General features: G+C 53.7%; 36 protein-coding genes, 6 tRNA genes, 6 rRNA genes, 1 pseudogene and 1 riboswitch (2 of these 50 cut by a window edge). Of the genes and pseudogenes, 39 read left to right on the top strand and 10 right to left on the bottom strand.

Going from position 1 to position 57,671, the window contains the following annotated elements; genetic code table 11:
• Positions 1-2,161, bottom strand: the 5' portion of a protein-coding gene (gene fadB, locus Q3H59_RS19135) for a fatty acid oxidation complex subunit alpha FadB (RefSeq protein WP_309836370.1). Its footprint begins 23 nt before the window's first position; the window shows 2,161 of its 2,184 coding nt (coding positions 1-2,161); it begins with the start codon at positions 2,159-2,161; the stop codon falls past the left edge of the window.
• Positions 2,162-2,347: 186 nt separating this feature from the next.
• Here fadB and pepQ point away from each other — a divergent pair, with 186 nt between their 5' ends.
• The 10 genes from pepQ (at position 2,348) to birA (ending at position 13,928) form a co-directional block, all read left to right on the top strand.
• A complete protein-coding gene (gene pepQ / locus Q3H59_RS19130) occupies positions 2,348-3,679 on the top strand; it encodes a Xaa-Pro dipeptidase (RefSeq protein ID WP_309836369.1) in 1,332 nt (443 codons plus the stop codon).
• A complete protein-coding gene (locus tag Q3H59_RS19125; RefSeq protein ID WP_137384924.1) occupies positions 3,679-4,296 on the top strand; it encodes an IMPACT family protein in 618 nt (205 codons plus the stop codon). The genes pepQ and Q3H59_RS19125 overlap by 1 nt, the downstream gene beginning before the upstream one ends.
• Positions 4,297-4,323: 27 nt before the next feature.
• Positions 4,324-5,775 (top strand): Trk system potassium transporter TrkH, encoded by a 1,452-nt coding sequence (gene trkH / locus Q3H59_RS19120; RefSeq protein ID WP_101763723.1) that lies wholly within the window; start codon positions 4,324-4,326, stop codon positions 5,773-5,775.
• A 17-nt stretch (positions 5,776-5,792) separates the two neighbouring features.
• A complete protein-coding gene (hemG, locus tag Q3H59_RS19115; RefSeq protein WP_309836366.1) occupies positions 5,793-6,329 on the top strand; it encodes a menaquinone-dependent protoporphyrinogen IX dehydrogenase in 537 nt (178 codons plus the stop codon).
• A 409-nt stretch (positions 6,330-6,738) separates the two neighbouring features.
• Positions 6,739-8,278, top strand: a 16S ribosomal RNA gene (locus tag Q3H59_RS19110).
• 87 nt (positions 8,279-8,365) lie between these two features.
• Positions 8,366-8,441: transfer RNA gene (locus Q3H59_RS19105), tRNA-Glu, on the top strand.
• A gap of 215 nt (positions 8,442-8,656) precedes the next feature.
• Positions 8,657-11,562: ribosomal RNA gene (locus Q3H59_RS19100) — 23S ribosomal RNA — on the top strand.
• A gap of 105 nt (positions 11,563-11,667) precedes the next feature.
• Positions 11,668-11,783, top strand: a 5S ribosomal RNA gene (gene rrf, locus Q3H59_RS19095).
• Together the 16S, 23S and 5S rRNA genes with 1 tRNA gene alongside form the textbook arrangement of a ribosomal RNA operon.
• A 148-nt stretch (positions 11,784-11,931) precedes the next feature.
• A complete protein-coding gene (gene murB, locus Q3H59_RS19090; protein ID WP_277974377.1) occupies positions 11,932-12,969 on the top strand; it encodes a UDP-N-acetylmuramate dehydrogenase in 1,038 nt (345 codons plus the stop codon).
• Complete coding sequence (birA, locus tag Q3H59_RS19085) at positions 12,966-13,928, top strand: bifunctional biotin--[acetyl-CoA-carboxylase] ligase/biotin operon repressor BirA (RefSeq protein WP_277974378.1); 963 nt, start codon at positions 12,966-12,968, stop codon at positions 13,926-13,928. The genes murB and birA overlap by 4 nt, the downstream gene beginning before the upstream one ends.
• Before the next feature lie 60 nt (positions 13,929-13,988).
• On the opposite strand, the gene coaA is transcribed toward birA, so the two are convergent.
• Together coaA and Q3H59_RS19075 are read right to left on the bottom strand one after the other, a co-directional pair.
• Complete coding sequence (gene coaA, locus Q3H59_RS19080) at positions 13,989-14,939, bottom strand: type I pantothenate kinase (RefSeq protein ID WP_210082116.1); 951 nt, start codon at positions 14,937-14,939, stop codon at positions 13,989-13,991.
• Between the two features lie 202 nt (positions 14,940-15,141).
• Entirely contained in the window at positions 15,142-15,699 is a 558-nt protein-coding gene (locus tag Q3H59_RS19075) for a GNAT family N-acetyltransferase (RefSeq protein WP_280172320.1), read from the bottom strand.
• 328 nt (positions 15,700-16,027) lie between these two features.
• Between Q3H59_RS19075 and Q3H59_RS19070 the strand changes: the two genes are divergently transcribed.
• The 13 genes from Q3H59_RS19070 (at position 16,028) to rpoC (ending at position 30,217) form a co-directional block, all read left to right on the top strand.
• Positions 16,028-16,103: transfer RNA gene (locus Q3H59_RS19070), tRNA-Thr, on the top strand.
• Positions 16,104-16,110: 7 nt separating this feature from the next.
• Positions 16,111-16,195 (top strand) — tRNA-Tyr (locus tag Q3H59_RS19065).
• Positions 16,196-16,387: 192 nt separating this feature from the next.
• Positions 16,388-16,462: transfer RNA gene (locus tag Q3H59_RS19060), tRNA-Gly, on the top strand.
• Between the two features lie 5 nt (positions 16,463-16,467).
• Positions 16,468-16,543, top strand: a tRNA-Thr gene (locus tag Q3H59_RS19055).
• Between the two features lie 107 nt (positions 16,544-16,650).
• A complete protein-coding gene (tuf, locus tag Q3H59_RS19050) occupies positions 16,651-17,835 on the top strand; it encodes an elongation factor Tu (RefSeq protein WP_110867595.1) in 1,185 nt (394 codons plus the stop codon).
• 227 nt (positions 17,836-18,062) lie between these two features.
• The gene (gene secE / locus Q3H59_RS19045) at positions 18,063-18,446 is read left to right on the top strand and encodes a preprotein translocase subunit SecE (protein ID WP_064741592.1); all 384 of its coding nucleotides are present in this window, start codon (positions 18,063-18,065) and stop codon (positions 18,444-18,446) included.
• Position 18,447: 1 nt separating this feature from the next.
• On the top strand, positions 18,448-18,993 hold the full coding sequence (gene nusG, locus Q3H59_RS19040) for a transcription termination/antitermination protein NusG (RefSeq protein ID WP_007886300.1): 546 nt from the start codon (positions 18,448-18,450) through the stop codon (positions 18,991-18,993).
• 148 nt (positions 18,994-19,141) lie between these two features.
• Positions 19,142-19,570 carry a 50S ribosomal protein L11 gene (gene rplK, locus Q3H59_RS19035; protein WP_007886298.1) on the top strand — a complete coding sequence of 143 codons (429 nt, stop codon included), beginning with the start codon at positions 19,142-19,144 and terminating at the stop codon, positions 19,568-19,570.
• Between the two features lie 3 nt (positions 19,571-19,573).
• Positions 19,574-20,278 (top strand): 50S ribosomal protein L1, encoded by a 705-nt coding sequence (rplA, locus tag Q3H59_RS19030; RefSeq protein WP_007886296.1) that lies wholly within the window; start codon positions 19,574-19,576, stop codon positions 20,276-20,278.
• 349 nt (positions 20,279-20,627) lie between these two features.
• A complete protein-coding gene (gene rplJ / locus Q3H59_RS19025; protein ID WP_007886294.1) occupies positions 20,628-21,125 on the top strand; it encodes a 50S ribosomal protein L10 in 498 nt (165 codons plus the stop codon).
• A gap of 66 nt (positions 21,126-21,191) precedes the next feature.
• Positions 21,192-21,554 (top strand): 50S ribosomal protein L7/L12, encoded by a 363-nt coding sequence (rplL, locus tag Q3H59_RS19020; protein ID WP_101763017.1) that lies wholly within the window; start codon positions 21,192-21,194, stop codon positions 21,552-21,554.
• A gap of 332 nt (positions 21,555-21,886) precedes the next feature.
• Positions 21,887-25,915 carry a DNA-directed RNA polymerase subunit beta gene (gene rpoB / locus Q3H59_RS19015; protein ID WP_008108400.1) on the top strand — a complete coding sequence of 1,343 codons (4,029 nt, stop codon included), beginning with the start codon at positions 21,887-21,889 and terminating at the stop codon, positions 25,913-25,915.
• Between the two features lie 78 nt (positions 25,916-25,993).
• Positions 25,994-30,217, top strand: coding sequence for a DNA-directed RNA polymerase subunit beta' (rpoC, locus tag Q3H59_RS19010; RefSeq protein WP_222186135.1), 4,224 nt, complete (start codon positions 25,994-25,996; stop codon positions 30,215-30,217).
• Positions 30,218-30,283: 66 nt separating this feature from the next.
• On the opposite strand, the gene Q3H59_RS19005 is transcribed toward rpoC, so the two are convergent.
• Entirely contained in the window at positions 30,284-30,472 is a 189-nt protein-coding gene (locus tag Q3H59_RS19005) for a DUF1127 domain-containing protein (protein WP_309836353.1), read from the bottom strand.
• Positions 30,473-30,647: 175 nt separating this feature from the next.
• Between Q3H59_RS19005 and Q3H59_RS19000 the strand changes: the two are divergent.
• Positions 30,648-32,103: pseudogene (locus tag Q3H59_RS19000) on the top strand (PLP-dependent aminotransferase family protein).
• A gap of 153 nt (positions 32,104-32,256) precedes the next feature.
• Here Q3H59_RS19000 and thiE read toward each other — a convergent pair.
• The 3 genes from thiE to rsd all read right to left on the bottom strand — a co-directional run bounded on the left by thiE (position 32,257) and on the right by rsd (position 35,756).
• Entirely contained in the window at positions 32,257-32,904 is a 648-nt protein-coding gene (thiE, locus tag Q3H59_RS18995) for a thiamine phosphate synthase (protein ID WP_110868437.1), read from the bottom strand.
• Positions 32,901-34,823, bottom strand: a complete 1,923-nt coding sequence (thiC, locus tag Q3H59_RS18990; protein ID WP_309836352.1) for a phosphomethylpyrimidine synthase ThiC — start codon at positions 34,821-34,823, stop codon at positions 32,901-32,903. The genes thiE and thiC overlap by 4 nt, the downstream gene beginning before the upstream one ends.
• Positions 34,824-34,913: 90 nt before the next feature.
• Positions 34,914-35,014: riboswitch (TPP riboswitch) on the bottom strand.
• A gap of 235 nt (positions 35,015-35,249) precedes the next feature.
• A complete protein-coding gene (gene rsd / locus Q3H59_RS18985; protein WP_101763024.1) occupies positions 35,250-35,756 on the bottom strand; it encodes a sigma D regulator in 507 nt (168 codons plus the stop codon).
• A gap of 88 nt (positions 35,757-35,844) precedes the next feature.
• Between rsd and nudC the strand changes: the two genes are divergently transcribed.
• From nudC to Q3H59_RS18955, 6 genes are all read left to right on the top strand, one after another.
• Positions 35,845-36,618, top strand: a complete 774-nt coding sequence (nudC, locus tag Q3H59_RS18980) for an NAD(+) diphosphatase (RefSeq protein ID WP_110868440.1) — start codon at positions 35,845-35,847, stop codon at positions 36,616-36,618.
• Between the two features lie 39 nt (positions 36,619-36,657).
• Positions 36,658-37,725, top strand: coding sequence for a uroporphyrinogen decarboxylase (hemE, locus tag Q3H59_RS18975; protein ID WP_137384933.1), 1,068 nt, complete (start codon positions 36,658-36,660; stop codon positions 37,723-37,725).
• Positions 37,726-37,727: 2 nt separating this feature from the next.
• Entirely contained in the window at positions 37,728-38,396 is a 669-nt protein-coding gene (nfi, locus tag Q3H59_RS18970) for a deoxyribonuclease V (RefSeq protein ID WP_309836748.1), read from the top strand.
• A 62-nt stretch (positions 38,397-38,458) separates the two neighbouring features.
• Positions 38,459-39,049, top strand: coding sequence for a YjaG family protein (locus Q3H59_RS18965; RefSeq protein ID WP_110868442.1), 591 nt, complete (start codon positions 38,459-38,461; stop codon positions 39,047-39,049).
• A 188-nt stretch (positions 39,050-39,237) separates the two neighbouring features.
• Positions 39,238-39,510, top strand: a complete 273-nt coding sequence (gene hupA / locus Q3H59_RS18960) for a nucleoid-associated protein HU-alpha (protein WP_007886275.1) — start codon at positions 39,238-39,240, stop codon at positions 39,508-39,510.
• Positions 39,511-39,577: 67 nt separating this feature from the next.
• Positions 39,578-40,243 carry a DUF1481 domain-containing protein gene (locus Q3H59_RS18955; RefSeq protein WP_309836347.1) on the top strand — a complete coding sequence of 222 codons (666 nt, stop codon included), beginning with the start codon at positions 39,578-39,580 and terminating at the stop codon, positions 40,241-40,243.
• Positions 40,244-40,287: 44 nt separating this feature from the next.
• On the opposite strand, the gene purD is transcribed toward Q3H59_RS18955, so the two are convergent.
• Together purD and purH are read right to left on the bottom strand one after the other, a co-directional pair.
• Positions 40,288-41,568, bottom strand: coding sequence for a phosphoribosylamine--glycine ligase (gene purD / locus Q3H59_RS18950; protein ID WP_309836346.1), 1,281 nt, complete (start codon positions 41,566-41,568; stop codon positions 40,288-40,290).
• 18 nt (positions 41,569-41,586) lie between these two features.
• On the bottom strand, positions 41,587-43,176 hold the full coding sequence (purH, locus tag Q3H59_RS18945; protein WP_309836344.1) for a bifunctional phosphoribosylaminoimidazolecarboxamide formyltransferase/IMP cyclohydrolase: 1,590 nt from the start codon (positions 43,174-43,176) through the stop codon (positions 41,587-41,589).
• A gap of 630 nt (positions 43,177-43,806) precedes the next feature.
• Here purH and Q3H59_RS18940 point away from each other — a divergent pair.
• From Q3H59_RS18940 to aceK, 8 genes are all read left to right on the top strand, one after another.
• A 16S ribosomal RNA gene (locus Q3H59_RS18940) occupies positions 43,807-45,346 on the top strand.
• Positions 45,347-45,434: 88 nt separating this feature from the next.
• A tRNA-Glu gene (locus Q3H59_RS18935) sits at positions 45,435-45,509 on the top strand.
• A gap of 215 nt (positions 45,510-45,724) precedes the next feature.
• Positions 45,725-48,629, top strand: a 23S ribosomal RNA gene (locus tag Q3H59_RS18930).
• 101 nt (positions 48,630-48,730) lie between these two features.
• Positions 48,731-48,846: ribosomal RNA gene (gene rrf / locus Q3H59_RS18925) — 5S ribosomal RNA — on the top strand.
• Positions 48,847-49,141: 295 nt separating this feature from the next.
• Entirely contained in the window at positions 49,142-50,071 is a 930-nt protein-coding gene (gene metA / locus Q3H59_RS18920; protein WP_101763126.1) for a homoserine O-succinyltransferase, read from the top strand.
• Positions 50,072-50,337: 266 nt separating this feature from the next.
• A complete protein-coding gene (gene aceB / locus Q3H59_RS18915; protein WP_309836342.1) occupies positions 50,338-51,936 on the top strand; it encodes a malate synthase A in 1,599 nt (532 codons plus the stop codon).
• Positions 51,937-51,952: 16 nt separating this feature from the next.
• A complete protein-coding gene (gene aceA / locus Q3H59_RS18910) occupies positions 51,953-53,254 on the top strand; it encodes an isocitrate lyase (protein WP_101763124.1) in 1,302 nt (433 codons plus the stop codon).
• Positions 53,255-53,311: 57 nt separating this feature from the next.
• On the top strand, positions 53,312-55,045 hold the full coding sequence (gene aceK, locus Q3H59_RS18905) for a bifunctional isocitrate dehydrogenase kinase/phosphatase (protein WP_309836339.1): 1,734 nt from the start codon (positions 53,312-53,314) through the stop codon (positions 55,043-55,045).
• On the opposite strand, the gene iclR is transcribed toward aceK, so the two are convergent.
• Entirely contained in the window at positions 55,042-55,875 is an 834-nt protein-coding gene (iclR, locus tag Q3H59_RS18900; RefSeq protein WP_101763122.1) for a glyoxylate bypass operon transcriptional repressor IclR, read from the bottom strand. The genes aceK and iclR overlap by 4 nt on opposite strands.
• A 197-nt stretch (positions 55,876-56,072) precedes the next feature.
• Between iclR and metH the strand changes: the two genes are divergently transcribed.
• A protein-coding gene (metH, locus tag Q3H59_RS18895) for a methionine synthase (RefSeq protein ID WP_309836337.1) crosses the window boundary here: on the top strand, positions 56,073-57,671 show its beginning. Its footprint extends 2,085 nt past the window's final position; the window shows 1,599 of its 3,684 coding nt (coding positions 1-1,599); the start codon lies at positions 56,073-56,075; the stop codon falls past the right edge of the window.

Here is a 57,671-nt window from a genome sequence, read left to right as displayed (position 1 = left end):
CGTCAATCGGTTGCACCGCGGGATACCAGCTCTGATGCTGATGGGCTTTTTGCAACAGCAGCTCCGGCAGCGCGTACAGCGGGCCGAGCGCGGTATAACGTTTGGCCTGATCGACCACGTTGCTGTTGCCCAGCGTATCCATGTAGCGGAACGCGCCGCCACGGAACGGCGGGAAGCCTAAACCGTACACCAGCGCCATATCAGCTTCGGCCGGTGAAGCGATGATCTTCTCTTCGAGGCAGCGCACCACTTCGTTGAGCATCGGCAGCATCATGCGGTTGGCGATCTCGTCATCGCTGAACACGCGCTTCGGCTGGCAAATCGGTTCCAGCAGCGCATCGACAGCCGCATCGGCTCTCTTCTGCGCTTTGCCTTTTTTATCCTGCTCCCAGCGGTAAAAGCCCTGACCGTTTTTCTGGCCGTAACGTTTGGCGTCAAACAGCACGTCGATCGCGTCGCGATAATCTTTTTGCATGCGAGACGGGAAACCTTGCGCCATCACCTGTTGAGCGTGATGCGCGGTATCAATGCCGACCACATCCAGCAGCCACGCGGGGCCCATCGGCCAGCCGAACTGTTTTTCCATTACTTTATCGATCTGACGGAAATCCGCGCCGTCGCGCAGCAGCAGGCTGAAGGCGGCGAAGTAGGGGAACAGCACGCGATTCACAAAGAAGCCGGGACAGTCATTCACCACAATCGGCGTCTTGCCCATTTTGCTCGCCCAGGCCACCACTTTACTGAGGGTCGCTTCTGAGGTTTTCTCACCGCGAATCACTTCAACCAGCGGCATACGCGGTACCGGATTGAAGAAGTGCATGCCGCAGAAGTTTTCCGGACGTTTCAGGGCTTGCGCCAGCAGGCTGATCGGAATGGTTGAGGTGTTGGAGGCGAGAATGGCGTCCTCGCGCAGATGCTGTTCGGTCTCTGCCAGCACTTTGGCTTTGATCTGCGGATTCTCTACTACCGCTTCTACCACCACGTCGGTGCGTTCGAATCCGGCGTAATCCAGCGTGGGCTGAATGGTGGTGAGTACGCTCGCCAGTTTCGCGCCGTCAATTTTGCCGCGCTCCAGCTGTTTGTTCAGCAGCTTGCTGGCTTCGGTCATGCCCTGCGTTAACGCCTGCGGATTGATATCTTTCATCATCACCGGCACGCCTTTCCATGCCGATTGATAAGCAATGCCGCCGCCCATAATGCCTGCGCCTAATACTGCTGCTTGCTGCGGCGCACCGGCCGCACTGCTGTGCTTTTTCGCCAGGCCTTTGACGTACTGATCGTTCAGGAAGATACCGACCAGCGCGCGTGCCACATCGCTCTGCGCCAGCGGCACAAACGCGGCGGTTTCCAGCTTCAGCGCATCATCACGTCCGAGGCTGGCGGCAGCTTCAATGGTTTTCACGGCGGTGATCGGTGCCGGATAGTGTTTGCCCGCGGTTTGCAGCACCATGCTTTTGGCGATGGTGAAGCTCATGGCGGCTTCAATCGGGCTGAGTTTCAGCGGTGCCAGCTTCGGCGCGCGGCGTGTCTGCCAGTTGCCCTGCACGATGGCGTCCTGCAATACGGTCAGCGCAGCGGCACGTAGTTTGTCGCTGCTGACTACCGCATCCACCAAACCGAGTTTCAGGGCGCTGCTGCCATCAACATCTTTACCGGCGGCGATAATCTCCATCGCGCTATCGGCGCCAAGCAGGCGCGGCAAGCGCACGCTGCCGCCAAAGCCTGGCATAATGCCCAGTTTGGTTTCCGGCAGGCCAATGCGTGCGGTCGGCGTGGCAATGCGGAAGTCGGTCGCCAGTATGCATTCACAGCCGCCGCCCAGCGCATAGCCGTCGATGGCGGCCACGGTGGGCACCGGCAAATCTTCTAAACGATTGAAGATGCTGTTGGCAAACGCTAGCCACTGGCTCAGCTTCTCTTCTGGCGCATCAAACAGCGACAGGAATTCTGTGATGTCGGCACCAACGATAAATGCCGGTTTGGCCGACGAGAGCAACAGGCCGCGCAGCGCGGGTTGCTGTTCCAATACGCTTAATGCCTCGCCCAACGAGGCAACGGTTTTGGTATCGAGTTTGTTCACCGAACCGGGCGCATCGAAAACCAGCTCGGCGATGCCGTCGTCAAGCCAGTGAACTGAAAGGGTATCGCCTTGGTAGAGCATGTCCGTCTCCTGAAACCGCGAAAGTTGATCTGGTCATACCAGATGAGTTGGAGTGTGAGTGTGATGTTAATTATTTGCAAACGAGAGTTTGATTATTTGATACAACGATCACAGCGTGCGCAGCACGGCATCGCTAACACGGCTGTGCTACACTGCGGCCACTTTCGCGACATCGGAGACTAGTCCATGGATTCACTGAAAACCCTGTATCACGCGCACATCAATACGCTGCAGCAGCGAGCGCAGCAGGTGCTGGCTCGCTTTAAGCTTGATGCCATGCTGATTCATTCCGGCGAGCTGTTGACCGTTTTTCTCGACGATCACGACTATCCGTTTAAGGTGAATCCTCAGTTCAAAGCGTGGGTGCCGGTGACGCAGGTGCCAAACTGCTGGTTATGGATTGATGGCGTGAATAAACCCAAGCTGTGGTTCTATTCGCCGGTTGATTACTGGCACAACGTTGAGCCGCTGCCAAACAGCTTCTGGACTAACGATGTGGAGGTGATTAGCCTGAAGAGTGCCGATGAGATCGCGCAGCTGCTGCCAGCACAGCGTGAAAACGTAGCCTATATCGGTCCGGTGCCGTCACGTGCTTCCCAGCTCGGTATTAACAGCGAGCAGGTGAACCCGAAAGGCGTGATCGATTTCCTGCATTATCATCGCAGTATCAAAACCGACTATGAACTGGCGTGTATGCGCGAAGCGCAGAAGCTGGCGGTGGCGGGCCATCGCGCTGCCAAAGAGGCGTTCTTCTCTGGCATGAGCGAGTTCGATATCAATATCGCCTATCTGACCGCAACCGGCCATCGCGATACCGATGTGCCTTATGGCAACATCATTGCGCTCAATGAACATGCCGCGGTGCTGCACTACACCAAACTGGATCATCAGCCGCCGGCCAAACGCCACAGCTTCCTGATTGACGCCGGTGCGGAATACCTCGGTTACGCCGCTGACCTGACGCGCAGCTACGCGGCGCAGAGCAAATCGCGCTATGCCGACATGGTTGCGGCGATGAACAAGGAAGAGCTGGCGCTGATCGCCACCTTGAAAGCCGGCGTGCGCTATACCGATTATCATCTGCAGATGCATCAGCGCATTGCGCGTCTGCTGCTGAAGTTCGAGTTGGTGAAAGGCCTGACTGAAGAGACGCTGGTGGCGGAAGATTTAACCGGTCCGTTTATGCCGCACGGCCTTGGACATCCGCTCGGCCTGCAGGTGCACGATGTGGCTGGTTTTATGCAGGACGACAATGGCACGCATCTGGCGGCACCGTCGCAATATCCGTATTTGCGTTGTACGCGCGTGCTGGAACCTGGCATGGTGCTGACTATCGAACCGGGCTTCTATATTATCGATTCGCTGCTGACGAAGCTGCGCGGCGGCAAGTTCAGCCAATACTTTGACTGGGCGGCAATTGATGCACTGAAACCTTACGGCGGTATTCGTATCGAGGATAACGTGGTGGTTCACGCTAATCGCATTGAAAACATGACGCGCGACCTGCACCTTGCCTGATGGATGCTTACGACATTCCCGCTCAGGCCGTAAGTCTCAGCGAGGAAACCATCAAGAAAAGCCGCTTCATCACCTTGCTGGCGCACACGGCCGGCGTGGAAGCGGCGCGCGCGTTTGTGCAGCAGGTGAAGCAGGAACATCCTACCGCGCGGCATCACTGCTGGGCGTGGGTGGCGGGTGCGCCGGATGATTCGCAGCAGCTGGGTTTCTCCGATGATGGCGAACCTTCTGGCACCGCGGGCAAACCGATGCTGGCCCAGCTGATGGGTAGCGGTGTCGGTGAGATCACCGCGGTAGTGGTGCGTTATTATGGCGGCATCATGCTGGGCACCGGCGGACTGGTAAAAGCTTATGGCGGCGGCGTGCAGCAAGGACTGAAGCAACTGGCGCGTCAGCGTAAAGTGCCGATGGAATCTTTTACCCTGCAGTGCGATTACGCCCAACTCAGCGACATTGAACGCTTGCTGCAACGTTTTGACGGCATTATAGAAGAGAGCCATTATCAGGATCGTATTGCGCTGCGTTTAGCGTTGCCGCATGCGCAGATTGATGGCTTTCGCCAAAACCTCTCTGATTACAGCCGGGGCGCGCTGACGCTCATCCCGCTGACAAACTAAAAGCTTCTGTTTAAAGGAAACGGCTGAATGCATTTTCGCGCCATTACCCGCATCGTGGGCCTGCTGGTGATTCTGTTCTCGGTGACCATGATTTTACCGGGCCTCGTCGCCTTGATTTACCGTGATGGTGCCGGGCGCGCGTTCAGTCAGACCTTTATGATGGCGATCGTTATCGGTTCACTGCTGTGGTGGCCAAACCGCAAGCAGAAAACCGAACTCAAGCCGCGCGAAGGCTTCCTTATCGTGGTGCTGTTCTGGACCGTGTTGGGCAGCGTCGGTGCGATGCCGTTTATCTTCGCCGAGCAGCCGCATCTCTCAATCACTGATGCCTTCTTTGAGTCCTTCTCTGGCCTCACTACCACCGGCGCCACCACGCTGGTGGGACTGGATACGTTGCCTAAAGCGATTTTGTTCTATCGTCAGATGCTGCAGTGGCTCGGCGGGATGGGGATCATTGTGCTGGCGGTGGCGATTCTGCCCATTCTGGGCGTGGGTGGCATGCAGCTCTATCGCGCCGAAATGCCGGGACCGTTGAAAGATAACAAGATGCGCCCGCGTATCGCGGAAACAGCTAAAACGCTGTGGCTGATCTACGTATTGCTCACCGTGGCGTGCGCGGTGGCGCTGTGGCTGGCGGGCATGCCGATGTTTGATGCTATCGGCCATAGCTTCTCGACGATCGCGATTGGCGGGTTCTCAACCCATGATGCCAGCATCGGCTACTTTAATAGCCCAACTATCAACACCATTGTCGCGGTATTTCTGCTGATCTCGGGCTGTAACTATGGCCTGCACTTCTCTTTATTAAGTGGTCGCAACCTGAAAGTGTACTGGCGCGATCCCGAATTCCGCATGTTTATTGGCGTACAACTGACCTTAGTGCTGATCTGTACCATAGTGTTGTGGTTCCACAATGTGTACGCCAGCGGCTGGCAAACGCTGAATCAGGCGTTTTTCCAGGTGGTATCAATGGCGACCACGGCCGGTTTTACCACCGACAGCATTGCGCGCTGGCCGCTGTTCCTGCCGGTGCTGCTACTGTGCTCGGCTTTTATCGGCGGCATGGCGGGTTCAACCGGCGGCGGTTTGAAGGTGATTCGCATTCTTCTGCTGTTCAAACAGGGTTCGCGTGAACTGAAGCGATTGGTGCACCCGAATGCGGTTTACACCATCAAGTTGGGTAATCGCGCGCTGCCGGAACGTATCCTCGAAGCGGTGTGGGGTTTCTTCTCAGCTTATGCGCTGGTGTTCCTGCTCAGCATGTTGGCGATCATCGCCACCGGCGTGGATGACTTCTCGGCTTTTGCTGCCGTGGCCGCGACCCTGAATAACCTCGGGCCCGGTTTGGGTGTGGTAGCAGACAACTTCACTTCAATGAATGATGTCGCGAAGTGGATTTTGATTTTAACCATGCTGTTTGGACGCCTTGAAGTGTTCACGCTGCTGGTGCTGTTCACGCCGACCTTTTGGCGCGAATAATAAAATAGGATTGAGTAATGAAAGCGTTGATTCTGTATTCCAGCCGCGATGGACAAACCCGTGACATTGCCGCGCGCATTGCGCAGACCTTAGTGCCGCATCAACTGTGTGACGTGATCGATTTACTACAGGCACCGCAGATTGATTGGTTGCAGTACGATCGCGTGCTGATTGGTGCTTCGATCCGCTATGGCCATTTCAATCCGGCTTTGCTGAAATTTGTCACCCAGCACAAAGCACTGCTGCAGCAGCGGGTGAGCGGCTTCTTTAGTGTCAACCTGACGGCGCGTAAAGCAGATAAGTGTACGCCAGAGACCAATGCGTATACGCGCAAGTTCCTGGAGCAGTCACCGTGGCAACCCGATTGCTGTGCGGTTTTCGCCGGGGCGTTGCGTTATCCGCGTTATCGCTGGTTTGATCGCGTCATGATTCAATTCATTATGCGTATGACCGGCGGGGAAACCGATACATCGAAAGAAGTGGAGTACACCGATTGGAATAAAGTGGCGCTTTTTGCCCAGGGTTTTGCGCAGTTACCAGGCAAATCGTTGTGAAATACAGCGTTGTGGCGAAATTTAGGTCGAACAGTAATTTATTTGCAATTAACCCTTGTCAGCTCCGAATAACTCCCTATAATGCGCCACCACTGAGACGGCAAAGCGGCAACGCAGACGGCTCGGCAGGGAGTGAAAAAATTCATCCCGCCGGATGAAGACGCTGAAAAAAGTGTTTGACTCCGAAGGAGAGTAGCGTAGTATACGCCACCTCGCGACAGACGGTTCAGCCGCTGTTCGCAACGCTCTTTAACAATTTATCAGACAATCTGTGTGGGCACTCGCAGGATTGATATCCGCGTCTCCGGACGCAAAAAAATATTAAAGCCTCACGAGTGAACACATAATGAAATTCATTATGACGTTTTACAGATGAGCATCGCTGAACTTGTTTCAGCAAATCAAACTTAAATTGAAGAGTTTGATCATGGCTCAGATTGAACGCTGGCGGCAGGCCTAACACATGCAAGTCGAACGGTAGCACAGAGAGCTTGCTCTCGGGTGACGAGTGGCGGACGGGTGAGTAACGTCTGGGAAACTGCCCGATGGAGGGGGATAACTACTGGAAACGGTAGCTAATACCGCATAACGTCGCAAGACCAAAGTGGGGGACCTTCGGGCCTCACACCATCGGATGTGCCCAGATGGGATTAGCTAGTAGGTGGGGTAATGGCTCACCTAGGCGACGATCCCTAGCTGGTCTGAGAGGATGACCAGCCACACTGGAACTGAGACACGGTCCAGACTCCTACGGGAGGCAGCAGTGGGGAATATTGCACAATGGGCGCAAGCCTGATGCAGCCATGCCGCGTGTATGAAGAAGGCCTTCGGGTTGTAAAGTACTTTCAGCGGGGAGGAAGGCGGTGAAGTTAATAGCTTCACCGATTGACGTTACCCGCAGAAGAAGCACCGGCTAACTCCGTGCCAGCAGCCGCGGTAATACGGAGGGTGCAAGCGTTAATCGGAATTACTGGGCGTAAAGCGCACGCAGGCGGTCTGTCAAGTCGGATGTGAAATCCCCGGGCTTAACCTGGGAACTGCATTCGAAACTGGCAGGCTGGAGTCTTGTAGAGGGGGGTAGAATTCCAGGTGTAGCGGTGAAATGCGTAGAGATCTGGAGGAATACCGGTGGCGAAGGCGGCCCCCTGGACAAAGACTGACGCTCAGGTGCGAAAGCGTGGGGAGCAAACAGGATTAGATACCCTGGTAGTCCACGCCGTAAACGATGTCGACTTGGAGGTTGTTCCCTTGAGGAGTGGCTTCCGGAGCTAACGCGTTAAGTCGACCGCCTGGGGAGTACGGCCGCAAGGTTAAAACTCAAATGAATTGACGGGGGCCCGCACAAGCGGTGGAGCATGTGGTTTAATTCGATGCAACGCGAAGAACCTTACCTACTCTTGACATCCAGAGAACTTAGCAGAGATGCTTTGGTGCCTTCGGGAACTCTGAGACAGGTGCTGCATGGCTGTCGTCAGCTCGTGTTGTGAAATGTTGGGTTAAGTCCCGCAACGAGCGCAACCCTTATCCTTTGTTGCCAGCGGTTCGGCCGGGAACTCAAAGGAGACTGCCAGTGATAAACTGGAGGAAGGTGGGGATGACGTCAAGTCATCATGGCCCTTACGAGTAGGGCTACACACGTGCTACAATGGCGCATACAAAGAGAAGCGACCTCGCGAGAGCAAGCGGACCTCATAAAGTGCGTCGTAGTCCGGATCGGAGTCTGCAACTCGACTCCGTGAAGTCGGAATCGCTAGTAATCGTAGATCAGAATGCTACGGTGAATACGTTCCCGGGCCTTGTACACACCGCCCGTCACACCATGGGAGTGGGTTGCAAAAGAAGTAGGTAGCTTAACCTTCGGGAGGGCGCTTACCACTTTGTGATTCATGACTGGGGTGAAGTCGTAACAAGGTAACCGTAGGGGAACCTGCGGTTGGATCACCTCCTTACCTGAAGATACCTTCCCGCGAAGTGCTCACACAGATTGTCTGATAGAAAGTAATGAGCAAGACGGCTGCGAAGTCGTGACACACCGTGTCCCCTTCGTCTAGAGGCCTAGGACACCGCCCTTTCACGGCGGCAACAGGGGTTCGAATCCCCTAGGGGACGCCACTTGCTTGGTGACAGGTGAAAGGTGTCTCCACGACGTATCTCAAACGAAGCTTACGAGCTGCGTCTGAGATACTGCTCTTTAACAATCCGGAACAAGCTGAAAATTGAAACGACGTATCGTCTTCATTCTCCGTAATAAGAATGAAGCGGCGATATGTTCGAGTCTCTCAAATGCTTGCAGTCTGCGCGCGTTGCAAAACGCCTGTGGGTTGTGAGGTTAAGCGACTAAGCGTACACGGTGGATGCCCTGGCAGTCAGAGGCGATGAAGGACGTGCTAATCTGCGTAAAGCGTCGGTAAGGTGATATGAACCGCTACAGCCGACGATGTCCGAATGGGGAAACCCGGTGCACCCAGTGCATCATCGCAACATGAATACATAGTGTTGCGAGGCGAACCCGGGGAACTGAAACATCTAAGTACCCGGAGGAAAAGAAATCAACCGAGATTCCCCCAGTAGCGGCGAGCGAACGGGGAACAGCCCAGAACCTGAATCAGTTTGTGCGTTAGTGGAAGCGTCTGGAAAGTCGCACGATACCGGGTGATAGTCCCGTACACGAAAGTGCACAGATTGTGAGTTCGAAGAGTAGGGCGGGACACGTGGTATCCTGTCTGAATATGGGGGGACCATCCTCCAAGGCTAAATACTCCTGACTGACCGATAGTGAACCAGTACCGTGAGGGAAAGGCGAAAAGAACCCCGGCGAGGGGAGTGAAACAGAACCTGAAACCGTGTACGTACAAGCAGTGGGAGCCTCTTTAATGGGGTGACTGCGTACCTTTTGTATAATGGGTCAGCGACTTATATTCTGTAGCAAGGTTAACCGTATAGGGGAGCCGCAGGGAAACCGAGTCTTAACTGGGCGTTAAGTTGCAGGGTATAGACCCGAAACCCGGTGATCTAGCCATGGGCAGGTTGAAGGTTGGGTAACACTAACTGGAGGACCGAACCGACTAATGTTGAAAAATTAGCGGATGACTTGTGGCTGGGGGTGAAAGGCCAATCAAACCGGGAGATAGCTGGTTCTCCCCGAAAGCTATTTAGGTAGCGCCTCGTGAACTCATCTCCGGGGGTAGAGCACTGTTTCGGCTAGGGGGCCATCCCGGCTTACCAACCCGATGCAAACTGCGAATACCGGAGAATGTTATCACGGGAGACACACGGCGGGTGCTAACGTCCGTCGTGAAGAGGGAAACAACCCAGACCGCCAGCTAAGGTCCCAAAGTCATGGTTAAGTGGGAAACGATGTGGGAAGGCACAGACAGCCAGGATGTTGGCTTAGAAGCAGCCATCATTTAAAGAAAGCGTAATAGCTCACTGGTCGAGTCGGCCTGCGCGGAAGATGTAACGGGGCTAAACCATGCACCGAAGCTGCGGCAGCGACGCGTATGCGTTGTTGGGTAGGGGAGCGTTCTGTAAGCCGTCGAAGGTGTGCTGTGAGGCATGCTGGAGGTATCAGAAGTGCGAATGCTGACATAAGTAACGATAAAGCGGGTGAAAAGCCCGCTCGCCGGAAGACCAAGGGTTCCTGTTCAACGTTAATCGGAGCAGGGTGAGTCGACCCCTAAGGCGAGGCTGAAAAGCGTAGTCGATGGGAAGCAGGTTAATATTCCTGCACTTGGTGTTACTGCGAAGGGGGGACGGAGAAGGCTAGGTTATCCGGGCGACGGTTGTCCCGGTTTAAGCGTGTAGGCTGATATCTTTGGTAAATCCGGGGTATCTTAAGGCTGAGGCGTGACGACGAGCCACCACGGTGGTGAAGTAACTGATGCCCTGCTTCCAGGAAAAGCCTCTAAGCTCCAGGTAACACGAAATCGTACCCCAAACCGACACAGGTGGTCAGGTAGAGAATACCAAGGCGCTTGAGAGAACTCGGGTGAAGGAACTAGGCAAAATGGTGCCGTAACTTCGGGAGAAGGCACGCTGTCATCAGGTGAAGTCCCTCGCGGATGGAGCTGAAGGCAGTCGAAGATACCAGCTGGCTGCAACTGTTTATTAAAAACACAGCACTGTGCAAACACGAAAGTGGACGTATACGGTGTGACGCCTGCCCGGTGCCGGAAGGTTAATTGATGGGGTTATCCGCAAGGAGAAGCTCTTGATCGAAGCCCCGGTAAACGGCGGCCGTAACTATAACGGTCCTAAGGTAGCGAAATTCCTTGTCGGGTAAGTTCCGACCTGCACGAATGGCGTAATGATGGCCAGGCTGTCTCCACCCGAGACTCAGTGAAATTGAAATCGCTGTGAAGATGCAGTGTACCCGCGGCAAGACGGAAAGACCCCGTGAACCTTTACTATAGCTTGACACTGAACATTGAGCCTTGATGTGTAGGATAGGTGGGAGGCTTTGAAGCGTGGACGCCAGTCTGCGTGGAGCCAACCTTGAAATACCACCCTTTAATGTTTGATGTTCTAACGTAGGCCCGTAATCCGGGCTGCGGACAGTGTCTGGTGGGTAGTTTGACTGGGGCGGTCTCCTCCCAAAGAGTAACGGAGGAGCACGAAGGTTGGCTAATCCTGGTCGGACATCAGGAGGTTAGTGCAATGGCATAAGCCAGCTTGACTGCGAGAGTGACGGCTCGAGCAGGTGCGAAAGCAGGTCATAGTGATCCGGTGGTTCTGAATGGAAGGGCCATCGCTCAACGGATAAAAGGTACTCCGGGGATAACAGGCTGATACCGCCCAAGAGTTCATATCGACGGCGGTGTTTGGCACCTCGATGTCGGCTCATCACATCCTGGGGCTGAAGTAGGTCCCAAGGGTACGGCTGTTCGCCGTTTAAAGTGGTACGCGAGCTGGGTTTAGAACGTCGTGAGACAGTTCGGTCCCTATCTGCCGTGGGCGCTGGAGAATTGAGGGGGGTTGCTCCTAGTACGAGAGGACCGGAGTGAACGCACCACTGGTGTTCGGGTTGTCATGCCAATGGCACTGCCCGGTAGCTAAGTGCGGAAAAGATAAGTGCTGAAAGCATCTAAGCACGAAACTTGCCCCGAGATGAGTTCTCCCTGACCCCTTGAGGGTCCTGAAGGGACGTTGAAGACTACGACGTTGATAGGCCGGATGTGTAAGCGCAGCGATGCGTTGAGCTAACCGGTACTAATGACCCGTGAGGCTTAACCTTACAACGCCAGAGGCGTTTTGGTCTGAGAGACCGGATATTTTCAGCTTGTTTACGGATTAAAGATTTAGCGGAAGCGAATGTTATTCGTTTTTGCGACAGAATTTGCCTGGCGGCTTTAGCGCGGTGGTCCCACCTGACCCCATGCCGAACTCAGAAGTGAAACGCCGTAGCGCCGATGGTAGTGTGGGGTCTCCCCATGCGAGAGTAGGGAACTGCCAGGCATCAAATAAGTGAAGAAGCCCCGGACGAAAGTCCGGGGCTTTTTTACGTCTGTACATTAGCAATTTCCCATCAGAAATAAGAAAACATCAAACTCGCAACCTACCGATCAGGTAAACTACGGTCAGATTAATCAGTAAAGGCCGTGAAATGTCCAGCCCCAATACATCCCTGAAAGCTTTCAACACTCTTGGTCTTACGATCAATGCACAAACACTGACCATCGCTGAAACTCCTGACGCTATTACTTTGGCCTGGAAAAACAGTCAGCAATCAAATCTGCCTTTTATTGTATTAGGCGAAGGGAGCAACGTACTCTTTCTTGAAGATTTTAGCGGCTCGGTGGTGGTTAATGCGATTAAAGGCATCGCTATCGAAGAGCATGACGAAGCCTGGCACTTGCATGTTGGTGCCGGCGAAAATTGGCATGCTTTAGTTGAAAACACGCTAAAGAAGGGTATTACAGGACTGGAAAACCTGGCGCTGATTCCTGGTATGGCCGGCTCAGCACCGATTCAAAATATCGGTGCATATGGTGTCGAATTTAAAGATATCTGTCACTACGTTGAAGCTATACACCTCCCATCGCAAAATATAATTCGGTTGTATCGAGAAGAGTGCCAGTTTAGCTATCGCGATAGTATTTTCAAACATGCTATGAAAAATGACTATGTCATTGTTGCAGTGGGATTACGTCTGGCAAAACAGTGGAAACCAGTTCTAACTTATGGCGAGCTGACTAAGTTAAACCCAGCAACAGTGTGTGCCTGGGATGTATTCAATGCTATTTGCCATATGCGCCAAAGCAAACTGCCCGACCCAAAAATCACAGGCAATGTCGGTAGTTTCTTCAAAAATCCGCTGATCACAGCTGAGCATGCAGATGCGCTAATTAAGCAGTGGCCATCCATTCCTCATTATCCACAGGCCAGTGGCGAAGTGAAATTAGCTGCTGGATGGTTGATCGACCAATGTGGTCTTAAAGGCTTCCGTGTAGGTGGCGCCGCAGTTCACCGTCAGCAGGCTTTAGTACTGATAAATGAAGATTATGCCACTCCACAGGATATTGTCGATTTAGCGCATCAGGTTAGAAATAGAGTCGGACAAAAGTTTGATGTTTGGCTGGAGCCAGAAGTGCGCTTTATCGGTGCTCGAGGCGAGCGTAATGCCGTTGAGGTAATTTCATGAAAGATAATAGCGTGCCGTTAAAGTTAGTGGCATTGGTGGCCGATGGTGAATTTCACTCTGGTGAGCAGCTGGGCGAAGCGCTTGGTATGAGCCGTGCTGCCATTAATAAACATATACAGACTCTCAAAAGTTGGGGTCTGGATGTATATACGGTAACGGGTAAAGGCTACAGCTTACCAGAGCCAATTCAGTTACTGGATGAAGAAATCATTCTGTCTCTCCTGCATCAAACTAATCTGGCGGTTATTCCTGTTATCGATTCTACCAACCAGTATTTGCTGGATCGGATGGATCAATTGCCGTCTGGCTACGCATGCATTGCCGAGTATCAGCAAGCAGGGCGCGGACGTCGCGGGCGTAAATGGTTTTCACCGTTTGGCTCCAACCTGTATATGTCCATGTATTGGCGTCTTGATCAGGGGCCAGCTGCGGCGATGGGCCTGAGTCTGGTGATTGGTATCATCATGGCAGAAGTGATTCAGTCATTAGGTGCTCCGGATGTCCGGGTTAAATGGCCGAATGATCTCTATCTTAACGATCGTAAGCTTGCTGGTATTTTAGTTGAGTTAACTGGAAAAACCGGCGATGCAGCTCAGATTGTTATAGGTGCTGGTGTCAATTTGCTGATGCGTTCAGAAGGCACGGCAGAAATTAATCAGGGTTGGATTAATCTTCAGGAAGCTGGTGTTGATATCGATCGCAACGAGTTAGCTGCGAAGTTGATCAATAGCCTGCGTGAAGCGTTACCTATTTTTGAGCGCGATGGTTTGGCGCCATTTGTTTCCCGCTGGGAAGCCCTTGATAACTTCATTAATCGTCCAGTGAAGCTTCTTATTGGGGATCGTGAGGTACATGGCATTGCGCGAGGTATTGATAAGCAGGGTGGCTTATTACTGGAGCAGAATGGAGTCATTAAATCCTGGGTAGGGGGTGAGATTTCTCTTCGTCCAGACAATTAATGCATCTGAGCTAACAAATTAAAATGCCCACGATCTTTTATGGGCATTTTATAAAAAAGACTATTTCCTCAAACGTACACTTTGCACCGCATGATCAGCCGACTTCGTCATAATAAGACTTGCTCGTTCACGTGTAGGCAGGATATTTTCCTTTAAATTAAGCCAGTTAATCTCTTTCCACAGACCATGCGCAATATTGAGTGCATCCTCTTCAGGTAATTGCGAATAGTGATGGAAATAAGAGTCCGGATCGCTAAACGCGCCCTCACGGAATTTCAAAAAGCGATTTACATACCAGTTCTCAAGTAAAGACTCTGGTGCATCGACGTAAATTGAAAAATCCACGAAATCAGACACAAATACATGATGAGGATCGTGAGGATAGTCCATACCGCTTTGCAGCACATTCAATCCTTCAAGAATAAGAATATCAGGCTGTTGTACGACTTTATCGCCATCCGGAATGACATCATAAATCAGATGAGAATAAACCGGCGCTGTCACCTGGCTAGCACCCGATTTTAAATCAGATACGAAGTTAACCAGGCGATGCATATCGTAAGATTGCGGGAACCCTTTTTTCTTCATCAAACCGCGTTCTTTAAGCACGGCATTAGGATGCAAAAAACCATCAGTAGTGATCAGTTCTACTTTGCGGTGTTCTGGCCAGCGGCTAAGAAGCGCCTGAAGCACACGGGCAGTTGTGCTTTTTCCTACCGCAACGCTGCCGGCAATACTGATGATATAAGGGATTTTCTGCCCATTAGTGCCAAGGAATTGCTCAAGCACCGCCTGACGGCGCAGATTAGAACTGATATAAAAATTAAGCAGACGCGATAGCGGCAGATAAATCTCGGCCACTTCTTCTAATGAAAGATCTTCATTGATACCACGCAGACGCTCAATTTCACCTTCAGCCAATGTCATTGGTACTGAATCGCGTAGTGCTGCCCATTGCTGGCGATTGAACTGCAAATAAGGCGTAGTAAGAGGTGTCGTTTTTTTACTCATAAGCATGCATCTGAGTGCAAATTCTGATTCATCAACACCTTGCTGCATTAAGCATACGAAGATGTATCAAACTCAATTGCACGTCACAGGGGTAATTAACGAGAACAATGGGCAGGAGGGTAACACCAGTGTGACTTTAAAAAGAAGTAAAATGATAAACAGGAGCACGCTTTCGCAAGCGTGCCCGCATTTTTCTTGTCGGTCAGTAGCTTGTCGCTACATTTTCTGCTGGGCTGGTACGCAGACGTTTATAGTAAATCGCGCCGGGATGAGGATGCCCATCCGCGCATAATGCATAGTCGGGCAATTCCCCTAAATAGCGGTAGCCATGTGCCCGATAAAAAATTTCTTCCGCAGAACCTGCAATGACATCCAAATAAAGCAGCCCACGCTGGTAGCTTTCTGCCTTGTGCTCAAGTGTCTGCATTAATCTGCGTCCAATCCCTTCTCGCTGAGCATTGGAATGCACAAGCAGCTGTAAAACTTCCGCGCGATTCTGTCCATCTGGACGCTGACAAATATTGAGCTGCACGCTTCCCACCACAACCGAGTCGATGACGGCAATCCATAGCAGCAACTCATGGCGTGCCATTTTGTTGCGCAAGCTATGAAAATAGCGCTCCGCATCCTGATACCGTTGCATCTTTTGCGAATGTTGAAATGCCGAAGTCATATTGTTTTTTACCGCTTCAACCATCAGGGCAGCCAAAGCCTGACGATAAAGGGGTAATGTTTCTGCAGTAAGCTGAACAATATTCATGCGACATCCTCCATTTAATGACCCGATTAAATAGATAAGCAAAATGCAGGCCAGCAGAAAAAACGAGTATAGCGGGTAGTTTCACAAAAAATTTTCTACAATTTGCACAGCAGAAAGGCAGTGCGCTTCAAATATGTGCATTGAAAATGATGACGGTTCATAGCAATCAATCAATGTGGTGGTGTAAAAACGCACAGGTTTAGGGTGATTTTACTGCAGTTGATGGCTGATTTGAGATGATTTGCACAAATAGTAAGCGATAGAACAATTTTGACGATTTTTTTGTTGCATCCTTCTTCGGGTATTCCTAGAATGCGCTCCACTTGATGCCGGCTTAGCTCAGTTGGTAGAGCAACTGACTTGTAATCAGTAGGTCACCAGTTCGATTCCGGTAGCCGGCACCATCAAGTAGGTGGGATTCCCGAGCGGCCAAAGGGAGCAGACTGTAAATCTGCCGTCACAGACTTCGAAGGTTCGAATCCTTCTCCCACCACCATCTCAACCTTCTGGTTGGGCGTCAGATAAAGTCTTTATCTGATGGGTGAGTTCTTCATCTCTCACCTTCGAATTTCAGATTGCGCATTAGCGCAATCAAAGTTGGTCAGCAACTCTGACCGGCTCGAATAATAGAAGGTCTTCTTTTATTATTCATAAGCTACAGAAAGAACAGGTAGCCGAGTTCCAGGATGCGGGCATCGTATAATGGCTATTACCTCAGCCTTCCAAGCTGATGATGCGGGTTCGATTCCCGCTGCCCGCTCCAGATGTGCTGATATGGCTCAGTTGGTAGAGCGCACCCTTGGTAAGGGTGAGGTCCCCAGTTCGACTCTGGGTATCAGCACCACTTCCTTTATCTCTCTCCTGATTCTCTCTCTGTAAACCAAACAGTCAGGCAATGCCTGGTTGATATGACGATATCTTCGATATATCCGTGTCTTAGAGGGACTAGCGATGGCTAAAGAGCAATTTCAGCGTAATAAACTGCACGTAAACGTGGGCACCATCGGTCACGTCGACCACGGTAAAACCACCCTGACTGCAGCAATTACTACCGTACTGGCTAAAACCTACGGCGGTAAGGCAAGCAAATTCGATGAGATCGATAAAGCGCCAGAAGAGAAAGCACGTGGTATCACCATCAACACTTCTCACGTTGAATATGAAACCCCGTCTCGCCACTATGCGCACGTTGACTGCCCAGGCCACGCCGACTATGTGAAAAACATGATCACCGGTGCAGCGCAGATGGACGGCGCGATCCTGGTTGTTGCTGCGACTGATGGCCCAATGCCACAGACCCGTGAGCACATCCTGCTGGGTCGTCAGGTTGGCGTTCCTTACATCATCGTGTTCCTGAACAAGTGCGACATGGTTGATGATGAAGAGCTGCTGGAACTGGTTGAGATGGAAGTACGTGACCTGCTGTCAGCATATGACTTCCCAGGCGACGACACTCCAATCGTACGTGGTTCTGCTCTGAAAGCGCTGGAAGGCGACGCTGAGTGGGAAGCTAAGATCATTGAGCTGGCTGAGCACCTGGATACCTATATCCCAGAGCCAGTACGTGCAATCGACAAGCCGTTCCTGCTGCCAATCGAAGACGTATTCTCAATCTCTGGCCGTGGTACCGTTGTTACCGGTCGTGTTGAGCGCGGTATCGTTAAAGTGGGCGACGAAGTTGAAGTTGTTGGCCTTAAAGACACTGTGAAATCAACCTGTACTGGCGTTGAAATGTTCCGCAAACTGCTGGATCAGGGTCAGGCAGGCGAGAACTGTGGTGTTCTGCTGCGTGGTATCAAGCGTGAAGACATCGAGCGTGGCCAGGTTCTGGCTAAGCCGGGTTCAATCAAGCCACATACCCAGTTCACTTCAGAAGTTTACGTTCTGTCTAAAGATGAAGGCGGCCGCCATACTCCGTTCTTCAAAGGCTACCGTCCTCAGTTCTACTTCCGTACTACTGACGTGACCGGTGACGTTCAACTGCCAGAAGGCGTTGAGATGGTAATGCCAGGCGACAACGTAAAAATGACCGTTACTTTGATCAAGCCAATCGCTATGGATCAGGGTCTGCGTTTCGCAATCCGTGAAGGCGGCCGTACTGTTGGTGCGGGTGTTGTTGCTGAAATTATCGCTTAACTGCGATAAGATTTGACGCAATGCACAAGGAAAGGGCATCATTTGATGCCCTTTTTGCACGCTGTTGTATAGAACCTGGCTCATCAGTGATTTTGCATCATAATCATTGCTGAGACAGGCTCTGTTTCACGGCGTTGGATACCGAGTTACGCTCAAAAGCTCATTCGGTTTGGATGCCTCGCACTGCGGGGCAGTATAGTTTCTGAATTATTGTGGCAGGTTGGTTTATGAGTGCGAATACCGAAGCTCAAGGAAGCGGGCGCGGCCTTGAAGCGATGAAATGGGTAGTTGTGATCGCATTGCTCCTGGTAGCAATCGTCGGCAACTATATCTATCGCGATGTAACATTGCCTCTGCGCGCGCTGGCTGTGGTTGTGCTGATCGCTGCAGCGGGCGGCATTGCTTTGCTGACAATCAAAGGCAAAGCGACTGTGGCATTTGCCCGTGAAGCTAAAACCGAAATGCGTAAGGTCATTTGGCCGACTCGCCAGGAAACACTGCACACCACGTTAATCGTTGCCGCGGTTACTGCCGTGATGTCACTGATTTTGTGGGGGCTGGATGGTATTCTGGTCCGTCTGGTATCGTTTATCACTGGCCTGAGGTTCTGAGATGTCTGAAGCTCCAAAAAAACGCTGGTACGTCGTTCAGGCGTTCTCTGGTTTTGAAGCCCGCGTAGCGAAATCGCTGCACGAGCATATCAAACTGCACAACATGGAAGAGCTTTTTGGCGAAGTCATGGTGCCGACTGAAGAAGTCGTCGAAATCCGTGGCGGCCAGCGTCGCAAAAGCGAACGTAAATTCTTCCCTGGCTACGTATTGGTTCAGATGGTAATGAATGACGCCAGCTGGCACTTAGTACGCAGTGTACCGCGTGTAATGGGCTTTATCGGTGGTACTTCCGACCGTCCTGCGCCAATCAGTGATAAAGAAGTTGATGCGATTATGAACCGCCTGCAGCAGGTGGGTGATAAGCCGCGTCCAAAAACGCTGTTCGAGCCAGGCGAGATGGTACGCGTCAGCGACGGCCCGTTTGCCGACTTCAACGGAGTGGTCGAAGAAGTGGACTACGAGAAGAGCCGCCTGAAAGTGTCCGTTTCCATCTTTGGCCGTGCAACGCCAGTGGAACTCGACTTCGCTCAGGTGGAGAAAGGTTAACCCTTCTGTTCACTTTTTAGCTCTTGCGGAAGGCGCGAAATTTACCTATAATTTCGCGCCTTTTGTTTTTATGTGCCCGCAACGGCATATAAATCGTTATCACGGGGAGCCTGTTTTTCAGGCGTTATAACCCAATTGAGGAATTATCATGGCCAAGAAAGTACAAGCCTACGTTAAGTTGCAAGTTGCAGCTGGTATGGCTAACCCAAGTCCACCTGTTGGTCCAGCACTGGGTCAGCAGGGTGTTAACATTATGGAATTCTGCAAAGCGTTCAACGCTAAGACTGAATCCCTGGAGAAAGGCCTGCCTACTCCTGTTGTTATCACCGTATACAGTGACCGTTCTTTCACCTTCGTTACCAAAACGCCTCCGGCTGCCGTACTGCTGAAAAAAGCAGCGGGCATCAAGTCTGGTTCTGGTAAGCCGAACAAAGACAAAGTCGGTAAAGTTTCCCGTGCTCAGGTACGTGAAATCGCAGAAACTAAAGCTGCGGACATGACTGGTTCTGACGTAGAAGCGATGACTCGCTCTATCGAAGGTACTGCTCGTTCCATGGGCCTGGTAGTAGAGGATTAAGAAATGGCTAAGCTGACCAAGCGCATGAGCGTAATCCGTGACAAAGTTGATGCTACTAAGCAGTACGACATTAACGAAGCTGTTGCTCTGCTGAAAGAACTGGCTACTGCCAAGTTCGTAGAAAGCGTTGACGTTGCCGTTAACCTCGGCATCGATGCACGTAAATCTGATCAGAACGTGCGCGGTGCGACCGTTCTGCCACACGGTACTGGTCGTTCAGTACGTGTTGCCGTCTTCACCCAAGGTGCAAACGCTGAAGCTGCTAAAGCAGCTGGCGCAGAACTGGTTGGTATGGAAGACCTGGCTGAGCAGATCAAAAAAGGCGAAATGAACTTTGACGTTGTAATCGCATCTCCAGATGCAATGCGCGTTGTTGGCCAGTTGGGCCAGGTTCTGGGCCCACGCGGTCTGATGCCAAACCCGAAAGTTGGTACTGTAACGCCGAACGTTGCTGAAGCAGTTAAAAATGCTAAAGCAGGTCAGGTTCGTTATCGTAACGACAAAAACGGCATCATCCACACCACCATCGGTAAAGTGGATTTTGACACTGACAAATTGAAAGAAAACCTGGAATCTTTGCTGGTTGCGCTGAAAAAAGCTAAACCATCACAGGCGAAAGGCGTGTACATCAAGAAAGTCAGCATCTCTACCACCATGGGCGCCGGCGTTGCCGTTGACCAGGCTGGTCTGAGTGCATCAGCAAACTAATTGCTGCTTGTAACGGGCGAAAAATTCATCTAGAATCTTACGCCCGTTGTTCTGGTTGTTTGCACAATTCAGAACCCAGATTCAAAGCGAGTGAGTGACAAAGTCTAAACGCTTGGTTGTTCAGTCGCTTAGGTTGGAGCCAGGCCTTATCCTGGCCTCCGTCCGAGACCGCAGGAGCAGAATATTTTCGGATATCTTGCTTAATACCCTGCGTAGACGGTGACAGAACCAAAAAGAATTATTTCTTCGCTGGATTCTGCTCACCGTGTAATAGCGCTTATCGCCTTCGGGTGAATAAGTGAAGTGAGTTCCGGGAAATTATTCCCGGTCAATCCAGGAGCAAAAGCTAATGGCATTAAATCTTCAAGGCAAACAAGCGATTGTTGCTGAAGTTAGCGAAGTAGCCAAAGGCGCGCTTTCAGCGGTTGTTGCGGATTCCCGTGGCGTGACCGTTGATAAAATGACCGAACTGCGTAAAGCAGGTCGTGAAGCTGGCGTTTACATGCGTGTTGTTCGTAACACCCTGCTGCGCCGCGTCGTTGAAGGTACTCCTTTCGAGTGCCTGAAAGACACGTTTGTTGGTCCGACCCTGATTGCATACTCTTTGGAACACCCGGGCGCTGCCGCTCGTTTGTTCAAAGATTTCGCTAAAGCGAATGCAAAATTTGAGGTCAAAGCTGCAGCCTTTGAAGGTGAGCTGATCACGGCGGCCAATATTGACCGTCTGGCAACTCTGCCGACTTACGAAGAAGCACTGGCACGTCTGATGTCGACCATGAAAGAAGCCGCTGCTGGCAAACTGGTCCGTACTCTGGCTGCTGTGCGCGATGCAAAAGAAGCGGCTTAAGGCCAAATTCTTTTCCTTCGTGCTTGCTACCGTATAAACTTTTTCTGATTTTTAGGAACAATCGATATGTCTATCACTAAAGACCAAATTCTGGAAGCTGTTGCCGCTATGTCCGTAATGGAAGTAGTTGAGCTGGTTTCTGCTATGGAAGAAAAATTCGGCGTTTCTGCTGCTGCCGCTGTAGCTGTTGCTGCTGGCCCAGCTGAAGCTGTTGAAGAGAAAACTGAATTCGACGTAATTCTGAAAGCTGTTGGCGCTAACAAAGTCGCAGTAATCAAAGCAGTACGTACTGCAACTGGCCTGGGCTTGAAAGAAGCTAAAGACCTGGTTGAAGCTACCGGTACTATCAAAGAAGGCATTAGCAAAGATGACGCAGCCGCTCTTGAAGCTGCTCTGAAAGAAGCTGGCGCTGAAGTTGAAGTTAAGTAAGACAACCTTCGGGTTGCAGCCTGAGTAACATTAGGCTGATGGCTGGTGACTGTTTAGGTCACCAGCCTTTTTGCGCTACAGGGGAATGATGGCGTTTCGCACTGTTTGTCCATCATTCCTCTTCAATATCTTTTTCTATCGACGCCTTAATATATCGCTCTCCTGCGAAGGTTCCCTGCCTGAACAACGGCGATGAAATGATTTAAGAGTGATAGAAAGATGTATTGCATGGGGTGCTGCGCATCGCATGAAAAACAAAAAATAGTGTTGCATGAACTGTCCTTTTCAGGACGGACAGCGTGGTTCGACATGTCAGCTAGCTGAGGAACCCCATGGTTTACTCCTATACCGAGAAAAAACGTATTCGTAAGGATTTTGGTAAACGTCCACAAGTTTTGGACATACCTTATCTCCTTTCTATCCAGCTTGACTCGTTCCAGAAGTTCATCGAGCAAGATCCAGAAGGCCAGTACGGTCTGGAAGCAGCCTTCCGCTCCGTATTTCCAATCTCAAGCTACAGCGGCAACTCTGAGTTGCAGTATGTCAGCTACCGTTTGGGTGAGCCTGTCTTTGACGTAACTGAATGTCAGATCCGTGGCGTGACCTATTCGGCACCGCTGCGCGTGAAACTGCGTCTGGTGATCTACGAGCGCGAAGCGCCGGAAGGCACCGTAAAAGACATTAAAGAACAAGAAGTCTACATGGGTGAGATTCCACTCATGACGGACAATGGTACCTTTGTTATCAATGGTACTGAGCGTGTTATCGTTTCTCAGCTGCACCGTAGTCCTGGCGTGTTCTTCGACAGCGATAAGGGTAAAACGCACTCTTCCGGTAAAGTGCTGTATAACGCACGTATCATCCCTTACCGCGGTTCATGGCTCGATTTCGAGTTTGACCCGAAAGACAACCTCTTCGTCCGTATTGACCGTCGTCGTAAGCTGCCGGCCAGTATCATTCTGCGCGCGTTAAACTTCACTTCAGAACAAATCCTTGATCTGTTCTTTGATAAAGTCGTTTATGAAATCCGCGATAACAAACTGCAGATGGAACTGGTGCCTGAGCGCCTGCGTGGTGAAACCGCCTCCTTCGATATCGAAGCAAACGGCACGGTCTACGTTGAGAAAGGTCGTCGCATCACTGCGCGCCACATCCGTCAGCTGGAAAAAGACAACATTCAGCACATCGAAGTGCCAGTTGAATACATTGCTGGCAAAGTGGTTGCTAAAGACTACGTCGATCTGAACACCGGCGAGCTGATCGTTCCTGCAAACATGGAATTGTCACTGGATCTGCTGGCGAAACTGAGCCAGTCGGGCCACAAGCGCATTGAAACGCTGTTCACCAACGACCTTGATCACGGTGCGTACATCTCCGAGACTCTGCGTGTTGACCCAACCAACGATCGTTTAAGCGCGCTGGTTGAGATCTACCGCATGATGCGTCCTGGTGAGCCACCAACGCGTGAAGCTGCTGAAAACCTGTTCGAGAACCTGTTCTTCTCTGAAGATCGTTACGATCTTTCTGCGGTTGGCCGTATGAAGTTCAACCGTTCTCTGCTGCGTGATGAGATCGAAGGTTCAGGTATCCTGAGCAAAGACGACATCATCGAAGTGATGAAAAAGCTTATCGGTATCCGTAACGGTATCGGTGAAGTGGATGATATCGATCACCTCGGTAACCGTCGTATTCGTTCTGTTGGCGAGATGGCAGAAAACCAATTCCGTGTGGGTCTGGTACGTGTTGAGCGTGCAGTTAAAGAGCGTCTGTCTCTGGGCGACCTCGATACGCTGATGCCTCAGGACATGATCAACGCTAAGCCGATTTCGGCGGCGGTGAAAGAGTTCTTCGGTTCAAGCCAGCTGTCCCAGTTTATGGATCAGAACAACCCATTGTCCGAGATTACGCACAAACGTCGTATCTCTGCTCTGGGCCCAGGCGGTCTGACCCGTGAGCGCGCCGGCTTCGAAGTACGTGACGTACACCCAACGCACTACGGTCGTGTATGTCCTATCGAAACTCCGGAAGGCCCGAACATCGGTCTGATCAACTCACTCTCGGTTTACGCGCAGACTAACGAATACGGTTTCCTTGAAACCCCGTATCGCCGCGTTGTTGACGGGAAAGTGAGTGATGAAATTCATTACCTCTCTGCAATTGAAGAGGGTAACTACGTTATCGCTCAGGCAAACACCAACCTCGCAGAAGATGGCAGCTTTGTTGACGATCTCGTCACCTGCCGTAGCAAGGGTGAGTCAAGCCTGTTCAGCCGCGATCAGGTTGACTACATGGACGTTTCCACCCAACAGGTGGTTTCTGTCGGTGCTTCACTGATTCCGTTCCTGGAGCACGATGATGCTAACCGCGCCTTGATGGGTGCGAACATGCAACGTCAGGCGGTTCCAACTCTGCGTGCTGATAAGCCGCTGGTTGGTACCGGTATGGAACGCGCAGTAGCGGTTGACTCCGGCGTAACTGCTGTCGCGAAACGTGGTGGTACCGTTCAGTACGTTGATGCTTCCCGTATCGTTATCAAAGTTAACGAAGAAGAGATGTATCCGGGCGAAGCGGGTATCGACATCTACAACCTGACCAAGTACACCCGTTCTAACCAGAACACCTGCATCAACCAGATGCCGTGTGTCAATCTGGGTGAGCCGATTGAGCGTGGCGACGTGCTGGCAGATGGCCCGTCTACCGACCTCGGTGAACTGGCGCTGGGTCAGAATATGCGCGTGGCGTTCATGCCATGGAACGGTTACAACTTCGAAGACTCCATCCTCGTATCCGAGCGTGTGGTTCAGGAAGACCGTTTCACCACTATCCACATCCAGGAACTGGCATGTGTGTCTCGCGACACCAAGCTGGGGCCAGAAGAGATCACCGCTGATATCCCGAACGTGGGTGAAGCTGCGCTTTCTAAACTGGATGAATCCGGCATTGTGTACATCGGTGCGGAAGTGACCGGTGGCGACATTCTGGTTGGTAAGGTAACACCGAAAGGTGAAACCCAGCTGACGCCAGAAGAGAAACTGCTGCGTGCGATCTTCGGTGAAAAAGCCTCTGACGTAAAAGATTCGTCACTGCGCGTTCCGAACGGCGTATCCGGTACTGTTATTGACGTGCAGGTCTTCACTCGCGATGGCGTGGAAAAAGACAAGCGCGCGCTGGAAATCGAAGAGATGCAGCTGAAGCAGGTTAAGAAAGACCTGTCTGAAGAACTGCAGATCTTCGAAGCTGGCCTGTTTGGCCGTATCCAGGCAGTACTGATCTCGGGTGGTGTTGAAGCTGAGAAGCTGGACAAACTGCCACGTGAGCGCTGGCTGGAGCTGGGCCTGACTGACGAAGAGAAGCAGAACTCTCTGGAGCAGCTGGCTGAGCAGTACGACGAACTGAAGCACGAGTTTGAGAAGAAACTTGAAGCTAAGCGTCGCAAGATCACCCAAGGCGATGATCTGGCACCAGGCGTGCTGAAAATCGTTAAGGTGTATCTGGCCGTTAAACGTCAGATTCAGCCTGGTGACAAGATGGCAGGTCGTCACGGAAACAAGGGTGTTATCTCGAAGATCAACCCTATCGAAGACATGCCTTACGATGAGAACGGTACGCCGGTCGACATCGTACTGAACCCGCTGGGCGTACCATCGCGTATGAACATCGGTCAGATTCTGGAAACTCACCTCGGTATGGCGGCTAAAGGCATTGGTGAAAAAATCAATGCGATGCTGAAGAAGCAGGAAGAAGTCTCCAAACTGCGTGAGTTCATCCAGCGTGCTTACGATCTGGGCACTGATGTGCGTCAGAAAGTTGACCTGAACACCTTTACAGATGACGAAGTACTGCGTCTGGCAGAGAACCTGAAGAAGGGTATGCCAATCGCGACTCCGGTGTTTGACGGTGCGAAAGAGAGCGAAATCAAAGAGCTGCTGCAGCTCGGCGGATTGCCTTCTTCCGGTCAGATCACCCTGTTCGACGGCCGTACCGGTGAGCAGTTTGAGCGTCAGGTAACCGTAGGTTACATGTACATGCTGAAACTGAACCACCTGGTTGACGACAAGATGCACGCACGTTCTACCGGTTCTTACAGCTTGGTTACTCAGCAGCCGCTGGGTGGTAAAGCGCAGTTCGGTGGACAGCGCTTCGGTGAGATGGAAGTGTGGGCACTGGAAGCATACGGTGCCGCGTATACCCTGCAGGAAATGCTTACCGTTAAATCTGATGACGTTAACGGCCGTACGAAGATGTATAAAAACATCGTCGACGGTAACCATCAGATGGAACCGGGCATGCCGGAATCCTTCAACGTACTGTTGAAAGAGATTCGCTCGCTGGGTATCAACATCGAGCTGGAAGACGAGTAAGTACTCGCAAGTACTGGTTACGGGACGTGCACTTCGGGTGCGCGTCCCTGAGAGTTCCACTCCGACGGGAGCTAATCCGTGAAAGACTTACTTAAGTTTCTGAAAGCGCAAACTAAGACCGAAGAGTTTGATGCGATCAAAATTGCTCTGGCCTCGCCAGACATGATCCGTTCATGGTCTTTTGGTGAAGTTAAAAAGCCGGAAACCATTAACTACCGTACCTTCAAGCCTGAGCGTGACGGTCTTTTCTGTGCCCGTATTTTCGGACCGGTAAAAGACTACGAATGCCTGTGCGGTAAGTACAAGCGTTTAAAACATCGCGGCGTGATCTGTGAGAAGTGTGGCGTTGAAGTTACACAGACCAAAGTACGTCGTGAGCGCATGGGCCACATTGAGTTGGCTTCACCGACTGCGCACATTTGGTTCCTGAAATCACTGCCTTCGCGTATCGGCTTACTGCTGGATATGCCACTGCGTGATATCGAGCGCGTGCTGTACTTCGAATCTTATGTGGTTATCGAAGGCGGCATGACCAACCTGGAAAAACGTCAGATTCTGACCGAAGAGCAGTACCTTGACGCGCTGGAAGAGTTCGGTGACGAATTCGACGCGAAGATGGGTGCGGAAGCGATCCAGGCGCTGCTGAAAAACATGGATCTGGAGCAAGAGTGCGAGCAGCTGCGTGAAGAGCTGAACGAGACCAACTCCGAGACCAAACGTAAAAAGCTGACCAAGCGTATCAAGCTGCTGGAAGCGTTCGTTCAGTCTGGTAACAAGCCAGAGTGGATGATCCTGACCGTTCTGCCGGTTCTGCCGCCAGATCTGCGCCCGCTGGTACCGCTGGACGGTGGTCGTTTCGCAACGTCGGATCTGAACGATCTGTATCGTCGCGTGATCAACCGTAATAACCGTCTGAAACGCCTGCTGGATCTGGCTGCGCCAGATATCATCGTACGTAACGAAAAACGTATGTTGCAGGAAGCGGTTGATGCACTGCTGGATAACGGCCGTCGCGGTCGCGCCATCACTGGCTCGAACAAGCGTCCGCTGAAATCTCTGGCAGACATGATCAAAGGTAAGCAGGGTCGTTTCCGTCAGAACCTGTTGGGTAAACGTGTTGACTACTCTGGCCGTTCAGTTATCACCGTTGGTCCATACCTGCGTCTGCATCAGTGCGGTCTGCCGAAGAAAATGGCTCTTGAGCTGTTCAAACCGTTCATCTACGGCAAGTTGGAACTGCGTGGCCTGGCCACCACCATCAAAGCCGCTAAGAAAATGGTTGAGCGCGAAGAGGCTGTCGTTTGGGATATCCTGGACGAAGTGATCCGCGAACACCCGGTACTGCTGAACCGTGCACCAACTCTGCACCGTTTGGGTATCCAGGCGTTTGAACCGGTTCTGATCGAAGGTAAAGCGATCCAGCTGCACCCGCTGGTTTGTGCGGCATATAACGCCGACTTCGATGGTGACCAGATGGCTGTTCACGTACCGCTGACGCTGGAAGCCCAGCTGGAAGCGCGTGCGCTGATGATGTCGACCAACAACATTCTGTCACCAGCGAACGGCGAGCCAATCATCGTTCCTTCACAGGACGTTGTTCTGGGTCTGTACTACATGACCCGCGACAAAGTGAACGCCAAAGGCGAAGGCATGGTGCTGACTGGCCCGAAAGAAGCTGAGCGTGTTTACCGCGCTGGCCTGGCCGAGCTGCATGCACGCGTTAAAGTGCGTATCACTGAATACACCAAGAACGAGCAGGAAGAGTTCGTTGCGAAAACCAGCATTATCGACACCACCATTGGTCGTGCGATTCTGTGGATGATCGTTCCGAAAGGCCTGCCTTACTCCATCGTCAACCAGGCGCTGGGTAAGAAAGCCATTTCTAAGATGCTGAACACCTGTTACCGCATTCTTGGTCTGAAGCCGACCGTTATCTTTGCTGACCAAACCATGTACACCGGTTTTGCTTACGCAGCCCGTTCAGGTGCCTCTGTAGGTATCGACGACATGGTCATCCCAGCGAAGAAAGCGGAAATCGTAGCCGAAGCGGAAGCGGAAGTTGCTGAGATTCAGGAACAGTTCCAGTCTGGTCTGGTAACTGCTGGCGAACGTTACAACAAAGTTATCGATATTTGGGCCGCCGCTAACGAACGCGTTTCCAAAGCGATGATGGATAACCTGCAAACTGAAACCGTGATCAACCGTGATGGCGAAGAAGAGCAGCAGGTATCGTTCAACAGCATCTACATGATGGCCGACTCCGGTGCGCGTGGTTCTGCTGCACAGATTCGTCAGCTGGCCGGTATGCGTGGTCTGATGGCTAAGCCAGATGGCTCAATCATCGAAACGCCGATCACCGCGAACTTCCGTGAAGGTCTGAACGTACTCCAGTACTTCATCTCCACGCACGGTGCGCGTAAAGGTCTGGCGGATACCGCACTGAAAACTGCTAACTCCGGTTATCTGACGCGTCGTCTGGTCGACGTAGCGCAGGATCTGGTTGTTACCGAAGATGACTGCGGCACGTTCGAAGGCATCATGATGACTCCAGTCATCGAAGGTGGCGACGTTAAAGAGCCGCTGCGTGAGCGTGTACTGGGTCGTGTAACGGCTGAAGACGTTCTGAAGCCAGGCACTGCGGACATCCTGATCCCGCGTAACACCCTGATCGATGAACACTGGTGTGATGTGATCGAACTGAATTCAGTCGATGCGATCAAAGTGCGCTCGGTTGTTGGCTGTGAAACCGACTTCGGTGTGTGTGCACACTGCTACGGTCGCGATCTGGCACGTGGTCACATCATCAACAAAGGTGAGGCCATCGGTGTTATCGCAGCACAGTCCATCGGTGAGCCGGGTACACAGCTGACGATGCGTACGTTCCACATCGGTGGTGCGGCATCTCGTGCGGCTGCTGAATCCAGCATCCAGGTGAAGAACAAAGGTACTATCAAGCTGACCAACGCGAAGTCTGTAACCAACTCCTCAGGAAAACTGGTTATCGTTTCACGTAACGTTGAGCTGAAGATGATCGACGAGTTCGGTCGTACCAAAGAGAGCTATAAAGTACCTTACGGTGCGGTCATGGCTAAAGGTGATGGCGAGCAGGTTGCCGCGGGCGAAACCGTAGCAAACTGGGATCCGCATACCATGCCGGTCATCACCGAAGTGGGCGGTTTCATTCGCTTCACTGACATGATCGACGGTCAGACCATTACGCGTCAGACTGACGACTTAACCGGTCTGTCATCGCTGGTGGTTCTGGATTCTGCAGAACGTACTGCGGGTGGTAAAGATCTGCGTCCTGCGCTGAAAATTATCGATGCCAACGGAAATGATGTTCTGATTCCGGGTACCGACATGCCAGCACAGTACTTCCTGCCGGGCAAAGCAATTGTTCAGCTGGAAGATGGCGTTAAGATCAGTGCCGGTGACACGCTGTCGCGTGTTCCGCAGGAATCTGGCGGTACCAAGGATATTACCGGTGGTCTGCCGCGCGTTGCTGACTTGTTCGAAGCGCGTCGTCCGAAAGAGCCAGCAATCCTGGCGGAGATCAGCGGTATCATCTCCTTCGGTAAAGAGACCAAAGGTAAGCGTCGTCTGGTGATTACGCCGGTTGATGGTAGCGATCCGTACGAAGAGATGATTCCAAAATGGCGTCAGCTTAACGTATTCGAAGGTGAGCGCGTAGAACGTGGTGACGTCGTATCTGACGGCCCAGAGTCTCCGCACGACATCCTGCGTCTGCGTGGCGTCCATGCTGTGACCCGTTACATCACTAACGAAGTGCAGGAAGTTTACCGTCTGCAAGGCGTTAAGATTAACGATAAACACATCGAAGTCATCGTTCGTCAGATGCTGCGTAAAGCAACCATCTCGAGCGTGGGAAGCACCGACTTCCTGGAAGGTGAGCAGGCTGAATACTCACGCATCAAGATCTCTAACCGTGAACTTGAAGCGAATGGCAAAATCGGCGCAACATTCATGCGCGATCTGCTGGGTATCACCAAAGCGTCACTGGCAACCGAATCGTTCATCTCTGCAGCATCGTTCCAGGAGACCACGCGTGTCCTGACCGAAGCAGCAGTTGCAGGTAAGCGTGATGAACTGCGCGGCCTGAAAGAGAACGTCATCGTGGGTCGTCTGATCCCAGCCGGTACCGGTTATGCTTATCACCAGGATCGTATGCGTCGCCGCTCTGCGGGCGAAGCACCGGTTGCACCGCAGGTTACTGCGGATGAAGCCTCTGCAAGCCTGGCAGAATTGCTGAACGCCGGTCTGGGCGGAAGCGACGACGAGTAATTCGTCTGCTAAAGCTGACCAATAAAAAACCCTGCTTCGGCAGGGTTTTTTTTCGTCTTCATTTTGTCAGAACTTGCGGCAGACATCTTCGCGTGTCAGTCCGATATCACGCAGCTGGTTATCACTCAGTTTTGACAGGATGCGGTGAGTTTCACGCCGTGCTTTCCAGTGTTTAACCATACGCACTACGCCGCGGAAGATATCCAGTAAAGTGACATCAAAAGGTTTAGCCGCGCGGTTTTGATCGAATTCCATAATCCTTGCCCTCAGTAGGTTGCCTGAGAAGCATTGTCTTATTCCCACGCATTATGATACAGACGCAAAAAACACTTATCTTTAACATACAGATTGCCTTAAGGTGGATCTGAATGGTAATAATGAGGTCTATCTGTACTGGTTTATTATGATTGATGGCTGAGTGAGGCATACGATGACGCGCTACCAACATTTAGCATGTTTGCTTTCGGATCGTATAGAGCAAGGGCTGTACCGCAGCGGCGAGCGCTTGCCGTCGGTGCGCACGCTGAGTCTTGAACACGGCGTGAGTATCAGCACCGTTCAGCAGGCATATCATCTGCTGGAAGAGAAACAGCTGATTGTGCCGCAGCCACGTTCCGGATATTTCGTTGCAACACGCAAAGCGACGCCGCCGATGCCGGCCATCACCCGACCTGCACAGCGTCCGGTGGAAATCACGCAGTGGGAATCGGTGCTGGAGTTGCTCAGCAGCCGAACTAATAACGATGTGTTGCAACTCGGCAGCGGTATGCCTGATCTGACCCAGCCCACGTTGAAACCGCTGTGGAAAATTCAAAGCCGTATGGCGCAGAAGCAGGATATCGATCAGCTCAACTATGACAGTTTGCTGGGTGTCGCGGCACTGCGCGAACAGGTTGCGCGCCTGACGATCGACAGCGGTTGTCAGCTCACGGCAGACGATATCGTGATCACCACCGGCTGCCATGAAGCGTTGTCGATCTCGATTCGTGCGATATGTCAGGCTGGTGACATCATTGCGGTGGAGTCGCCGACTTTCCACGGCACCATGCAAACTCTGCGCGCGCTTCGGCATTCGCGCCATTGAGATTCCTACCGATTCGGTTACCGGCATCAGCCTGGAAGCGCTGGAACTTGCGTTCGAACAGTGGCCGATTAAAGCGGTGGTGGTGGTGCCAAACTGCAATAATCCGCTGGGCTTTATCATGCCGGAATCTCGCAAACGTGCGCTGGTGACGCTGGCACAGCGTTTCGATGCCGCGATTATTGAAGACGATGTGTACGGCGAGCTGGCGTGGGAGTATCCGCGTCCGGTTACCCTTAAGTCATTGGATCACGATGGACGGGTATTGCTGTGCAGTTCCTTCTCCAAGACGCTGGCGCCGGGGCTGCGTGTCGGTTGGGTGGCGCCGGGACGCTATCGCGATCGCGTGCTGCATATGAAATATATCAGCACCGGATCGACGGCCACCCAGCCGCAACATGCGGTCGCCGAGTTTATTCGTCTTGGTCATTATCTGCCGCATTTGCGGCGCATGCGTCAGGTGTATCAACGCAATTATGAAACCTTTAGCTGCTGGGTACGCCACTACTTTCCGTGTGGGATTTGTGTGTCGCGTCCGCAGGGCAGTTTCCTGATGTGGATTGAATTGCCAGAGGCATTTGACGCGGTCAGGCTCAATACCGAATTGCGTGAGCTGAACATGCAGGTTGCCGTCGGCTCGCTGTTTTCGGCCTCGGGTAAGTATCGCAACTGCTTGCGCCTGAATTATGGTTTGCCAATGAATGAGCACACAGAGCAGGCGATAGCTCAACTCGGCGCAGCGGTAGAACGTGCCATGCTGGCTTGTAGTCATGGATCCGTGCATACCTCCTCCCTGATCACGTGAAGAAAGGCAGGGCTGGGAGAGGTTGAGACCAGCCCTGGCCCGCTGCAAGCGACAGCGGGCAGGCACACTTTAGTCTTGTCAGGAAATGACGCCAGCCCCTACATCACGCTGCTGCGCGGCAGATTCCAGCGTTTCATCTTTACTTGCCGCGCATTACACTGCTTCTGCAGGTTCGATTCCATTTTCCACCAGTGACAGTAACTGCTGCGTTGCTGCGCGCCAGTCGGCGGCCTGGGTAATCGCGCTCACCACCGCAATGCTGCCCACGCCGGTAGCCAGCACTTCCGGCACGCGCGCCAGTGAAATACCGCCAATCGCCACGGTTGGCACATTCTGCAAACGCGCCAGGTGGCGTTTCAATTCCACCACGCCTTGCGGCGCAGAAGGCATATCTTTGGTTTGCGTAGGATAGATGTGGCCAAGCGCAATGTAAGAAGGGCGCAGCGCCAGAGCCCGATCTAACTCGGCATCGTCATGCGTCGATAAACCCAGGCGCAATCCCGCCTCGCGAATGGCCGCCAGATCGGCTACATCGAGATCTTCCTGGCCGAGGTGCACGCCATAAGCGTGATATTTAATGGCTAAGCGCCAGTAATCATTGATAAACAGGCGAGCGCGATACTGTTTGCCGAGTGCAATCGCCTCGCGCACCGCATCTTCCACCTCGTAATCTTCACAATCTTTGATGCGCAGCTGTATGGTGCGCACACCGGCTTCCAGCAAGCGCGCGATCCATTCCACGCTATCAACAACCGGATACAGCCCCAGCTTTGAGGCTGTGGCAGGAAAGGCGTCGGTCATACATTTTCCTCTTTAAGGGTATCGGCAGCGTGATAGATCTCGCCGCCACGATTGCGGAAGGCGTTCAACATTTGCGCCATACCCATCTCAATCGGCTGGGCTTCAGCCTGTTGGCGGGCGGCAAACTCACGCACTTCCTGGGTAATTTTCATCGAGCAGAATTTCGGGCCGCACATCGAGCAGAAGTGCGCCACTTTTCCCGATTCCTGCGGCAGGGTTTCATCGTGATAGGCGCGTGCGGTGTGCGGATCGAGCGCCAGATTGAACTGATCTTCCCAGCGGAATTCAAAACGCGCTTTCGACATCGCATTGTCACGGATCTGCGCACCGGGATGACCTTTCGCCAGATCCGCCGCGTGCGCAGCGATCTTGTAGGTGATCAGCCCTTGCTTCACATCCTCTTTGTTCGGCAAACCGAGGTGCTCTTTCGGCGTCACGTAACACAGCATGGCGCAGCCGAACCAGCCAATCATGGCCGCGCCGATGCCGGAAGTGAAATGGTCATAGCCGGGCGCGATATCGGTGGTGAGCGGGCCAAGCGTGTAAAACGGGGCTTCGTGACAATGCTCAAGCTGTTCGGTCATATTGCGTCGAATCATCTGCATGGGCACATGGCCCGGACCTTCAATCATCACCTGCACATCGTATTCCCAGGCGATTTTGGTCAGTTCGCCCAGCGTATGCAGTTCGGCAAATTGCGCCTCATCGTTGGCATCCTGAATCGAGCCGGGACGCAGGCCGTCGCCCAGTGACAGCGCCACATCGTAGGCGGCACAAATTTCACAAATCTCGCGGAAGTGCAGATAGAGGAAATTTTCGGTGTGATGCGACAGGCACCATTTCGCCATAATCGAGCCACCGCGCGACACAATGCCGGTCAGGCGTTTGGCCGTCATCGGCACATAGCGCAGCAGCACGCCAGCGTGAATAGTGAAGTAGTCAACGCCTTGTTCCGCCTGCTCCAGCAGCGTGTCGCGGAAAATCTCCCAGTTGAGATCTTCTGCAATGCCGTTCACTTTCTCCAGCGCCTGATAAATCGGCACCGTACCAATCGGCACCGGACTATTGCGCAAAATCCACTCACGCGTTTCATGGATATAGCGGCCGGTTGAGAGATCCATCACAGTGTCTGCGCCCCAGCGCGTTGACCACACCAGCTTCTCCACTTCCTCTTCAATAGATGAGCTCACCGCAGAGTTGCCAATGTTGGCATTCACTTTCACCAGGAAGTTGCGGCCGATAATCATCGGTTCGGATTCGGGATGATTGATGTTCGAAGGGATGATGGCGCGCCCATTGGCGACTTCCTGACGGACAAATTCCGCGGTGATATTTTCTGGCAGATTGGCACCAAAGCTGTGACCCGGATGCTGCTGTAACAGCACTTCACCGCGAATACGCTCGCGGCCCATGTTTTCACGCAGCGCGATAAACTCCATCTCCGGCGTGATGATGCCCTGACGCGCATAGTGCAGTTGGGTAACCCGGCGACCCGCTTTGGCACGGCGCGGTTGCGGCAGCTGCTCAAAACGCAGATGGTCCAGGCCTTCATCCGCCAGACGCTGCTGCGTGTAACGGGAACTCAGCTGGTGGATGGTTTCGCTGTCGTCACGTTCTTCGATCCAATTGGCACGCAGCCTGTCGAGTCCCTGATGCACATTAATGGTGGCTTGAGGATCGCCATAAGCCCCGGCGGTGTCGTAAACCGGCACCGCTTCATTTGGCTCATAGTGCGGATTCTCTTTGCTGCCGCCTATGTGCGTTGGACTGAGCTGTATCTCACGCATCGGCACGCGAATATCCGCGCGGCTGCCGGTGATCCAGATACGTTTGGAGTTGGGGAAAGCGGTTCCCTGCAGGGAATCGATAAATTCTTGCGCTTGAGCGCGTTGTTCACGACGAGAAGTTTTAGCAGACATAGCAAGTTTCCGGTAACGGTTGGAAGTTGCTTGTCCAGAGTTCGGAAGGAGTAACAGGTACGGTGCCGGGCGCCAGCATGCACCGTGCTGATAATGTCTACTCTTGTTCCCTTCGCAGGTACTAACCTGATCAGGTTCCGCGGATCCCGAATTAACGGTCTCAGCCCCAGAGGGCACTCCGACAAGTTGGTGTTTTGTGGTTTAAGCTACTTTGCTTGCCATTTTGCACCTGGGCAGTGCTCGTGACCGTCACGTACTACGTGTACGCTCCGGTCCCTGCGCGCTGTCCGAGTGCAAACTGGCTGCGCACGCTACGCTTAAACCGCAAAATTTGCCTTTTGATTGTTGTTAAAGAAGACAATAAAAAAGCCCATTCAGCATAAGAGGGCTTTTCTTGAATAACAAGTTTTTTACATCTTCATTAGATTAAGCCGGGCGGGCAATGGCGCTATCGTTGGCAACCGGCGGAAGCGCCAGCTGGTTGTCCCAGGCGAGTTGCACCAGCTTATCTTCCAGCGTGAAGCGCGATTCCAGCACCTCGCCGACTTCGGAGAGCGCGGTTTGAAAATCCACGCAATTATCATCGTTAATCGCTTGCTGCAGATGGCTATCGTAGAGCTGCATGATGCGATCGGTATTCGCCTCCAGTGCCGGATAAATCTGCGCAGCGACGAATAAGGGGCTATCACCCTGCATCTCACTAATGATGTGTTCATACACGCTGAAATGGCCGGTGGAAAGGTAATCCACCAGGTTGTGACAAAATGCGTCCAGCGCCTGTTCATCCAGCGTGGATAACGCATCTTTTTGTGGCTTCATGCCAATAAGCTCGTAGTAAGTGACGAGCAGCTGTCGACGGGCGCGCAGCCATGAATCAACCAATTCATTTCCGCCGCCTACACGCTCTGTCAGGTTATCTAACTGGTTAAGCATATGGGGCTCCAGGTAGGTTATAGTTGTTTATTACACACTTAATATTAGGATTTCAGCGTGCGATTTGACGCTAAGGACAACGATTAAGATGCAACGTGAGATCTCAAGCTTAGACGCTGGATGGTGGGTTGTCAGCCATGAGCAAAAACTTTGGTTGCCGCAGGGCGAATTGCCGCATGGCTTAGCCAGCGATTTTGGCCTCAGCGGCAGCAACGCGATTTTGATCGGCGAGTGGCAGGGCGAGAATGTCTGGCTGGTACGTGAATCGCGTCCGGACAGCATGGGCTCCGTGCGCCAACTGATTGATGAGGATGTCGGCCTGTTCCAAATCGCCGGACGTGGCGTGCAGCTGGCGGAGTTTTACCGCTCGCATCGCTGGTGCGGCTATTGCGGCCATGAGATGCACATCAGCAAACGCGAATTTGCCTGCTTGTGCAATCACTGCCGCGAGCGTTATTACCCGCAAATTGCGCCGTGCATCATCGTGGCTATCCGCCGTGGCGATGAGATCCTGCTCGCCAATCATGCGCGTCATCGTAACAATATCTACACCGTGCTGGCGGGCTTTGTCGAAGTGGGCGAAACCTTAGAACAAGCGGTGGCGCGGGAGGTGATGGAGGAGAGCAACGTGCGGGTGAAAAACGTGCGTTACGTTACCTCGCAGCCGTGGCCGTTCCCGCACTCTCTGATGATGGCGTATATGGCGGAATATGACGGCGGCGATCTGCAACACGACGGCAAAGAGCTGCTGGATGCCGGCTGGTATCGCTACGACGATCTGCCGCTGTTGCCGCCGCCCGGCACGGTGGCGCGTCGCCTGATTGAAGATACCGTTGCCCTGTGTCGCGCCAGCGCGGCGTGAAAATGCTACACTGCCGGCCTTAGCATGAGAGAGCCCATTATGAGTGAACTGAAGAACGATCGTTATCTGCGCGCCCTGTTACGTCAGCCGGTAGATGTCACACCGGTATGGATGATGCGACAAGCCGGGCGTTATTTGCCGGAGTACAAAGCCACGCGCGCTGAAGCCGGTGATTTTATGTCGCTGTGTAAGAATGCTGAGCTGGCGTGTGAAGTCACGCTGCAACCGCTGCGTCGCTATGCGCTGGATGCGGCAATTCTCTTCAGCGATATCCTCACCATTCCGGATGCGATGGGACTTGGGCTCTACTTTGAGACCGGCGAAGGCCCGCGTTTCTCCAATCCGATCACCTGCCGTGCGGATGTCGACAAGCTGCCGGTGCCGGATCCAGAGCAAGAACTCGGTTATGTGATGAACGCGGTGCGTACCATTCGTCACAACCTGAAAGGCGAAGTGCCGCTGATCGGTTTCTCCGGCAGCCCGTGGACGCTGGCAACCTACATGGTTGAAGGCGGCAGCAGCAAAGCGTTTACCAAAATTAAAAAGATGATGTACGCCGAGCCGCAAACCCTGCATAAGCTGCTGGATAAGTTGGCAGACAGCGTGATTCTTTATCTCAATGCGCAGATCAAAGCTGGCGCGCAGTCGATCATGGTGTTCGACACATGGGGCGGCGTGCTGACCGGACGCGACTATCGCGAATTCTCGCTCTATTACATGCATAAAATCGTCGATAGCGTGCTGCATGAGAATGAAGGTCGCCGCGTTCCTATTACGCTGTTCACTAAAGGTGGCGGCCAATGGCTGGAAGCGATAGCGGCGACCGGCTGCGATGCGCTGGGACTCGACTGGACCACCGATATCGCCGATGCGCGTCGTCGTGTGGGTGATAAAGTGGCGCTGCAGGGCAACATGGATCCTTCCATGCTGTATGCACCGCCTGCGCGCATTGAGCAGGAAGTCGCCGGGATTCTCGAAGGTTTTGGCACTGGCGAAGGTCACGTGTTTAACCTGGGCCACGGCATCCATCCTGATGTGCCGCCTGAGCATGCTGGTGCGTTTGTTGAAGCGGTGCATCGTCTGTCACGTCCGTATCATCAGGGCTGATGATGGATTTAGCCGCACTACGCCAGGAACAGTTACAGCGCGCTGCTGATGTGGTGCGGCAGGATGATTTCGATGTGCTGCCGCCACGCTTTATTGGTGGTGCCGACGTGGGATTTGAACAGGGCGGCGAGATCACGCGCGCGGCTCTGGTTATCCTCGAGTATCCATCCTTAACGCTGGTGGAACACCGGATTGCGCGCGTGGCCACCACCATGCCCTATATTCCGGGCTTCTTATCCTTCCGCGAAATGCCGGCGCTGCTGGAAGCCTGGCAGCAGCTCTCCCGGTTGCCCGATCTGCTGTTTGTGGATGGCCACGGTATTTCCCATCCCCGTCGGCTTGGCGTGGCGGCGCATTTCGGTTCGCTGGTGGATGTGCCCACCATTGGCGTGGCGAAGAAGCGTTTGTGTGGGCGTTTTGCTGAGCTGGACGCCGAGCCAGGCAGCCGTCAGCCGCTGCTCGACAAAGGCGAACAGATTGGCTGGGTATGGCGCAGTAAAGCGCGCTGTAATCCGCTGTTTATCTCGACCGGCCATCGCGTCAGCATGGATAGCGCATTGCAATGGGTGGAAGCCTGTACTGCGGGCTATCGTTTGCCGGAACCGACGCGTTGGGCGGATGCTGTCGCCTCCGGACGCCCGGCCTTTCTGCGCTGGCAAAACACGCCTTAACGCTGTTTGTGCCCGGCTTTTGCGGTACACTGCCGCCAGCTAACCTATTGAGAGTAAGTTTGATGTTACAGAATCCCGTCCATTTGCGTCTGGCGAAGCTTGAAAGCTGGCAGCATATGACTTTCATGGCCTGCCTTTGCGAGCGTATGTTCCCCAACTATTGGGCTTTTTGTCAGCAGACCGCATTCGCCGATCCGCAACTCTATCGCCGCATCCTCGATCTCATCTGGGAAAGCCTGACGGTCAAAGATGCCAAAATCAATTTCGACGGTCAGCTGGAGAAATTTGAAGCGGCGATCCCTGATGGTGACGATTTTGAGGTTTACGGTGTACATCCGGCGATTGATGCCTGCGTGGCCTTGAGTGAACTACTGCATGCACAGCTCAGCGGCGAAACGCTGGAGCACGCCGTGGAAGTCAGCCGTACATCGATCACCACCGTGGCGATTCTGGAAATGACGCAGGCCGGTCGCGAAATGACCGACGAAGAGCTGCGCGGAAATCAGGCTGTCATCGATGAATGGGACCTGCAGTGGGAGATTTTCCGCCTGCTGTCAGAGTGCGAGGAGCGCGACCTTGAATTGATTAAAGGCCTGCGTGCAGACCTGCGCGAAGCGGGAATCAGTAACATCGGTATACTTTTTCAGCAATAAGGCAAGAAAACGTGACTTCAGGCCCGAATTACCGCGCCTGGAGGCTTCACATCAGCCCCCAGTCTGGTCTACATTTGGGGGGCTGAAAATTGTGGCTATCGGTGCGTGCCGGCTGAACAAGGTCTGAGAATGGCTTTTCCCTCGCACTCGTTGCTTAGCAAGCGATAAATACACTTTAAGGATAACTTATGAACAAGACTCAACTGATTGATGTGATCGCAGAGAAAGCTGACCTGTCTAAAACCCAGGCTAAGACTGCGCTGGAATCTACCCTGGCTGCGATCACTGAGTCTCTGAAAGAAGGTGATGCTGTACAACTGGTTGGTTTTGGTACTTTTAAAGTGAACCACCGCGCTGAGCGTACCGGTCGCAACCCGCAGACTGGCAAAGAGATCAAAATTGCAGCAGCTAACGTGCCAGCGTTCGTTTCAGGCAAAGCTCTGAAAGACGCTGTTAAGTAAGTTCCGCATTGCGGTTTAGCTTTAAAAGAGGGGGCGTTAGCGCCCCTTTTTGTTGCCGGGACCTGCCATGCTGAATTCAATTCCTCAGCGCGTTTGCGCCCTGTTATTTGCTGCGCTGCTGACGGGCTGTAGCTCCACTCCTGAACTTCCTGCCTTCACGGCGAGCGGCTATCTGGCCGACCGCGGCACCGTGCGCATCTGGCGCAAGAATAGCGACCATCAAGTTGTTCACCTGCGCACGGTCTTCACACCGTTTAATGGCGATGCGATGGAAACCACTGACTACAATTGGCAGCAGCAGAAGCTGATTAGTGTCGAACGGCGCGTCGCGGGTGCACAGCCGGATGATGTCACCTTACGCTTCGATCATCAGGGCAATCTCAATTTCATGCAGCGCCAGCTGGCGGGGCGACGTGAAGCGGTCAGCGCTGATAGCGTTGAGCTATATCGCTTCGATGCGCAGCGCATGCTGGATCAGAGCAATGCGTTGCTCGCAGGCCGCGTATTACTGCGTCAGGGCCATTGGCTGGGTGGCAATCAGGTGCGTGAGTGCGATGACAAGCTGGTGAATGTGGCCTTTGATCGCGACACGCTGTATACGCTAGGTCGCCAGCAGCAGAGCCATACTGCGCCATTGATGGTGTCGTGGCTGGAAGCGCCGGAAGGTGTGCAGCTGCTGCGTGCTACGCCGGATGACGAATGCAGCTGGCAGCCAAAAGAGAGTGATTTCTGACAGGTGGAAAAGAGAAGGGGCACCTGCTGTGCCCCTTTGCGTACTTATTTGCGGTTAATCGCGCGGTAGCCGATATCGCGGCGGCAGAAGCTGCCATCCCATGAGATATGCTGCGCCAGCGCATATGCGTTCTTTTGCGCATTGGCAACATCGTCGCCCAGTGCGGTCACGCACAGTACGCGACCACCGTTGGTGACCACCAGATCGTCCTTCATGGTGGTGCCAGCATGGAACACTTTGCCATCCGGTACTTCTTCCAGCGGCAGACCGTGAATCTGATCGCCCGTGTTGTAATCGCCCGGATAACCACCCGCCGCTAACACCACGCCGAGAGAGGGACGCGGATCCCACTGCGAGGTTTGCTGATCCAGCTTACCGTCGGTCGCCGCCAGACACAGCGCCACCAGATCCGACTGCAGGCGCAGCATGATCGGCTGAGTTTCCGGATCGCCGAAGCGGCAGTTAAATTCGATCACTCTTGGCTGACCGGCTTTATCGATCATCAAACCGGCATACAGGAAGCCTGTATAGATGTTGCCTTCTGCTTTCATACCGTTAACGGTTGGCCAGATGATCTGATCCATCACGCGCTGGTGGATCTCATCGGTTACCACGGGCGCCGGAGAATATGCGCCCATGCCGCCGGTATTTGGACCGGTATCGCCATCGCCGACACGTTTGTGATCCTGGCTGGTGGCCATCGGCAGCACATTGTTGCCGTCGACCATCACGATAAAGCTGGCCTCTTCGCCATCGAGGAACTCTTCAATCACGATACGGTGACCAGCATCGCCGAACGCATTGCCAGCCAGCATATCCTGCACAGCGGCTTCCGCTTCCGCCAGTTCCATCGCCACGATCACGCCTTTACCGGCCGCCAGACCGTCAGCTTTGATCACGATCGGTGCGCCTTTCTCACGCAGATACGCCAGCGCAGGCTCCACTTCGGTAAAGTTCTGATATTCAGCGGTTGGAATCTGCTGACGTGCCAGAAAATCTTTGGTGAACGCCTTTGAGCCTTCCAACTGGGCAGCGGCTTGCGTTGGGCCAAAGATCTTCAGGCCTGCAGCACGGAACGCATCAACTACGCCAATTACCAGCGGTGCTTCCGGACCAACGATGGTCAGATCGATCTTTTCCTGCTGAGCAAAAGCCAGCAGCGCGGGAACGTCGGTGGCGCTGATTGCCACGTTTTGCAGAGCCGGCTCGAGTGCGGTGCCCGCATTGCCAGGCGCGACAAATACTGTTTCCGCCAGTGGCGATTGTGCCGCTTTCCATGCCAGCGCGTGTTCACGTCCGCCATTACCAATCACTAAAATTTTCATCTGTACTGCTCCCAACAATTAATGGCGGAAATGACGCATGTCGGTAAAGATCATCGCGATGCCGTGCTCATCAGCGGCGGCAATCACCTCATCATCACGGATTGAACCGCCCGGCTGAATCACGCAACTGATACCGACAGCCGCAGCGGCGTCGATACCGTCGCGGAACGGGAAGAAGGCATCAGACGCCATCGCGGACCCTTTCACTTCCAGACCTTCGTCACCGGCTTTGATACCGGCAATTTTGGCCGAGTAAACGCGGCTCATCTGGCCGGCGCCAATGCCGATGGTCATGTTGTCACGTGCGTAGACGATGGCGTTGGATTTAACGAACTTCGCCACTTTCCAGCAGAACAGCGCATCACGCAGTTCCTGCTCAGTTGGCTGACGTTTGCTGACAACGCGCAGCTGACTGGCATTGACCATGCCCAAATCGCGATCCTGAACCAGTACGCCGCCGTTAACGCGTTTGAAATCCAGCGCCGCAACGCGACCTTGCCACTGACCACACACCAGAACGCGCACGTTCTGCTTGGCCGCGGTAATTTTCAGTGCCGCTTCGCTGGCGGATGGCACGATGATCACTTCAACAAACTGACGGCTGATGATCGCCTGCGCAGTGGCTTCGTCAAGCTCGCGGTTAAAGGCGATGATGCCACCGAAAGCGGAAGTCGGATCGGTTTTGTAGGCACGCTCATAAGCGTCAAGAATCGAACCGCCAACTGCCACGCCGCATGGGTTAGCGTGTTTGACGATCACACAAGCGGCTTCGTCGAACTCTTTCACGCATTCAAGTGCGGCATCGGTATCGGCGATATTGTTGTAAGAGAGCGCTTTGCCCTGAACCTGCTGCGCAGTGGCCACTGAAGCTTCAGCAACATTCTCTTCTATATAGAAGGCAGCATCCTGATGGCTGTTCTCGCCGTAACGCATATCCTGCTTCTTAATGAAGTTGAGGTTCAGCGTGCGCGGGAAGCGGCCAGCCGGTTCTTTGCTGTCGCTGTGATAAGCCGGCACCAGGCTACCGAAGTAGTTGGCGATCATGCTGTCGTAGGCGGCAGTGTGTTCGAAAGCTTTGATAGCCAGATCGAAACGCGTTTCCAGCGTGAGCGAGTTTTCGTTGGCATCCAGCTCGGCAATGATCGCTTCGTAATCGCTGCTCTTCACCACGATCGCCACGTCTTTGTGGTTCTTCGCCGCTGAGCGAACCATGGTTGGGCCACCGATATCGATGTTCTCAACCGCGTCAGCTAATGAGCAATCAGGTTTGGCAACGGTTTGTGCGAAGGGATAGAGGTTGACGACCACCATGTCGATTGGGTTGATGGCGTGTTCAGCCATGATCGCATCATCCTGACCACGACGACCCAAAATGCCGCCATGCACTTTCGGGTGCAGCGTTTTGACGCGTCCATCCATCATTTCCGGGAAACCGGTGTAGTCAGAAACTTCGGTGACGGGCAAGCCCGCATCTGCCAGCAGACGTGCGGTACCGCCTGTGGAGAGCAGCTCAACACCACGACTGGAGAGTGCCTGAGCAAATTCGAGGATACCGGCTTTGTCAGAGACACTGAGTAGAGCGCGGCGTACAGGACGACGTTGTTGCATGGTGGTTTTATCCCTTGGCTTTGTTTCGCGTAAAAAAGAGCGTTACATCAAGCTTAGTGTCTCTCTTCTATATAGAAGGAAACGCTTGCCTCATGTAACGCCCCAAAAGGGGCATCCTTGACGTCGCCGGGCATTGTAGCGAAAACGTTTGCGTGATGCTCGCCTAAATTCATTTGTGCGGCAGAGTGTGGATAACACTGTGTGTAACTGCGTATAAGGCGGGGTTTTGCTGTGGAATGCAGCGAACGGTTGTTTTTATTGAATTTAGCGGTTGCGTGCTGAGAACAACTCCCTATAATGCGCATCCATCAACACGGCACAACGGTTTACGAAGTGCGGTGTTGGTGAGGAAGATTCGATAAGAACTTCCGCCGGATGAAAACGCTGAAAAAAGTGTTTGACTCCGAAGGAGAGTAGCGTAGTATACGCCACCTCGCGACAGGCGGTTCAGCCGCTGTTCGCAACGCTCTTTAACAATTTATCAGACAATCTGTGTGGGCACTCGCAGGATTGATATCCGCGTCTCCGGACGCAAAAAAATATCAAAGCCTCACGAGTGAACACATAATGAAATTCATTATGACGTTTTACAGATGAGCATCGCTGAACTGGTTTCAGCAAATCAAACTTAAATTGAAGAGTTTGATCATGGCTCAGATTGAACGCTGGCGGCAGGCCTAACACATGCAAGTCGAACGGTAGCACAGAGAGCTTGCTCTCGGGTGACGAGTGGCGGACGGGTGAGTAATGTCTGGGAAACTGCCCGATGGAGGGGGATAACTACTGGAAACGGTAGCTAATACCGCATAACGTCGCAAGACCAAAGTGGGGGACCTTCGGGCCTCACACCATCGGATGTGCCCAGATGGGATTAGCTAGTAGGTGGGGTAATGGCTCACCTAGGCGACGATCCCTAGCTGGTCTGAGAGGATGACCAGCCACACTGGAACTGAGACACGGTCCAGACTCCTACGGGAGGCAGCAGTGGGGAATATTGCACAATGGGCGCAAGCCTGATGCAGCCATGCCGCGTGTATGAAGAAGGCCTTCGGGTTGTAAAGTACTTTCAGCGGGGAGGAAGGCGGTGAAGTTAATAGCTTCACCGATTGACGTTACCCGCAGAAGAAGCACCGGCTAACTCCGTGCCAGCAGCCGCGGTAATACGGAGGGTGCAAGCGTTAATCGGAATTACTGGGCGTAAAGCGCACGCAGGCGGTCTGTCAAGTCGGATGTGAAATCCCCGGGCTTAACCTGGGAACTGCATTCGAAACTGGCAGGCTGGAGTCTTGTAGAGGGGGGTAGAATTCCAGGTGTAGCGGTGAAATGCGTAGAGATCTGGAGGAATACCGGTGGCGAAGGCGGCCCCCTGGACAAAGACTGACGCTCAGGTGCGAAAGCGTGGGGAGCAAACAGGATTAGATACCCTGGTAGTCCACGCCGTAAACGATGTCGACTTGGAGGTTGTTCCCTTGAGGAGTGGCTTCCGGAGCTAACGCGTTAAGTCGACCGCCTGGGGAGTACGGCCGCAAGGTTAAAACTCAAATGAATTGACGGGGGCCCGCACAAGCGGTGGAGCATGTGGTTTAATTCGATGCAACGCGAAGAACCTTACCTACTCTTGACATCCAGAGAACTTAGCAGAGATGCTTTGGTGCCTTCGGGAACTCTGAGACAGGTGCTGCATGGCTGTCGTCAGCTCGTGTTGTGAAATGTTGGGTTAAGTCCCGCAACGAGCGCAACCCTTATCCTTTGTTGCCAGCGGTTCGGCCGGGAACTCAAAGGAGACTGCCAGTGATAAACTGGAGGAAGGTGGGGATGACGTCAAGTCATCATGGCCCTTACGAGTAGGGCTACACACGTGCTACAATGGCGCATACAAAGAGAAGCGACCTCGCGAGAGCAAGCGGACCTCATAAAGTGCGTCGTAGTCCGGATCGGAGTCTGCAACTCGACTCCGTGAAGTCGGAATCGCTAGTAATCGTAGATCAGAATGCTACGGTGAATACGTTCCCGGGCCTTGTACACACCGCCCGTCACACCATGGGAGTGGGTTGCAAAAGAAGTAGGTAGCTTAACCTTCGGGAGGGCGCTTACCACTTTGTGATTCATGACTGGGGTGAAGTCGTAACAAGGTAACCGTAGGGGAACCTGCGGTTGGATCACCTCCTTACCTGAAGATACCTTCCCGCGAAGTGCTCACACAGATTGTCTGATAGAAAGTAATGAGCAAGACGGCTGCGAAGTCGTGACACTATCGTGTCCCCTTCGTCTAGCGGTTAGGACTCCGCCCTTTCACGGCGGCAACAGGGGTTCGAATCCCCTAGGGGACGCCACTTGCTTGGTGACAGGTGAAAGGTGTCTCCACGACGTATCTCAAACGAAGCTTACGAGCTGCGTCTGAGATACTGCTCTTTAACAATCCGGAACAAGCTGAAAATTGAAACGACGTATCGTCTTCATTCTCCGTAATAAGAATGAAGCGGCGATATGTTCGAGTCTCTCAAATGCTTGCAGTCTGCGCGCGTTGCAAAACGCCTGTGGGTTGTGAGGTTAAGCGACTAAGCGTACACGGTGGATGCCCTGGCAGTCAGAGGCGATGAAGGACGTGCTAATCTGCGTAAAGCGTCGGTAAGGTGATATGAACCGCTACAGCCGACGATGTCCGAATGGGGAAACCCGGTGCACCCAGTGCATCATCGCAACATGAATACATAGTGTTGCGAGGCGAACCCGGGGAACTGAAACATCTAAGTACCCGGAGGAAAAGAAATCAACCGAGATTCCCCCAGTAGCGGCGAGCGAACGGGGAACAGCCCAGAACCTGAATCAGTTTGTGCGTTAGTGGAAGCGTCTGGAAAGTCGCACGATACCGGGTGATAGTCCCGTACACGAAAGTGCACAGATTGTGAGTTCGAAGAGTAGGGCGGGACACGTGGTATCCTGTCTGAATATGGGGGGACCATCCTCCAAGGCTAAATACTCCTGACTGACCGATAGTGAACCAGTACCGTGAGGGAAAGGCGAAAAGAACCCCGGCGAGGGGAGTGAAACAGAACCTGAAACCGTGTACGTACAAGCAGTGGGAGCCTCTTTAATGGGGTGACTGCGTACCTTTTGTATAATGGGTCAGCGACTTATATTCTGTAGCAAGGTTAACCGTATAGGGGAGCCGCAGGGAAACCGAGTCTTAACTGGGCGTTAAGTTGCAGGGTATAGACCCGAAACCCGGTGATCTAGCCATGGGCAGGTTGAAGGTTGGGTAACACTAACTGGAGGACCGAACCGACTAATGTTGAAAAATTAGCGGATGACTTGTGGCTGGGGGTGAAAGGCCAATCAAACCGGGAGATAGCTGGTTCTCCCCGAAAGCTATTTAGGTAGCGCCTCGTGAACTCATCTCCGGGGGTAGAGCACTGTTTCGGCTAGGGGGCCATCCCGGCTTACCAACCCGATGCAAACTGCGAATACCGGAGAATGTTATCACGGGAGACACACGGCGGGTGCTAACGTCCGTCGTGAAGAGGGAAACAACCCAGACCGCCAGCTAAGGTCCCAAAGTCATGGTTAAGTGGGAAACGATGTGGGAAGGCACAGACAGCCAGGATGTTGGCTTAGAAGCAGCCATCATTTAAAGAAAGCGTAATAGCTCACTGGTCGAGTCGGCCTGCGCGGAAGATGTAACGGGGCTAAACCATGCACCGAAGCTGCGGCAGCGACACTATGTGTTGTTGGGTAGGGGAGCGTTCTGTAAGCCGTCGAAGGTGTGCTGTGAGGCATGCTGGAGGTATCAGAAGTGCGAATGCTGACATAAGTAACGATAAAGCGGGTGAAAAGCCCGCTCGCCGGAAGACCAAGGGTTCCTGTTCAACGTTAATCGGAGCAGGGTGAGTCGACCCCTAAGGCGAGGCTGAAAAGCGTAGTCGATGGGAAGCAGGTTAATATTCCTGCACTTGGTGTTACTGCGAAGGGGGGACGGAGAAGGCTAGGTTATCCGGGCGACGGTTGTCCCGGTTTAAGCGTGTAGGCTGATACCTTTGGTAAATCCGGGGTATCTTAAGGCTGAGGCGTGACGACGAGCCACCACGGTGGTGAAGTAACTGATGCCCTGCTTCCAGGAAAAGCCTCTAAGCTCCAGGTAACACGAAATCGTACCCCAAACCGACACAGGTGGTCAGGTAGAGAATACCAAGGCGCTTGAGAGAACTCGGGTGAAGGAACTAGGCAAAATGGTGCCGTAACTTCGGGAGAAGGCACGCTGTCATCAGGTGAAGTCCCTCGCGGATGGAGCTGAAGGCAGTCGAAGATACCAGCTGGCTGCAACTGTTTATTAAAAACACAGCACTGTGCAAACACGAAAGTGGACGTATACGGTGTGACGCCTGCCCGGTGCCGGAAGGTTAATTGATGGGGTTATCCGCAAGGAGAAGCTCTTGATCGAAGCCCCGGTAAACGGCGGCCGTAACTATAACGGTCCTAAGGTAGCGAAATTCCTTGTCGGGTAAGTTCCGACCTGCACGAATGGCGTAATGATGGCCAGGCTGTCTCCACCCGAGACTCAGTGAAATTGAAATCGCTGTGAAGATGCAGTGTACCCGCGGCAAGACGGAAAGACCCCGTGAACCTTTACTATAGCTTGACACTGAACATTGAGCCTTGATGTGTAGGATAGGTGGGAGGCTTTGAAGCGTGGACGCCAGTCTGCGTGGAGCCAACCTTGAAATACCACCCTTTAATGTTTGATGTTCTAACGTAGGCCCGTAATCCGGGCTGCGGACAGTGTCTGGTGGGTAGTTTGACTGGGGCGGTCTCCTCCCAAAGAGTAACGGAGGAGCACGAAGGTTGGCTAATCCTGGTCGGACATCAGGAGGTTAGTGCAATGGCATAAGCCAGCTTGACTGCGAGAGTGACGGCTCGAGCAGGTGCGAAAGCAGGTCATAGTGATCCGGTGGTTCTGAATGGAAGGGCCATCGCTCAACGGATAAAAGGTACTCCGGGGATAACAGGCTGATACCGCCCAAGAGTTCATATCGACGGCGGTGTTTGGCACCTCGATGTCGGCTCATCACATCCTGGGGCTGAAGTAGGTCCCAAGGGTACGGCTGTTCGCCGTTTAAAGTGGTACGCGAGCTGGGTTTAGAACGTCGTGAGACAGTTCGGTCCCTATCTGCCGTGGGCGCTGGAGAATTGAGGGGGGTTGCTCCTAGTACGAGAGGACCGGAGTGAACGCACCACTGGTGTTCGGGTTGTCATGCCAATGGCACTGCCCGGTAGCTAAGTGCGGAAAAGATAAGTGCTGAAAGCATCTAAGCACGAAACTTGCCCCGAGATGAGTTCTCCCTGACCCCTTGAGGGTCCTGAAGGGACGTTGAAGACTACGACGTTGATAGGCCGGATGTGTAAGCGCAGCGATGCGTTGAGCTAACCGGTACTAATGACCCGTGAGGCTTAACCTTACAACGCCAGAGGCGTTTTGGTCTGAGAGACCAGAGATTTTCAGCTTGTTTACGGACTGGTCTGCGGCGCCTGAGAGGGGCTGCAGACGAAACAGAATTTGCCTGGCGGCTTTAGCGCGGTGGTCCCACCTGACCCCATGCCGAACTCAGAAGTGAAACGCCGTAGCGCCGATGGTAGTGTGGGGCCTCCCCATGCGAGAGTAGGGAACTGCCAGGCATCAAATAGTGAAGAAGCCCCGGACGAGAGTCCGGGGTTTTTTTGCGTCTGAAATCAGCTAAAATCGCATAGAATAGAGCGATTCAGTGTATGAAAATCACGCAAATTTCATCTCAAACTTCCATTTCAAGAAGCTAATCCAGCATAAATACGCCACGACTTATCCCAAATCCCATTAAAGCTGAAACATTTTCATAAATCGCATGAAGACTCGACATTCCCGACATAACACGTTAATGTCGGGCATCTGGATGTCTAAACGTTTATACGGTTATCAGTAAGAGGTGAGTAGGTTATGCCAATCAGGATTCCCGACGAATTACCGGCAGTGAATTTTTTGCGTGATGAAAACGTCTTTGTCATGACGTCGTCGCGCGCCAGTGTTCAGGAGATCCGTCCGCTAAAAGTGCTGATTCTTAACCTGATGCCAAAGAAGATTGAGACAGAAAATCAGTTCCTGCGTCTGCTCTCTAACTCACCGTTGCAGATTGATGTGCAGCTGCTGCGCATTGATAGTCGCGAGTCGCGCAACACGCCGACGGAGCATCTGAACAACTTCTACTGCAACTTCGAAGACATCCAAAACGATAACTTCGATGGACTGATTGTGACCGGCGCGCCGCTGGGATTGGTCGATTTCAATGATGTCGCTTACTGGCCGCAGATTCAACGCGTACTGCATTGGGCGAATGAACACGTTACCTCCACGCTCTTTGTCTGTTGGGCGGTTCAGGCGGCACTCAACATTCTGTATGGCATTCCTAAGCAGACGCGGCAGAACAAATTGTCCGGTGTTTATGAGCACCAAATCCTGCATCCCCACGCCTTACTAACGCGCGGTTTTGACGACAATTTCCTGGCCCCGCATTCGCGCTATGCTGATTTTCCGAGCCAGCTGATCCGCGATTACACCGATCTCGAGCTATTTGCCGAATCGGAATCCACCGGCGCATATCTGATGGCGAGCAAAGACAAGCGCCTGGCGTTTGTCACCGGCCACCCTGAGTACGATGCGCTGACGCTCTCGGGTGAGTATCATCGCGATTACGATGCTGGCCTGCAGCCGGACGTGCCGTTCAATTACTTCCCGCACGACAACCCAGAGCTGCCACCGCGCGCCACCTGGCGCAGCCACGGCAACCTGCTGTTCTCCAACTGGCTGAACTACTACGTTTATCAGATCACGCCGTTCGATCTGCGCCGGATGAATCCAACACTCGAATAGATCAAACACCTCGTTTGATCCTGCCGCGCTAGCCGAAAGCTATCGCGGCTTTTTTTTTGCCTTCAATTCACCAGTGGAAGTTATTGCCTTTAATTCGAGAGATTAAATTACATAAATATCAATCTGATAAATTAAAATAAACATTAAAATGGAAATAGTTTTTGAAATTAAAATAAAAATCATTATGCTCTGATCTTGCAGGTTATAAAACACCCTACATCCGGATCCGATCGTTAAACGATGGATCAACTCAGGAGGCAGCCCGCATGACAGACTCGGTTATCAGCAATACGCTAACCTTCAGCCAGCCCTTTACCCACGCGGAAAAGCAGCTGCTTACCCCAGAAGCAATCGACTTTATACACGCATTAGTGGTGCGCTTTGCACCAGAGCGCGAACGCCTGCTGAAAGCACGCCAGCAACGACAGAAGCGTTACGATCAGGGTGAGTTACCCGGCTTTGATTCGGAAACCGCTTCCATTCGTGAAAATGCGTGGCAAGTTCGTCCTATTCCGCAGCTGCTTCAGGATCGTCGCGTAGAGATCACCGGGCCGCCGGATCGCAAAATGGTGATCAACGCGCTCAACGCGAACGTCAACGTCTTCATGGCCGATTTTGAAGATTCACTGGCGCCAACCTGGCAGAAGCTGATCGACGGACAATTAACACTGCGCGATGCCATCAATGGCACGCTGAGCTTCACCAGTGAAACCGGCAAGATCTACCAGCTGCGCGCCAATCCGGCGCTGCTGATGTGTCGGGTGCGCGGTCTGCATCTGAATGAAAAGCATGTGGAGTGGCGCGATCGGGCCATTCCCGGCGGATTGTTCGACTTTGCGCTCTACTTTTTCCACAACGTTGAAGCGCTGCTGGAGAAGGGCCACGCGCCATGGTTCTATCTGCCGAAAACTGAGCATGCCGCTGAAGTGGCGTGGTGGCGTGAGATCTTCCGCTTCAGTGAAGATCGCTTCGATCTGCCGCGCGGCACCATCAAAGCCACGGTATTGATCGAAACGCTGCCGGCGGTATTCCAGATGGATGAGATCCTGTGGGAACTGCGCGATCACGTCGTTGGCCTGAACTGTGGCCGTTGGGATTACATCTTCAGCTACATCAAAACGCTGGGCCAGCATCCCGATCGTATCCTGCCGGATCGCCAGCAAATCAGCATGGATCAGCCATTCCTCGATGCCTATTCACGCCTGCTGATTCGAACCTGTCATCGTCGTGGTGCGCTGGCGATGGGCGGTATGTCGGCGCTGATTCCGAGCAAAGACGCGGAGCGCAATTTATGGGTGACGCAAAAGGTGCAGGAAGATAAGGCACGAGAAGCGGGCAACGGTCACGACGGAACCTGGGTGGCGCATCCCGGCCTGGCTGATATCGCGATGGAGGAGTTTGACCGTCGGCTGGGCGATCAGCCCAATCAACTGCACATCACGCGTGAGCAGGATGCGCCAATCACCGCCGAACGTCTGCTGGCGCCCTGTCGCGGCAAGCGTACTGAAGCCGGCATGCGCGCCAATATCCGCGTGGCGCTGCAATATCTGGAAGCCTGGATCAGCGGCAACGGCTGCGTTCCGATTGATGGGTTGATGGAAGATGCCGCCACCGCTGAAATCGCCCGCACCTCCATCTGGCAATGGATTCATCACAAACAAATTCTCAGCGATGGCCAGCCGGTAACGGTGGCGCTGTTTGAACGGCTGCTGGAGGAAGAGCTGGCCACCTTGCAGCAAACCGTTGGCGCAGAACGTTTTCAAAATGGACGCTTCGACGATGCCGCCGCGCTGATGGCGCAAATTACCACCGATGACGAACTGGTTTCCTTCCTCACTCTGCCGGGCTACCGCCTGCTGCCTTGAACCTGGAGATATGACGATGAATCGTACGCAACAGATCAAACAACTGGAATCGAGCTGGAATGATGCGCGCTGGCAGGGAATTACTCGTCCGTACAGTGCGGAGGATGTGGTCAATCTGCGCGGTTCGGTCAATCCCGCCTGCACGCTGGCGGAGCGCGGTGCCACCAAACTCTGGTCGCTGCTGAATGGTGAATCGAGCAAAGGCTACATCAACAGCCTTGGCGCGTTGACCGGCGGACAAGCGGTGCAGCAGGCGAAAGCCGGCATAGAGGCGATTTACCTCTCCGGCTGGCAGGTGGCGGCAGATGCTAACCTGGCCGGGCAGATGTATCCCGACCAATCGCTGTATCCGGTGAATTCGGTGCCAAATGTGGTGGAGCGGATTAATCAGAGCTTCCAGCGAGCCGATCAAATTCAGTGGGCCAGCGGCGTATCGCCAGAAGACAGTGATTTTATTGATTACTTCCTGCCGATTGTCGCCGATGCGGAAGCGGGCTTTGGCGGCGTGCTCAATGCGTTCGAGCTGATGAAATCGATGATTCAGGCCGGTGCTGGCGCGGTGCATTTTGAAGACCAACTGGCGGCGGTGAAGAAGTGCGGCCACATGGGTGGCAAGGTATTAGTCCCAACGCAGGAAGCGATTCAGAAACTGGTGGCGGCGCGTCTGGCCGCGGACGTCATGAACGTGCCGACGGTGTTGCTGGCGCGCACCGATGCGGATGCCGCCGATCTGATCACCTCAGATTGCGACCCGCGCGATGCGGCGTTTATCACCGGCGAGCGCACCTCGGAAGGCTTCTTCCGCACGCGTGCCGGGATTGAACAGGCGATCAGCCGCGGGCTAGCGTATGCGCCTTATGCCGATGTGCTGTGGTGCGAAACCTCAACGCCAGATCTGGAGATGGCGCAGCGCTTTGCCGACGCGATTCACGCGCAGTATCCCGGCAAGCTGCTGGCTTACAACTGCTCGCCTTCGTTCAACTGGAAGAAGAACCTTGACGATCGCACTATCGCCCGTTTCCAGCAGGCGCTGAGCGAAATGGGCTATCGCTTCCAGTTCATTACGCTCGCCGGGATTCACAGCATGTGGTTCAACATGTTTGACCTGGCGCACGCCTATGCACAGGGCGAAGGCATGCGCCATTACGTGGAGAAAGTGCAGCAGCCGGAGTTTGCGGCGCGCGATAAGGGTTACACCTTCTCATCGCATCAGCAGGAAGTGGGCACCGGCTATTTCGATCGCGTCACCAACGTCATCCAGGGCGGACAATCCTCCGTGACCGCGCTGACCGGCTCCACCGAAGCCGCACAATTCTGAAGCCGTTGTAAGGTCGCCATTCAATGGCGACCACTTACCGCTAAAGGAGCGTTGCCGATGACGCCGAGAGAATCGCTGATCGCCCACACCATTCTGCAAGGTTTTGACGCGCAGTATGGCCGCTTTCTGGATATTACCGCCGGTGCGCAACAGCGCTTCGAGCAGGCCGACTGGCACGCGGTGCAGCAGGCAATGAAAGCGCGTATCCATCTTTACGATCACCATGTTGGCCTGGTCACCAACCAGCTGCGCATTCTCAATGACACTTCGGACTGGGATGACGAGTTCTGGCTACGGGTGAAAAGCCATTACGAAACCTTGCTGCCCGGCTATCCGCGCCATGAAATCGCCGAAAGCTTCTTCAATTCGGTCTATTGTCGCCTGCAGGGCCACAGCCATTTGTCGCCCGAGCGTCTGTTTATCTTGCCGTCGCAGCCCTATGCGCCTGCACCGGTTGCGCCGCGCCCGCTGTCGCGCCTCTATCGTCCGCAGCAGAATTGGCAGGAAACACTGCGTCAGGTGCTGAATGACATTCCGCTGCGTCTAACGTGGCAGGATCAAACGCGCGATATCGGCTGGATTGTGCGCCATCTGCACGAGCAGTTTGGTGCCACACAGCTGGCGACGGCGACGCTGGATGTCGCCAGCGAATTGTTTTACCGCAACAAAACCGCGTGGATTGTGGCGCGCCTGCAGCTGAGTGATGGCATGGTGCCCTGTTTGCTGCCGATTCAGCGCGATGATGCTGGCCGTTTATGGATCGATACCTGTCTCACCGACAGCGATGATGCCAGCATCGTGTTTGGTTTTGCCCGCGCCTATTTCATGGTGTACGCGCCGGTGCCTGCCGCGCTGGTGGCGTGGCTGCAACCGATTCTGCCGGGAAAAACCGTGGCAGAGCGCTACATGGCGATTGGCTGTCAGAAGCACGGTAAAACCGAATGCTACCGTGAATACCTGCACTATCTGGCGAAAAGTCAGGAAGATTTCACCGTCGCACCCGGCATTCGCGGCATGGTAATGATGGTGTTCACGCTGCCGGGTTTTGATCGCGTATTTAAGGTGATCAAAGACCGCTTCGCACCGCAAAAAGAGGTCACCGATGCGCAGGTGCGCGACTGCTATCGCATGGTCAAAGAGCACGATCGCGTGGGCCGCATGGCGGATACGCAGGAGTTTGAGCACTTTGCGTTACCGCGCGCGCGTATTCCGGCCGAGCTGATGGCGGAGTTTGAGCGCGATATCCCGGAAAAGCTCGAGCTGCGCGACGATGTGGTGATCATCCGCCATTTGTGGCTGGAACGCCGCATGGAGCCGCTTAATCTGTGGCTGGCTCAGGCTTCGCCGGAACAGCGGCAGCATGCGATTGGCGAATATGGTGATGCGATTCGTCAGCTGGCGGCGGCAAATATTTTCCCCGGCGACATGCTGTACAAAAACTTTGGTATGACGCGTCATGGCCGCGTGGTGTTTTACGATTACGACGAAATCCGCCCGATGACCGAACTGGTGTTCCGCGATGTGCCGCAGGCGCGCTATGAGGAAGATGAGCTGCAGGCCGAGCCGTGGTACAGCGTCGGGCCGGATGATGTGTTCCCGGAAACCTTCCGCTATGCGCTGTGCAGCGAACCCTCGACCGGCAAACTGCTGCAGGCGCTGCATCCGCAGCTGTTTGATCCCAACTGGTGGCGCGCGCTGCAAACGCGCATCCGCGAAGGGCATATTGAAGAGGTAATTGCGTGGCGCGCCAGCCAGCGTTTCAGCGCGCGCTATGCGTCGGTGGCCGCTTAGCGGCCAGAATAGGTTTGGGTCACCTGCTTCGCGGCGCGGATCACCAGCGCTCCCAGCTCGGTGATGCGGTCGTCAGTCATGCGCGCAATCGGGCCGGAGATTGAGATGGCGGCGAAGGGTTCGCCATGTTCGTCATAAATCGGTGCCGCAACGCAGCGCAGACCCAGCGCGTGCTCTTCATCATCGTGCGAAAAGCCCATCTTACGAATCAGCGCCAGATTCTCCTTCAGGCTGTGCGGCGACATCAGCGTTTTCGGCGTGTAGTGATGCAGCCCTTTTTGATGCAGCAGCGCGGTAACTTGCTCATCGCTCAGATGCGCCAGAAACGCTTTGCCGGCGCCGGATGCATGCATCGGCAGCTTGCCGCCAATCGGCGCGGACATGCGCATCAGCTGCGTACACTGCACCTGATCGATGATCACCGCCTGATAATCGCTGAGATCCAGCACCGCCAGATTCACCGTCTCGCCGGCATCTTCCATCAGCTTGCGCAGCAACGGATGCACAATCGCCAGCAGATTGCGGCTCTGCAGGAAGCTGCTGCCGACCACAAACGCGTGCGAACCAATGGTCCACAAACCTAAGTCGCCCACCTGATGCACAAAACCTTGCTGCTGCATGGTGGAGAGCAGGCGATGAGTGGTGGAGTTGGGTAAACCGGCCTGTTGTGCCAGTTCGGTCAGCGCCACGCTGCCGTGGGATTCGGCAATCAGCTCCAGCAGGCGCAGACCACGCGTCAAAGATTGTACTTGCCCGCCGACGGGCGCGCTGGTGGTAGCCGTTGTCGCACGCGGTTTCTTGCCGCGTTTCACGGGCGCAGGGGTTGCCATAACGTCTCCAATTCGCATCAATGCTGGAAACCATTTTCGTTTTTAACCGCATTAATGCAAACGCTGACTTTCTGGTCAGACCTGTCATCGGCAATAGCTGAAAATGTCTCATCTGAGCTGACTTTTGATCACCTGCAAGTTGTGCCAGTATGACTGGCTGGCATATTAGCCAACGCAATGACGTGGACGGGGCGAGAGTGAGCAACAAAACAGAAATGCTGCAGCAGCAGCTGGCGCAACGCATTATGATTCTGGACGGTGGCATGGGCACCATGATCCAGAGTTATAAACTGAGTGAGCAGGATTTCCGTGGCAGCCGCTTTGCCGACTGGCCATCTGATTTGAAGGGCAACAACGATCTGTTGGTGCTAACCAAACCGGAGGTGATCCGCGAAATCCACGATGCCTATCTCGCTGCCGGCGCGGATATTCTCGAGACCAACACCTTCAACTCCACCACCATTGCGATGGCCGATTACGCGATGGAAGCGCTATCGGCGGAGATCAACTTCGAAGCCGCCAAACTGGCGCGTGCCAGCGCCGACGCATGGACGGCGAAAACGCCGCATCGTCCGCGCTACGTGGCGGGCGTGTTGGGCCCAACCAACCGCACCTGTTCTATCTCGCCGGACGTCAACGATCCCGCCTATCGTAACGTCACCTTCAATCAGCTGGTGGAAGCCTACCGCGAATCGACGCATGCGCTGATCGCCGGTGGCTCCGACCTCATCATGATCGAAACGGTGTTCGATACCCTGAACGCCAAAGCGGCGATCTACGCGGTGCAGGCCGAGATGGAAGCGATGGGCGTGAAGCTGCCGCTAATGATCTCCGGCACCATCACCGATGCGTCCGGTCGTACGCTCTCCGGCCAAACCACCGAAGGTTTCTATAACTCGCTGCGCCACGCCGAACCGCTGTCGTTCGGCCTCAACTGTGCGCTGGGCCCGGATGAACTGCGTCAGTATGTGGCGGAGTTGTCGCGCATTGCTGAAGGCTACGTCACCGCGCACCCGAACGCCGGTTTGCCCAACGCCTTTGGTGAATACGATCTCGATGCGGCGATCATGGCTGAGCAAATTGGTGAGTGGGCGCGCGCCGGTTTCCTCAATATTATCGGCGGCTGCTGCGGCACCACGCCGGAACACATCGCGGCGATGGCGGCAGCGGTAGACGGCGTTGCGCCGCGCCAGTTGCCTGAGATTCCGGTTGCCTGTCGCTTAGCCGGGCTTGAACCGCTGAATATTCAGGCCGATTCGCTGTTCGTCAACGTGGGTGAACGCACCAACGTCACCGGCTCGGCCAAATTTAAGCGTCTGATCAAAGAAGAGAAATACAACGAAGCGCTGGATGTGGCGCGCCAGCAGGTAGAGAACGGTGCGCAAATCATCGACATCAACATGGATGAAGGCATGCTGGATGCGGAAGCGGCGATGGTGCGCTTCCTCAATCTGATTGCTGGTGAGCCGGATATCGCCCGCGTGCCAATTATGATCGACTCCTCGAAATGGGAAGTGATCGAGAAAGGCCTGCAGTGCATTCAGGGCAAAGGCATTGTGAACTCTATTTCGATGAAAGAGGGCGTGGAACCGTTTATCGCGCACGCGCGCAAAGTGCGTCGCTACGGCGCAGCGATGGTGGTGATGGCGTTTGACGAAGCGGGTCAGGCGGATACGCGGGCGCGCAAAATTGAGATCTGTCGTCGCGCCTACAAGATTTTGACCGAAGAGGTCGGTTTCCCGCCAGAAGACATCATTTTCGACCCGAATATTTTTGCCGTAGCGACCGGCATTGAA

Origin of the sequence: Pantoea sp. SORGH_AS_0659, assembly GCF_031453915.1 — a bacterium.
Classification (GTDB): Bacteria; Pseudomonadota; Gammaproteobacteria; order Enterobacterales; family Enterobacteriaceae; genus Pantoea; species Pantoea leporis.
The sequence above is the reverse complement of the archived record's forward strand: the minus strand, read 5'-3'. Positions and strand labels throughout refer to the sequence as shown.

Coding starts and splice junctions, on each gene's coding strand:
- rsd (WP_101763024.1), bottom strand. CDS start 35,756: ATGCTTAACCAGTTAGATAACCTGACAGAGCGTGTAGGCGGCGGAAAT.
- Q3H59_RS18955 (WP_309836347.1), top strand. CDS start 39,578: ATGCTGAATTCAATTCCTCAGCGCGTTTGCGCCCTGTTATTTGCTGCG.
- hupA (WP_007886275.1), top strand. CDS start 39,238: ATGAACAAGACTCAACTGATTGATGTGATCGCAGAGAAAGCTGACCTG.
- hemG (WP_309836366.1), top strand. CDS start 5,793: ATGAAAGCGTTGATTCTGTATTCCAGCCGCGATGGACAAACCCGTGAC.
- Q3H59_RS18965 (WP_110868442.1), top strand. CDS start 38,459: ATGTTACAGAATCCCGTCCATTTGCGTCTGGCGAAGCTTGAAAGCTGG.
- rplJ (WP_007886294.1), top strand. CDS start 20,628: ATGGCATTAAATCTTCAAGGCAAACAAGCGATTGTTGCTGAAGTTAGC.
- purH (WP_309836344.1), bottom strand. CDS start 43,176: ATGCAACAACGTCGTCCTGTACGCCGCGCTCTACTCAGTGTCTCTGAC.
- thiC (WP_309836352.1), bottom strand. CDS start 34,823: ATGTCTGCTAAAACTTCTCGTCGTGAACAACGCGCTCAAGCGCAAGAA.
- hemE (WP_137384933.1), top strand. CDS start 36,658: ATGAGTGAACTGAAGAACGATCGTTATCTGCGCGCCCTGTTACGTCAG.
- nudC (WP_110868440.1), top strand. CDS start 35,845: ATGCAACGTGAGATCTCAAGCTTAGACGCTGGATGGTGGGTTGTCAGC.
- thiE (WP_110868437.1), bottom strand. CDS start 32,904: ATGACCGACGCCTTTCCTGCCACAGCCTCAAAGCTGGGGCTGTATCCG.
- pepQ (WP_309836369.1), top strand. CDS start 2,348: ATGGATTCACTGAAAACCCTGTATCACGCGCACATCAATACGCTGCAG.
- Q3H59_RS19125 (WP_137384924.1), top strand. CDS start 3,679: ATGGATGCTTACGACATTCCCGCTCAGGCCGTAAGTCTCAGCGAGGAA.
- rplA (WP_007886296.1), top strand. CDS start 19,574: ATGGCTAAGCTGACCAAGCGCATGAGCGTAATCCGTGACAAAGTTGAT.
- Q3H59_RS19005 (WP_309836353.1), bottom strand. CDS start 30,472: ATGGAATTCGATCAAAACCGCGCGGCTAAACCTTTTGATGTCACTTTA.
- nusG (WP_007886300.1), top strand. CDS start 18,448: ATGTCTGAAGCTCCAAAAAAACGCTGGTACGTCGTTCAGGCGTTCTCT.
- nfi (WP_309836748.1), top strand. CDS start 37,728: ATGGATTTAGCCGCACTACGCCAGGAACAGTTACAGCGCGCTGCTGAT.
- trkH (WP_101763723.1), top strand. CDS start 4,324: ATGCATTTTCGCGCCATTACCCGCATCGTGGGCCTGCTGGTGATTCTG.
- rplL (WP_101763017.1), top strand. CDS start 21,192: ATGTCTATCACTAAAGACCAAATTCTGGAAGCTGTTGCCGCTATGTCC.
- iclR (WP_101763122.1), bottom strand. CDS start 55,875: ATGGCAACCCCTGCGCCCGTGAAACGCGGCAAGAAACCGCGTGCGACA.
- Q3H59_RS19075 (WP_280172320.1), bottom strand. CDS start 15,699: ATGAATATTGTTCAGCTTACTGCAGAAACATTACCCCTTTATCGTCAG.
- aceA (WP_101763124.1), top strand. CDS start 51,953: ATGAATCGTACGCAACAGATCAAACAACTGGAATCGAGCTGGAATGAT.
- purD (WP_309836346.1), bottom strand. CDS start 41,568: ATGAAAATTTTAGTGATTGGTAATGGCGGACGTGAACACGCGCTGGCA.
- murB (WP_277974377.1), top strand. CDS start 11,932: ATGTCCAGCCCCAATACATCCCTGAAAGCTTTCAACACTCTTGGTCTT.
- aceB (WP_309836342.1), top strand. CDS start 50,338: ATGACAGACTCGGTTATCAGCAATACGCTAACCTTCAGCCAGCCCTTT.
- rplK (WP_007886298.1), top strand. CDS start 19,142: ATGGCCAAGAAAGTACAAGCCTACGTTAAGTTGCAAGTTGCAGCTGGT.
- birA (WP_277974378.1), top strand. CDS start 12,966: ATGAAAGATAATAGCGTGCCGTTAAAGTTAGTGGCATTGGTGGCCGAT.
- aceK (WP_309836339.1), top strand. CDS start 53,312: ATGACGCCGAGAGAATCGCTGATCGCCCACACCATTCTGCAAGGTTTT.
- secE (WP_064741592.1), top strand. CDS start 18,063: ATGAGTGCGAATACCGAAGCTCAAGGAAGCGGGCGCGGCCTTGAAGCG.
- metA (WP_101763126.1), top strand. CDS start 49,142: ATGCCAATCAGGATTCCCGACGAATTACCGGCAGTGAATTTTTTGCGT.
- tuf (WP_110867595.1), top strand. CDS start 16,651: ATGGCTAAAGAGCAATTTCAGCGTAATAAACTGCACGTAAACGTGGGC.
- rpoB (WP_008108400.1), top strand. CDS start 21,887: ATGGTTTACTCCTATACCGAGAAAAAACGTATTCGTAAGGATTTTGGT.
- coaA (WP_210082116.1), bottom strand. CDS start 14,939: ATGAGTAAAAAAACGACACCTCTTACTACGCCTTATTTGCAGTTCAAT.